Annotated in this window: 53 protein-coding genes (2 of these 53 cut by a window edge); 35 read left to right on the top strand and 18 right to left on the bottom strand. The window is 46.7% G+C overall.

Features of this window, described 5'->3' with window-relative positions:
• From OGH69_RS09755 to OGH69_RS09765, 3 genes are all read left to right on the top strand, one after another.
• On the top strand, positions 1 to 1,289 hold the 3' portion of the coding sequence (locus OGH69_RS09755; protein WP_265174274.1) for a M13 family metallopeptidase. The gene continues 772 nt to the left of window position 1, outside the view; 1,289 of the gene's 2,061 nt are visible here — the last part of the coding sequence; the start codon falls outside the window, past its left edge; the stop codon is at positions 1,287 to 1,289.
• Between the two features lie 206 nt (positions 1,290 to 1,495).
• The gene (locus OGH69_RS09760) at positions 1,496 to 2,176 is read left to right on the top strand and encodes a hypothetical protein (protein ID WP_265174275.1); all 681 of its coding nucleotides are present in this window, start codon (positions 1,496 to 1,498) and stop codon (positions 2,174 to 2,176) included.
• Between the two features lie 117 nt (positions 2,177 to 2,293).
• On the top strand, positions 2,294 to 3,181 hold the full coding sequence (locus OGH69_RS09765; protein WP_265174276.1) for a hypothetical protein: 888 nt from the start codon (positions 2,294 to 2,296) through the stop codon (positions 3,179 to 3,181).
• Positions 3,182 to 3,349: 168 nt separating this feature from the next.
• Here the strand turns inward: OGH69_RS09765 and OGH69_RS09770 are convergent, their stop codons facing one another.
• Positions 3,350 to 5,263, bottom strand: a complete 1,914-nt coding sequence (locus OGH69_RS09770; protein ID WP_265174277.1) for a M1 family metallopeptidase — start codon at positions 5,261 to 5,263, stop codon at positions 3,350 to 3,352.
• Between the two features lie 50 nt (positions 5,264 to 5,313).
• On the opposite strand from OGH69_RS09770, the gene OGH69_RS09775 reads away from it, so the two are divergent.
• The 12 genes from OGH69_RS09775 (at position 5,314) to OGH69_RS09830 (ending at position 19,035) form a co-directional block, all read left to right on the top strand.
• On the top strand, positions 5,314 to 5,514 hold the full coding sequence (locus OGH69_RS09775) for a hypothetical protein (protein ID WP_265174278.1): 201 nt from the start codon (positions 5,314 to 5,316) through the stop codon (positions 5,512 to 5,514).
• Between the two features lie 28 nt (positions 5,515 to 5,542).
• The gene (gene serS, locus OGH69_RS09780; protein ID WP_265174279.1) at positions 5,543 to 6,814 is read left to right on the top strand and encodes a serine--tRNA ligase; all 1,272 of its coding nucleotides are present in this window, start codon (positions 5,543 to 5,545) and stop codon (positions 6,812 to 6,814) included.
• Between the two features lie 204 nt (positions 6,815 to 7,018).
• Positions 7,019 to 8,818 carry a tetratricopeptide repeat protein gene (locus OGH69_RS09785; RefSeq protein ID WP_265174280.1) on the top strand — a complete coding sequence of 600 codons (1,800 nt, stop codon included), beginning with the start codon at positions 7,019 to 7,021 and terminating at the stop codon, positions 8,816 to 8,818.
• Between the two features lie 468 nt (positions 8,819 to 9,286).
• Positions 9,287 to 9,607, top strand: a complete 321-nt coding sequence (locus OGH69_RS09790; RefSeq protein ID WP_265174281.1) for a DUF4286 family protein — start codon at positions 9,287 to 9,289, stop codon at positions 9,605 to 9,607.
• A 27-nt stretch (positions 9,608 to 9,634) separates the two neighbouring features.
• Positions 9,635 to 10,414: a 16S rRNA (adenine(1518)-N(6)/adenine(1519)-N(6))-dimethyltransferase RsmA gene (gene rsmA / locus OGH69_RS09795; protein WP_265174282.1), complete on the top strand. Its 780-nt coding sequence runs from the start codon at positions 9,635 to 9,637 to the stop codon at positions 10,412 to 10,414.
• The gene (gene mgtE / locus OGH69_RS09800) at positions 10,404 to 11,756 is read left to right on the top strand and encodes a magnesium transporter (protein ID WP_265174283.1); all 1,353 of its coding nucleotides are present in this window, start codon (positions 10,404 to 10,406) and stop codon (positions 11,754 to 11,756) included. The genes rsmA and mgtE overlap by 11 nt, the downstream gene beginning before the upstream one ends.
• Positions 11,757 to 12,075: 319 nt before the next feature.
• A complete protein-coding gene (locus OGH69_RS09805) occupies positions 12,076 to 13,035 on the top strand; it encodes a 2-hydroxyacid dehydrogenase (protein WP_265174284.1) in 960 nt (319 codons plus the stop codon).
• Between the two features lie 9 nt (positions 13,036 to 13,044).
• The gene (locus OGH69_RS09810; protein WP_265174285.1) at positions 13,045 to 13,614 is read left to right on the top strand and encodes a hypothetical protein; all 570 of its coding nucleotides are present in this window, start codon (positions 13,045 to 13,047) and stop codon (positions 13,612 to 13,614) included.
• A 180-nt stretch (positions 13,615 to 13,794) separates the two neighbouring features.
• Positions 13,795 to 14,454 (top strand): response regulator, encoded by a 660-nt coding sequence (locus OGH69_RS09815; RefSeq protein WP_265174286.1) that lies wholly within the window; start codon positions 13,795 to 13,797, stop codon positions 14,452 to 14,454.
• A gap of 318 nt (positions 14,455 to 14,772) precedes the next feature.
• Positions 14,773 to 15,504, top strand: coding sequence for a GLPGLI family protein (locus OGH69_RS09820; protein ID WP_265174287.1), 732 nt, complete (start codon positions 14,773 to 14,775; stop codon positions 15,502 to 15,504).
• A gap of 7 nt (positions 15,505 to 15,511) precedes the next feature.
• On the top strand, positions 15,512 to 16,216 hold the full coding sequence (locus tag OGH69_RS09825; RefSeq protein WP_265174288.1) for a GLPGLI family protein: 705 nt from the start codon (positions 15,512 to 15,514) through the stop codon (positions 16,214 to 16,216).
• Positions 16,217 to 16,350: 134 nt separating this feature from the next.
• Positions 16,351 to 19,035 carry a carboxypeptidase-like regulatory domain-containing protein gene (locus tag OGH69_RS09830; protein ID WP_265174289.1) on the top strand — a complete coding sequence of 895 codons (2,685 nt, stop codon included), beginning with the start codon at positions 16,351 to 16,353 and terminating at the stop codon, positions 19,033 to 19,035.
• Here the strand turns inward: OGH69_RS09830 and OGH69_RS09835 are convergent.
• The 4 genes from OGH69_RS09835 to OGH69_RS09850 are packed head-to-tail and all read right to left on the bottom strand — an operon-like array spanning position 19,030 to position 22,404.
• Complete coding sequence (locus tag OGH69_RS09835) at positions 19,030 to 19,815, bottom strand: SDR family oxidoreductase (protein ID WP_265174290.1); 786 nt, start codon at positions 19,813 to 19,815, stop codon at positions 19,030 to 19,032. The genes OGH69_RS09830 and OGH69_RS09835 overlap by 6 nt on opposite strands.
• Entirely contained in the window at positions 19,812 to 20,168 is a 357-nt protein-coding gene (locus tag OGH69_RS09840) for a DNA gyrase inhibitor YacG (protein WP_265174291.1), read from the bottom strand. Before OGH69_RS09840 ends, OGH69_RS09835 begins: the two co-directional genes overlap by 4 nt.
• Positions 20,165 to 21,760, bottom strand: coding sequence for a bifunctional GNAT family N-acetyltransferase/carbon-nitrogen hydrolase family protein (locus OGH69_RS09845; RefSeq protein WP_265174292.1), 1,596 nt, complete (start codon positions 21,758 to 21,760; stop codon positions 20,165 to 20,167). Before OGH69_RS09845 ends, OGH69_RS09840 begins: the two co-directional genes overlap by 4 nt.
• A 2-nt stretch (positions 21,761 to 21,762) precedes the next feature.
• Complete coding sequence (locus OGH69_RS09850; protein ID WP_265174293.1) at positions 21,763 to 22,404, bottom strand: DUF6000 family protein; 642 nt, start codon at positions 22,402 to 22,404, stop codon at positions 21,763 to 21,765.
• Between the two features lie 199 nt (positions 22,405 to 22,603).
• Here OGH69_RS09850 and OGH69_RS09855 point away from each other — a divergent pair, with 199 nt between their 5' ends.
• The 5 genes from OGH69_RS09855 (at position 22,604) to OGH69_RS09875 (ending at position 27,253) form a co-directional block, all read left to right on the top strand.
• Positions 22,604 to 23,023, top strand: a complete 420-nt coding sequence (locus OGH69_RS09855; RefSeq protein WP_265174294.1) for a GNAT family N-acetyltransferase — start codon at positions 22,604 to 22,606, stop codon at positions 23,021 to 23,023.
• Entirely contained in the window at positions 23,023 to 24,093 is a 1,071-nt protein-coding gene (locus OGH69_RS09860) for an alanine/ornithine racemase family PLP-dependent enzyme (RefSeq protein ID WP_265174295.1), read from the top strand. The genes OGH69_RS09855 and OGH69_RS09860 overlap by 1 nt, the downstream gene beginning before the upstream one ends.
• A 445-nt stretch (positions 24,094 to 24,538) precedes the next feature.
• Entirely contained in the window at positions 24,539 to 24,871 is a 333-nt protein-coding gene (locus OGH69_RS09865) for a single-stranded DNA-binding protein (protein ID WP_265174296.1), read from the top strand.
• Positions 24,872 to 25,222: 351 nt separating this feature from the next.
• The gene (locus OGH69_RS09870; protein ID WP_265174297.1) at positions 25,223 to 26,056 is read left to right on the top strand and encodes an SDR family NAD(P)-dependent oxidoreductase; all 834 of its coding nucleotides are present in this window, start codon (positions 25,223 to 25,225) and stop codon (positions 26,054 to 26,056) included.
• A 276-nt stretch (positions 26,057 to 26,332) separates the two neighbouring features.
• Positions 26,333 to 27,253: a helix-turn-helix domain-containing protein gene (locus OGH69_RS09875; protein WP_265174298.1), complete on the top strand. Its 921-nt coding sequence runs from the start codon at positions 26,333 to 26,335 to the stop codon at positions 27,251 to 27,253.
• A gap of 115 nt (positions 27,254 to 27,368) precedes the next feature.
• Here OGH69_RS09875 and OGH69_RS09880 read toward each other — a convergent pair whose 3' ends face one another.
• The 7 genes from OGH69_RS09880 to metG all read right to left on the bottom strand — a co-directional run bounded on the left by OGH69_RS09880 (position 27,369) and on the right by metG (position 34,885).
• Positions 27,369 to 28,268 carry a histone deacetylase family protein gene (locus OGH69_RS09880; RefSeq protein WP_265174299.1) on the bottom strand — a complete coding sequence of 300 codons (900 nt, stop codon included), beginning with the start codon at positions 28,266 to 28,268 and terminating at the stop codon, positions 27,369 to 27,371.
• Between the two features lie 233 nt (positions 28,269 to 28,501).
• Positions 28,502 to 28,813 (bottom strand): hypothetical protein, encoded by a 312-nt coding sequence (locus OGH69_RS09885; protein WP_265174300.1) that lies wholly within the window; start codon positions 28,811 to 28,813, stop codon positions 28,502 to 28,504.
• 6 nt (positions 28,814 to 28,819) lie between these two features.
• The gene (locus OGH69_RS09890; protein ID WP_265174301.1) at positions 28,820 to 30,190 is read right to left on the bottom strand and encodes a hypothetical protein; all 1,371 of its coding nucleotides are present in this window, start codon (positions 30,188 to 30,190) and stop codon (positions 28,820 to 28,822) included.
• A gap of 204 nt (positions 30,191 to 30,394) precedes the next feature.
• Complete coding sequence (locus OGH69_RS09895) at positions 30,395 to 31,021, bottom strand: chloramphenicol acetyltransferase (protein WP_265174302.1); 627 nt, start codon at positions 31,019 to 31,021, stop codon at positions 30,395 to 30,397.
• A gap of 16 nt (positions 31,022 to 31,037) precedes the next feature.
• Positions 31,038 to 31,850 carry a hypothetical protein gene (locus tag OGH69_RS09900; RefSeq protein WP_265174303.1) on the bottom strand — a complete coding sequence of 271 codons (813 nt, stop codon included), beginning with the start codon at positions 31,848 to 31,850 and terminating at the stop codon, positions 31,038 to 31,040.
• Between the two features lies 1 nt (position 31,851).
• Complete coding sequence (locus OGH69_RS09905) at positions 31,852 to 32,739, bottom strand: DUF488 domain-containing protein (protein WP_265174304.1); 888 nt, start codon at positions 32,737 to 32,739, stop codon at positions 31,852 to 31,854.
• Between the two features lie 19 nt (positions 32,740 to 32,758).
• Positions 32,759 to 34,885 carry a methionine--tRNA ligase gene (metG, locus tag OGH69_RS09910; protein WP_265174305.1) on the bottom strand — a complete coding sequence of 709 codons (2,127 nt, stop codon included), beginning with the start codon at positions 34,883 to 34,885 and terminating at the stop codon, positions 32,759 to 32,761.
• Between the two features lie 191 nt (positions 34,886 to 35,076).
• Here metG and OGH69_RS09915 point away from each other — a divergent pair, with 191 nt between their 5' ends.
• The 4 genes from OGH69_RS09915 to OGH69_RS09930 all read left to right on the top strand — a co-directional run bounded on the left by OGH69_RS09915 (position 35,077) and on the right by OGH69_RS09930 (position 38,307).
• Positions 35,077 to 36,036, top strand: coding sequence for a S66 peptidase family protein (locus OGH69_RS09915; protein WP_265174306.1), 960 nt, complete (start codon positions 35,077 to 35,079; stop codon positions 36,034 to 36,036).
• Complete coding sequence (locus OGH69_RS09920) at positions 36,036 to 36,395, top strand: YraN family protein (protein ID WP_265174307.1); 360 nt, start codon at positions 36,036 to 36,038, stop codon at positions 36,393 to 36,395. The genes OGH69_RS09915 and OGH69_RS09920 overlap by 1 nt, the downstream gene beginning before the upstream one ends.
• Before the next feature lie 74 nt (positions 36,396 to 36,469).
• Positions 36,470 to 37,129, top strand: a complete 660-nt coding sequence (locus OGH69_RS09925) for an ACT domain-containing protein (RefSeq protein ID WP_265174308.1) — start codon at positions 36,470 to 36,472, stop codon at positions 37,127 to 37,129.
• An 83-nt stretch (positions 37,130 to 37,212) separates the two neighbouring features.
• Entirely contained in the window at positions 37,213 to 38,307 is a 1,095-nt protein-coding gene (locus tag OGH69_RS09930) for an MBL fold metallo-hydrolase (RefSeq protein WP_265174309.1), read from the top strand.
• Positions 38,308 to 38,309: 2 nt separating this feature from the next.
• On the opposite strand, the gene OGH69_RS09935 is transcribed toward OGH69_RS09930, so the two are convergent.
• The 3 genes from OGH69_RS09935 to OGH69_RS09945 form a co-directional block, all read right to left on the bottom strand.
• On the bottom strand, positions 38,310 to 39,374 hold the full coding sequence (locus tag OGH69_RS09935; RefSeq protein WP_265174310.1) for a T9SS type A sorting domain-containing protein: 1,065 nt from the start codon (positions 39,372 to 39,374) through the stop codon (positions 38,310 to 38,312).
• A 78-nt stretch (positions 39,375 to 39,452) separates the two neighbouring features.
• A complete protein-coding gene (gene mfd / locus OGH69_RS09940) occupies positions 39,453 to 42,827 on the bottom strand; it encodes a transcription-repair coupling factor (protein WP_372339335.1) in 3,375 nt (1,124 codons plus the stop codon).
• Complete coding sequence (locus OGH69_RS09945) at positions 42,824 to 43,504, bottom strand: hypothetical protein (protein ID WP_265174311.1); 681 nt, start codon at positions 43,502 to 43,504, stop codon at positions 42,824 to 42,826. The genes mfd and OGH69_RS09945 overlap by 4 nt, the downstream gene beginning before the upstream one ends.
• Before the next feature lie 285 nt (positions 43,505 to 43,789).
• On the opposite strand from OGH69_RS09945, the gene OGH69_RS09950 reads away from it, so the two are divergent.
• The 10 genes from OGH69_RS09950 (at position 43,790) to OGH69_RS09995 (ending at position 52,551) form a co-directional block, all read left to right on the top strand.
• Entirely contained in the window at positions 43,790 to 44,737 is a 948-nt protein-coding gene (locus tag OGH69_RS09950) for an L-threonine 3-dehydrogenase (protein ID WP_265174312.1), read from the top strand.
• A 224-nt stretch (positions 44,738 to 44,961) separates the two neighbouring features.
• A complete protein-coding gene (locus OGH69_RS09955; RefSeq protein ID WP_265174313.1) occupies positions 44,962 to 45,843 on the top strand; it encodes a tetratricopeptide repeat protein in 882 nt (293 codons plus the stop codon).
• Between the two features lie 57 nt (positions 45,844 to 45,900).
• Positions 45,901 to 46,449, top strand: coding sequence for a helix-turn-helix transcriptional regulator (locus OGH69_RS09960; protein WP_265174314.1), 549 nt, complete (start codon positions 45,901 to 45,903; stop codon positions 46,447 to 46,449).
• Positions 46,450 to 46,467: 18 nt separating this feature from the next.
• Positions 46,468 to 46,821, top strand: coding sequence for an arsenate reductase family protein (locus tag OGH69_RS09965; protein WP_265174315.1), 354 nt, complete (start codon positions 46,468 to 46,470; stop codon positions 46,819 to 46,821).
• A 47-nt stretch (positions 46,822 to 46,868) separates the two neighbouring features.
• Positions 46,869 to 47,729 carry a YicC/YloC family endoribonuclease gene (locus OGH69_RS09970; protein WP_265174316.1) on the top strand — a complete coding sequence of 287 codons (861 nt, stop codon included), beginning with the start codon at positions 46,869 to 46,871 and terminating at the stop codon, positions 47,727 to 47,729.
• 89 nt (positions 47,730 to 47,818) lie between these two features.
• Entirely contained in the window at positions 47,819 to 48,388 is a 570-nt protein-coding gene (gmk, locus tag OGH69_RS09975) for a guanylate kinase (protein WP_265174317.1), read from the top strand.
• Between the two features lie 3 nt (positions 48,389 to 48,391).
• Complete coding sequence (gene nadD / locus OGH69_RS09980) at positions 48,392 to 48,973, top strand: nicotinate (nicotinamide) nucleotide adenylyltransferase (RefSeq protein ID WP_265174318.1); 582 nt, start codon at positions 48,392 to 48,394, stop codon at positions 48,971 to 48,973.
• Positions 48,974 to 49,126: 153 nt separating this feature from the next.
• Positions 49,127 to 50,287, top strand: coding sequence for an iron-containing alcohol dehydrogenase (locus OGH69_RS09985; protein WP_265174319.1), 1,161 nt, complete (start codon positions 49,127 to 49,129; stop codon positions 50,285 to 50,287).
• Between the two features lie 266 nt (positions 50,288 to 50,553).
• A complete protein-coding gene (locus tag OGH69_RS09990; protein ID WP_265174320.1) occupies positions 50,554 to 51,549 on the top strand; it encodes an NAD(P)H-dependent glycerol-3-phosphate dehydrogenase in 996 nt (331 codons plus the stop codon).
• A gap of 12 nt (positions 51,550 to 51,561) precedes the next feature.
• Complete coding sequence (locus tag OGH69_RS09995; protein WP_265174321.1) at positions 51,562 to 52,551, top strand: TerC family protein; 990 nt, start codon at positions 51,562 to 51,564, stop codon at positions 52,549 to 52,551.
• A gap of 1 nt (position 52,552) precedes the next feature.
• On the opposite strand, the gene OGH69_RS10000 is transcribed toward OGH69_RS09995, so the two are convergent.
• Entirely contained in the window at positions 52,553 to 53,887 is a 1,335-nt protein-coding gene (locus OGH69_RS10000; protein ID WP_265174322.1) for a WG repeat-containing protein, read from the bottom strand.
• A complete protein-coding gene (locus tag OGH69_RS10005) occupies positions 53,887 to 56,727 on the bottom strand; it encodes a GH92 family glycosyl hydrolase (RefSeq protein ID WP_265174323.1) in 2,841 nt (946 codons plus the stop codon). Before OGH69_RS10005 ends, OGH69_RS10000 begins: the two co-directional genes overlap by 1 nt.
• Positions 56,728 to 56,830: 103 nt before the next feature.
• On the opposite strand from OGH69_RS10005, the gene OGH69_RS10010 reads away from it, so the two are divergent.
• Complete coding sequence (locus OGH69_RS10010; protein WP_265174324.1) at positions 56,831 to 57,286, top strand: DinB family protein; 456 nt, start codon at positions 56,831 to 56,833, stop codon at positions 57,284 to 57,286.
• A gap of 36 nt (positions 57,287 to 57,322) precedes the next feature.
• Here the strand turns inward: OGH69_RS10010 and OGH69_RS10015 are convergent, their stop codons facing one another.
• Positions 57,323 to 57,671, bottom strand: the 3' end of a protein-coding gene (locus OGH69_RS10015) for a DUF3298 and DUF4163 domain-containing protein (protein ID WP_265174325.1). It continues 449 nt past the right edge of the window; the window shows 349 of its 798 coding nt (coding positions 450–798); its start codon lies beyond the right edge, outside the window; the stop codon is at positions 57,323 to 57,325.

Genomic DNA, 57,671 nt, shown 5'->3' on the forward strand with positions numbered 1-57,671 from the left:
TGGCCGACCTGCAAAACGTCACACCATCGATCAATTGGGAAAATTATTTAGCGACTGTAGGCATACCAAAGATTGATACACTGATTGTGTCACAGCCCAAGTATATGGCAAGCCTCGAAAAAATGTTTGCCGAAAAGAATGTGGACAGCTGGAAAGCCTACATGAAATGGACTTTGCTCAACAGGGCTTCCGGACAGCTTTCTACAAACATTGAAACTGCTAACTGGCAATTTTACAGTAAAACCCTGAGGGGCGCATTAAAGGAAGAGACCCGCGACAAGAATGCGTTGCAGACCATTAACGGTACAATAGGCGAAGCGCTGGGTAAACTCTATGTAGAGAAAAAGTTCCCTGCCGAGGCCAAGGCCAAGGCAGAAGTCATGATACAAAACGTAATGCAGGCTTACGAGAACCGCATCAACCGCTTACCCTGGATGGCACAGTCTACCCGGGATAATGCCATAAAGAAGCTGCGTAAGCTAACAGTGAAAATAGGCTATCCGGACAAATGGAAGGATTATTCGGCCCTGACGATACAGGCACCGAAAGATGGCGGGACTTTTTTTGGAAACATGAAGAACGTATCGCGCTGGAGATGGCAGCGTGACCTGGAAAAGTTGGGCAGGGCTGTAGATAAGACCGAGTGGGGAATGGCACCGCAAATAGTGAATGCCTACTTTAACCCATCCAATAATGAGATCGTGTTCCCTGCCGGAATACTGCAGCCGCCTTTTTATGATTACAGGGCCGATGAAGCGGTGAACTATGGAGGCATTGGTGCAGTTATCGGCCACGAAATATCGCACGGGTTTGACGATTCAGGCTCACGCTACAATGCCGACGGCAACCTTGTTAACTGGTGGAGCGATGAGGACCTGGCACAATTTACAGGCCTTGGCGGCGCACTGGCCGATCAGTACAGTGCATTGCAGCCACTGCCCGGCATTTATGTTGACGGCAAATTTACGCTGGGTGAAAACATTGGTGACCTTGGCGGGGTGAATGCCGCTTACGACGGCCTGCTCCTGCACCTGAAGAAAAACGGCAACCCCGGACTGATTGACGGATTCACGCCGCAGCAGCGCTTTTTCATTTCATGGGCCACCATCTGGAGGACCAAGATGCGCGACGAAGCCATAAAGAACCAGGTAAAAACCGACCCGCACTCACCTGGAATGTACCGCGCCTATGTGCCACTGCAAAACGTAGATGCTTTCTATGAGGCATTCGGGATAAAGGAGGGAGACAAAATGTATGTGGCTCCTGATAAGAGGGTAAAGATTTGGTAGCGCTCGCTTAAAAAGTAATCATTATAAAAAACCATTCTGTTTGCAGGATGGTTTTTTTATAGCTGGCCGGGGCTACGTTCTGCGTAATGGAAAAAATACCCTTTAATAGGTATTTTCTGATTCATGCTTAGTTTATAAGTTTGTTGGCCAAATAATTATGATTTGACTCGTTTATTTCCCCGAATATTAACTATAAACTATCAGATATGAAAAACTTCACCTTCTACCTGCTGGCACTTTTGTTTCTCGCCGGATGTTACGGCCTGCAAGCACAAACGCTTAAGCCGGGCCTTTATGCTTCCGATCCGAATGCCAGCATAACTACATACGCTGAATTAAAAAATGATGTACTCGTAACGGTGTATGCCGGAAAGTATGAAACAAAGTATATAAAAAATGGCAATTCCTATGTTTCTGAGAGCAGTGCAGACTATATTACCATCGAATCCGACAGCAGCTATAAAATTCACAGTAACGGAAAAGCTACAGTGGTGAACTTATTGCTGGATTTGCCTAAACTTGATAAAAAAAACCTGCGTGCCATTGACCTGCCTACAGGTGGAACGGGGTACATCACCCAAAAAGTACCTTTTAACATAGCCGGGAACTATACTTTTGACGGGAGTGCTAACGTGGTGACACAGCTCAATGCTGACGGCACCGGAAAATTTCAGTATGCTACCGAAGCCGGCCAGGCCGGCCAGATGTTTGACATACAATGGGGGATTTTATGCAACGATTCGGGGCAGCATCTTGCGAGTTACCGGGACGGAGTGAGTGCCTATACGCTTATGATATATACTAATAAATGGGAAGCTGTGGGTTTGCAGTTTGCTAAAAGCATTGGGCGAATAGTAATAAACCGGGACAGGTTTAAGGATAAATAGCAATAGGTTAATTATGAACCAGCATGAAACCCGGATTGCAAATGCAGGTTGTTTGGATTGGCAGGGTTCCTCCCGGCATCCATAACTATACCGCAAGTCCTGCCAATATAACTTCGGATGGAACCATCAATGTATCTGAGGGCGAATGTTTTAGAAAGAGATTATAATAAACATAATAATTACCAAATGAAAAAAATATTTAAATTTTTGCTTGTTTCAATTTTATTTGCTTCATGCTCTGATGATTCCGGAACAAATAAAAATACAGAAGACGCTGCTAACCTACCGCAAAGAATAAGAGTAGAAAATTCCAGTTCAAGCGCTAGTATTGTAAATCATACTTTTGATTACGATGGGCTAAAAATTAAAACATGGGATAGGGAATTCATGTCCGGCACCAGTTCTTATGTGGAAAAAAGCAGACATGAATTTGTGTATACAAATAACCTTATCACACAAATTAATCATTATTCAGGAAGCAATTTGGTGCCTTTGACATTAATGGATGAGTATAATGTATACCACTACAATTCCGATTCGAAATTAATAAAAGAGGAACGAAAGTCGCGGTCGACCGGAGAGGTAATCTTCACAGTTTTATATTCCCATGAAACAGAAAATAATAACGATGTGATAAAAATCAGTAGACCAGACAGCCCGGGTATGCAAAAATTAACCTATCTCAGCGACTCAAATATGAAATATGAGGGTATAGACGCTGGTAATTTTGTTGCGTTTACAGCAAATTGGACTTTTGATACTGAAGAAATCAATCCATTAAGTAAGATTACAGGGATACAGAATCTATATATAGTTAATTATGATAATGGTACTGACCCAACTTTTTACAAATACAATACGGTATCAACTAACTCGATAACCCCGGGTGCCAATCCGGCAAGTGTACAATATGATTATGAATACATTGACGGGCGTATTAATACTATTATCGTAGACGATTCAAGATTTACTTTACCTTTTGTGCAGACTTATTACTATGATTAAAACCTGTTGCTGATATAAACTTTTTAAAAGGGCAGCAGGAAGGCGACCGGTTCAGCTTTATTCATGATGATAAGAAAAATCCTTGCAAGATGTAGTAGGCTTAAACCAATTTGTAACAATAAATCAATTCAGGAGTCGGATTACTTTTTTGATGCTAAAGCGCGTGGATTACTCCTTTATAAATTTCATCTGTACACTGCCGGCATTAGTATCCAGAACTACAAAATGCATCCCGGTAGCCAGTTGCGAAACATTCCATGAAGTACCTTCAGCTGCTTCCAGCACGCGTTGTCCAAGGGTGTTGTAGAACGTGGCTTTACTTACCAAAATTCCTTCGGGCACTTCTACAGATAGCAGGGCTGATGCAGGGTTAGGATATAGCTTTATGGCAGCAAGCGGGCTTACAGCATCCCTCTTAAGTGTAATATTGTTGTTTCTTGATATGATATGGTGTTCGGGGTCAAATTCAACGCTTTCTGCCTCAAAGGGTAATGTTACGGTAAACTGCTGCCCGTTATAGGTGTTGTCCAGCACGGCATCAAAGGTCGCACCGCTGTCAGATGTGAACCGCACTGTTACCGGCATCTCGAAAAAGGTGACGGATGAGTGGGACTGCGTTTGGTTAATAGTAACCGTTGCAGGGCCCGGGCCACTGGTGGTAGTTATGTTATAAGTAGGATAACCCTGCCTGTACACCCAGTCGTTGAAAAACTCATCCAGGTCCATGCCGGACTGAGCCTCAAGGTGCGATTGCAGATCGGGCGTTTTGGCATAGGCAAGGTCATTATCGGCAAGATAGTTGCGCAATGCCTGGAAGTAGTTGGCATCGCCCATCTTATAGCGCAGCATGTGGAATACCATTGCGCCTTTGTTGTACGACAGCCTGCTGCTGAATATGCGGCTTACGTTCAGTGTGTCGGCATCGGTCAGGTACACGCTGCCTCCCGGCTGCGAGGTAATGTTATCTATCGTCCAGTACCTCCAGTCGCGAAAGCTTGCAGCGCCGTCCAGTTCTTCAACAACCAACCCGGAAAGATAGGTAGCTGCGCCTTCGTTCAGCCAGATGTCTTTCCAGCTGCCGCAGGTTATTTTGTCGCCAAACCATTGGTGGCCCAACTCGTGTGCAATGAGGTTCCTCCCAAAACTGCCCATGAACGATACCGTAGTATGCTCCATGCCACCACCAAAGCCGCACTGGGCATGCCCGTACTTTTCTTCATGGAAGGGGTAGGTCCCGAAAGTTTGCTCATAAAAATTCATGATAGGCACTGTTACCGCCACCTGCGATTGTGCCGTTGTGGCATTTTCCGGGTAAAAGTAATTTACTATCGGGAAGGTGTTGGGTGCAGTACCTGCCGTTTGCGTGTATATGGTATAGTTGGTCACCGCTATGGCAACTAAATATGCCGGTATGGGATAACCGTGGTGAAAATGTGTTGTCTTATTGCTTCCGCTTACTACCTGCGACTGCTCTACGCCATTAGATACGCTCACATATTGCGATGGCGCGGTAATGTACACATCAATGCTTTCTATTTTGTCGTTCAGGTCCTGCTTGCAGGGCCACCAGTCTTTGGCGCCATAAGGTTGTGAAAGCGTCCAGATTATAGGGGTGCCGTTATGCTCATCGCTCACAAAAGCATCCGAATCGGTTGGCGGAACGCCGGAATAATTTATGGTAACCGAACCCGTAGTGCCTTCAGGCTGTATTGTCGGGAAGGTAATGATCAATTCGTCGTTGTTATTTTGGGTAAAAGCGACGCTGTTGCCGTTTTTTGTTACAGAACTTACAGTCAGCTGGTTGGTAAGGTCGAAAGTTATGGATGACATGTCGTCCTTTGCAATGAAGTTAGTGGTAACAGTGCCTGTTATGAACTGGTTGGCGGGATTAACCGTAAAATGAAGGTTGTGGTAAGTAACGTCGTAATCACCGGTATTTTCATTGGCAGTGAAGCGGCTGATTGCGTAGGCCGACTTCATTTCAGAGTCGGCGATCTGTTGCAGTTCTTCAAGATGCGACTGGGCAAAAGATGCCGATATAGATAGCAATCCGAATATGGTTAGGGCAAAGTTCTTTATCATTTGCTGAAATTTTTCCAAATATAATCAGAATTTGATTGAAAAACAGGCATATGAAATTTGATAGTCCTTTCAGCATAAAATATACCGCAAGTACAGGATATACAATAATGAAACAAATTTTATATAATTCAATTATTAGAGTTCCGGCAAATTACGCGGTATTGCTTGGCATTGATAGTGAAATCGATGTAAAACCTGAGCGCGGCAGAACTTTCGTAGCTAAACTCTTTGTTATTAAAACAAATCCTTAAATTTGCTCCACTTATAAAAAACAGCATCATGTTACAGACAGCATTTATCAGGGAAAACAGGGAAAAAGTGATACAGGCTTTGGGCAAAAGGAATTTTGACGCCACGCCGTTGGTAGACGAAGTGATCGCACTCGATGAAAAAAGAAGGGCGACGCAGGTAGAGCTTGATACCGTGCTTTCCGAATCAAATAAGCTGTCGCGCGACATTGGCGAGCTGATGAAGGCAGGAGAGAAAGCTAAGGCTGCCATCATTAAGGAAAAAACCGTACAGTTTAAAGATAAAAGCAAGGCATTGGGAGAGACCCTTGACGAAGTGACCGAGGCACTTACACAGGCTTTATACAAGTTGCCAAATACCCCGGCCGACATTGTTCCGGAAGGGAAAACACCCGAGGAAAATGTTGAGGTGCACCTTGAAGGAGACATTCCTGTGCTTCACGAAGGCGCAATGCCGCACTGGGATCTTGCGAAAAAATACGACATCATCGACTTTGAACTTGGGAACAAGATAACAGGCGCCGGCTTTCCGGTGTATAAAGGTAAAGGCGCCAGGCTGCAACGCGCGCTGATAAGCTATTTCCTGGATAAGAATACCGATGCGGGCTACAAGGAATACCAGGTGCCGCATTTGGTTAATGAGGCTTCCGGTTACGGCACGGGCCAGCTTCCTGACAAGGAAGGGCAGATGTACCATGCAGGCCTTGATGACCTGTACCTTATCCCAACGGCTGAGGTGCCGGTAACCAATATGTTCCGCGATGTGATATTGCAGGAAAATGAACTGCCGGTATTGTGTACGGGCTACACGCCGTGCTTCCGCAGGGAGGCGGGCTCCTATGGTGCACACGTAAGGGGGCTGAACCGACTGCACCAGTTTGATAAGGTAGAAATCGTGCGCATAGAGCATCCGGATAAATCATACGAAGCTTTGGACGGCATGGTAGAGCATGTTAAAACACTTCTCCAGGAACTGAAATTGCCCTACCGTATCCTTCGCCTTTGCGGTGGCGATATGGGTTTTGCATCTGCACTGACCTACGACTTTGAGGTATTCTCTACCGCTCAGGACCGTTGGTTGGAAATCAGCTCGGTATCGAATTTTGAAACGTTCCAGTCCAACAGGCTGAAACTGCGTTTTCGTGATAAGGATGGCAAGAACCACCTGGCACACACGCTAAACGGAAGCTCGCTGGCACTGCCAAGGGTACTGGCCGGGATACTGGAAAATTACCAGACTCCCGAAGGCATCGTAATCCCCGAAGTTTTACGCCCTTATACCGGATTTGATATAATAAATTAGTAGATTTGTGTAAAGGCACAAAAGGAACGCGGATGACGCGGATTTTGGCGAATGCCCGCAGATTTTATAAAATGATGCGGTACTATGCTAAATCAGTGTCATTTGCGTTTTTTATTTACCGGCAATTTGGCCGGATTATTGAGTATGTCCATAACGAATAGAAAACCCGTGGAGATCCGTGTCATACGCGTTCCAATCATTGCGATGAAAAAGATAATCACCATCATAGCCCTCTTGCTTACATTTGCCGCCTTCGCGCAAAACGAGCAGCTGGCGCAGAATTATTTTGAAAAAGGAGAGTTCGAGAAGGCGCTGGTCATTTACCAGGACCTGGAAAAGAAACAGCCCCATAATATCTTTTACGCGCAAAAGCTGGCGGCATGCTACCAACAGTTACAGCAGTATGCCAATGCCGAAAAGCTGCTGAAGGAAAAGTTGCAACGCATGGGGCAGCCTATGCTGTATGTGGAGCTGGGGTACAACTACCAGTTGCAAAAAGACATGCCAAATGCGGAAAAAAACTATAAGGCCGCGCTCGATGCCATAGCTGATAACCCGTCAAATGTATACAACGTCGCTTCTACCTTTGAACAAAAGGTGCTGCTGGAACAGGCAATAAAGGCTTATGCCAAAGCCGTGGAGGTTAACCCTAACCTGAATTTTGATTACCAGGTGGCGCTGTTGCAGGGGCAGTTGGGCAACGTGGAACTGATGATACAAAAGCTCCTGAGCTATGCCTACCATAACCAGCAGAACCTGATTGTGGTGCAAAACCAGTTGGTACGATTCATGAGCGAGGAAGGAGAAGAAAACCCGACGGCTGAGAGCGATAAAAGTTTCAATACCCTGTTGCGCAAGGCCCTTTTGCTGAATGTGCAAAAAACGCAGGACATTTTCTGGAACCAGTTCCTGAGCTGGTATTTTGTGCAGCAACGCGATTACGGCAAGGCATTCGTGCAGGAAAAAGCCATCTTTAAGCGCGACCCCGATACATTTTACAACATCGTGAACCTGGCTAAGCTGGCCGTTGAAGAAAACGAAGATGCCACTGCGAGAGAGATACTCAACTTTATACTTCAAAATACTACCGACCCTGAGTTGCAGATGCAGTCGCATTATTACCTATTATCAATGGATATAAAAGCGGCGCAGGAGAAAGACCACCCCGCAATCAGGCAGCTTATAGATGCACTGCTCAGCCAGTATGGTGTGAGCCCGTACTCTCTCGACCTGCAATTACTCAAGGCTGATTTTGAGGCATTCCATCTTAAAGATACCGGTGCGGCAATTGCTACGCTTAATAAAACGCTGGAACTGCAGCTCAACAAATACCAGCAGGCACAGGTAAAGATGAAGCTGGCCGATGTGTTGCTGCTTGATGAAAAATTCAACCAGGCCATCATCTATTATGCGCAAATCGAGGAAGACCTCAAGAACGACGCTGTGGGTCACGACGCCAGCCTGAAAATGGCAAAAAGCAGCTATTATAAGGGCGATTTTGAATGGGCTCAAAAGCAATTCAAGGTATTGAAATCATCAGTGTCGCAACTAATTGCCAATGACGCTTTGGAAATGTTCCTGCTGATTACCGACAATACCGTAGAAGACAGCACTCAAACCGCACTGAAGAAATTTGCCCGTGCCGACTTTAAGCTCTACCAAAATAAGAAGGCCGATGCCCTGGCAGGATTTAAGGAACTGCTCAGCGACCCGACCAAAAGCATACAGGATATTACCCTGTTGCGCATGGGCGAACTCTACCAAAGCATGGGCCAGTACCCCCAGGCATTGGAATCCTACCAAAAGATCATCGACAACTATAAAGAAGGGATTTATGTAGACGAGGCGCTGTTTTTCTCGGCCGAGATCTATAACAAAAAGCTCTCCGACCCGGAAAAGGCCAAGCCACTCTACGAAAAAGTGCTGTTTGAACACGAGGACAGCATTTACTTCATTGAGGCCAGAAAGCAGTTCAGGCAGTTGCGCGGGGATACAAATAGTTAGCGATATGAGCAACCGGGATACGCTTGTTTCAATTCTGTTACTACTGTTTTTATACCTAGTGCCGTTGGTTATTTTGCTGAGGCATTATAACCTTTTCAGGAAGCGCTCGTATGGGAATTTTGTGCGCGTGCCAAATGGTACGATAGCGGCCTACATTATTCTTGCGGTCCTGTTTTCCTCATAGGGAATGTTTGTGGCCCCCTTGTTGAAGACCCAGAATACCCTACTGCCGATGATGATATGCTACTGGCTTCAGTACTATTATTTTTCATTATGCCGGTGCTTGTTATTTTCCTGCCGTTATTGCTTTTGGTCAACATCATAAATTCTGTAGTTGGCAAGAAGGATAAAACTTTGGACACTGAAATTTTACCATAAAATTATTAGCCCATAATTGCCTTACACCCTATCTTTGTTAACAGTTTTTGTTCAGATAAACAAATAAACCCATCAACAAACAACATCGATATGATCATCTACAACGTTACCATCAACATAGACGACAGCGTGCACGACAAATGGTTTTCCTGGATGATGGAAAAGCACATCCCCGAAGTAATGGAGACCGGAAAGTTCTTCAAGGCCAAGATAGTCAAGGTGCTTATTGTGGAAGAGATGGGCGGCACGACATATGCCATACAGTATTTTGCCGAAAGCATGGAAAAACTGCAGGCCTACTATAATGAGGATGCACCAAGGCTGAGGGAAGAAGGCGCAAGGCTGTTTGGCGACAAAATGCTGGCCTTCCGTACCGAGATGGAGCTGATCAAAGAGTTTAAGATGGTATAACATAGAGCCTTCGGGTAGTTTTCAAAAATGGATAAAGTAAAAGCCAAAAAGCACCTCGGGCAGCATTTCCTGAAGGACGAAAGCATAGCAAAAGACATTGCTGACACCTTAACCGGAAATGGCTACAGCAAGGTGCTCGAGATAGGCCCCGGTATGGGAGTACTTACCAAGTACCTGCTTGAAAAAGATATTGAAACCTGGGTCATTGAGATCGACACCGAATCGGTAGAGTACCTCAATGCGCATTACCCCAAGCTGCACGGCAAGATTCTTTCGGAAGATTTCCTGAAGTATAACATCAGCAATTCGTTTGGCAATGAGCCGTTTGCCATCATTGGCAATTTTCCCTATAATATTTCTACGCAAATCGTTTTCAGGGCACTGGAACTGCGCGACCGCATACCTGAGTTTTCAGGCATGTTCCAAAAGGAGGTTGCCGAGCGTATCTGCGAAAAGAAAGGCAGCAAGGCTTATGGCATCCTTTCAGTACTGGTGCAGGCGTTTTATGATGCCGAATATTTATTTACCGTTCCGGAACACGTTTTCAATCCGCCGCCAAAGGTGAAGTCGGGCGTGCTGCGGCTGATCCGCAAAGAGAATTTCCATCTTTCTGTCGATGAGAAATTGTTTTTCAACGTGGTAAAAACCGCCTTCAACCAGCGCAGGAAAACACTTCGTAACAGTTTAAAAACCTATAACCTGTCGGATAATTTAAAGGAAGATAGTATCTTTGACCTCCGCCCCGAACAGCTTTCGGTGGAGCAATTCATAGAACTTACCCAAAAGATAGCGGCCAATGGAATTTAAGATCAGTAAGGATTTTATTGCCCAGATTGAGCAATATATAAGTGAAAACCGCGAGCAGGAACTCCAGAACCTGCTCCAGGACATCCATACTGCTGACATTGCCGAGATCATGGATGAGCTGGACAGCAGCGAGGCCAGCTATATCTTCCATATCCTGGACAGCGAAAAGACCTCCGAGATTCTTCTTGAGCTTGATGAGGAGAGCCGTGAAAAAATATTAAAAGACCTTTCGCCAAAGGAGATCGCCGAAGAGCTCGACGAAATGAGCACCGACGATGCCGCCGACATCATTGCCGAACTTCCGGCTGACATGAAGGAAGAGGTTATCCAGGAACTTGCTGATGACGAGCACGCCAAGGATATTGTCGACCTCCTTCGCTACGATGAAGATACTGCGGGTGGGCTTATGGCCAAGGAACTCGTAAAGGTAAACGAGAACTGGAACGTGCTTACCTGCGTGCGCGAAATGAGGGTACAGGCCGAGAACGTACAGCGCGTACATTCAATATATGTGGTGGATGACGAGGAGAGGCTGAAAGGCCGCCTGTCGCTGAAGGATCTTTTGGTGACCTCTACCAAGACCCCAATCAGTGAGGTATACATCAAAAAAGTAGACTTTGTAAAGGTGACTACGCCCGATGTTGAGGTGGCGCGCATCATGCAGAAGTATGACCTTGAGGCCATCCCGGTAATTGATGAGCTGGGCAGGCTCGTAGGGCGCATTACTATCGATGACATCGTAGACGTGATTAAGGAAGAAGCCGACAAGGATTACCAGCTCGCTGCGGGTATCTCGCAGGACGTTGAAGCTGATGACAGTATCCTCGAGCTTACCAGAGCCCGCCTTCCCTGGCTGGTACTGGCACTGCTGGGTGGTTTTGTTTCCGTTAAAGTCCTCGGCATATTTGAACCCGCAATGAAAAACCATGGTGAGCTGTTCTTCTTTACGCCGCTCATTGCAGCAATGGCGGGCAATGTGGGCGTTCAGTCTTCGGCGATCATCGTGCAGGGCCTTGCCAACAATACCATCAGCGGGTCGCTGTGGAACCGCCTGGTGAAGGAAGTCCTGCTTACGCTCTTCAACGGTTCCATACTGGCCGCCATACTCATACTGGGCAGCCATTTTCTACTGGACGAAACCTACATCTTAGGCCTTACTGTGGGCATTTCGCTGATTACGGTTATCGTAATCGCTTCATTGATAGGTACTTTTGTGCCGATACTCCTCAATAAGTTTGGTGTAGACCCCGCTTTGGCCACCGGGCCCTTCATTACGACCAGCAATGACATCTGCGGGATATTGATCTACTTTTCGATTGCGAAAATGATATTGGGCTTCTGAAATTTATCATACCCTAAAATACCCCAAAAAGGGCATTTTAGTGGAATTCTTGGGTTCCTGCGTGATGATTTTAGGGTATATGAATGTGATTTTAGGGGTTAGAAAGGGGGAATTTTAGGTAGTCCTTCTTAATGGTTGAAAAATACGACTTTTGTTACCAATTTTTTCTTCTTAAAAAGTATCTAAAATAGAATTGCTTCTCATTTGTTTTCGATTGACTCCTTATCGAGATTTATTCCTGAAAGATTTTGAAAGATCACTTTGTGGACCTTTGCGCCTTCTTTGTGTAACTTTGCGTAACAACGGATAACCCTGAACCATGAACCCTAAACCCGGAACCATAAAGATCCTCCATATTGACTCCAACCACCCCACCCTTTGGGCACAGCTCGAAGAAGCCGGCTTCATCAATGAGGCCGACTACAAATCGACTAAAGCTGAAGTAGAAGCGAAGATAGCCGGGTACCATGGCATCGTGATCCGCAGCCGGTTCGATATCGACAGGCAGTTCCTCGATGCGGCGGCCAGCCTGCAGTTTATAGCCCGCGTAGGGGCAGGGCTGGAGAGTATCGATTGCGGGTATGCCGCCGAAAAAGGCATCCACCTGATTGCCGCGCCCGAGGGCAACCGCAATGCCGTGGGCGAGCAGGCGCTGGGCATGCTCCTGTCGCTCTTCAACAACCTGAACAAGGCCGACAGGGAGATACGCAAGGGGCAATGGGTGCGCGAAGGCAACCGCGGGCATGAGCTGGACGGCAAGACCGTGGGCATCATCGGGTACGGGAACATGGGCAAATCGTTTGCCAAAAAGCTGAGGGGATTTGATGTTGAAGTACTATGCTACGACATTAAGCCGTTTGTGGGCAATGCCAATGCCAAACAGGTTTCGCTGGAAGAGCTGCGGGAAAAAGCCGACGTGCTGAGCCTGCACACACCCCACACGCCCGAAACACACCGCATGGTCGATGCCGGTTTCATCGATGCGTTTAAAAAACCGTTTTGGCTTATCAATACGGCCCGTGGCAAAAGCGTGGTGACGAAAGATCTGGCCGAAGCGCTCAAATCTAAAAAGATACTGGGTGCGGCATTGGACGTTTTAGAATATGAAAAATCATCGTTCGAACAATTGTTTACTACCGACATCCCAGAGGCATTCCAATACCTGCTGGACTCGGATAACGTGCTGTTATCGCCCCACATCGCCGGGTGGACGTTCCAGAGCCATGAGCGCCTGGCGCAGGTGATCGCCGACAAGATAAAGGCAGTGTGCCTTAAATAAGCCACATAGATGAAAAAAAAGATTATTACCGCAATTGTGCTGGCGCTTCTGTTTTCATGCAAAGATGACAAGAAGGCTGAAATAAAATCGGAAACTGTCATCACAACCAGCAAAGCTAAGCCCGAACTTGCTGATCCCGGAATTGCTGAATACTACGACACTCATCATGAAACTATAGGCGGATGGCTTAAGATTGGAGTGGATGCCAGCCGGGTTATCGAAAATTTCGGGAACGACTATAATGCTGCTGAGGGTGAAATATCCCAGGTTAACGGGATGTACTGGCAGGAATGGGACTATCCTGACAACGGGGTTACGCTGTTAATGGAATCGGAAAATGCTGAAAGCCAAAAAAGCGTAATCCAGATCACCTTATATAAACCTTCGCGATTACAAACTTCCCGCGGCATAGCAATTGGCTCCTCTGCAGGCGATGTGCGTAAAGCCTATGCAGATGTCATTAATAATAAAGAATCATCAGGTCAAAGCATTGTTGCAGGTTCGATATATTCGGGAGTAATTTTTACGATTGCCGACAATGCCGTATCAGAAATCTTCATTGGTGCGGCAGTTGAATAATTTAGCGAAAAGCTAAGGATAACAGATACTCCAGCTTGTTATAAATATATTGTTTGTTACATCAAAAAGCCACTTCTTTACACAACTCTTAATTAATTGTTAATTGAATAAAATACAGTTTTTTTGGTAATATTTAAAGTATATATTTGGTTATAAGTTAAAATATAATTAAAAAGAGCTTTGGTTAAAAAAATAAATGTACTCGGCATTGACGATCATGCCGTTGTACTCGAGGGCTACCATTCTATTTTTAGGAGCCTCGATGGGTTCGATGAAGTAAGGTTTACCAAAGCTCATGATTGCCGGTCGGGCAGTGAGGTTATATATACGCACAAGGATGACCCTTTTGATGTTGCGGTATTGGATTACAGTATGCCGCCTTTTCCGGAAAAGCACCTGTATTCCGGCGAAGATATGGCAATGCTGCTGAGGCAGGCCATGCCCTCTTGTAAAATCATCATGATGACCATGCACAATAACATAAGCGTATTGAGTAGCATCCTGGAAAAAGTAAGGCCGGAAGGGTTTATAAATAAAAGCGATTGTTCGTGCACTGAACTCATGGAGGCCTTTAAGGCCGTACTGCAGGGCGCTACCTATTTTTCTGAAACCGTGGCCGCCTTTATGGCACGGCAGGAAAGCGGGATGCTGCTGGAGGAGCTCGACATTAAGATTATCCTTCTCCTGGCCAATGGCATCAAGACCTGTAACCTCAATAAATACATTCCCCTTTCTGAAAGCAGCATCGAAAAACGGAAGTACCGCATTAAGCGCCTCCTTAACATTAGTGGCGGCGATGAGGAGCTCATACGCAGGGCCAGGGCATTGGGGTATATTTAGTATGACATGCCTCTGCCAGGGTGCAAAAAAAACATTAATCTTCTTAATTAACCATAATATTTAATTAATAGATATTAACAATTATGCGTTTATTATATTTTTTTAACCAGTTTGTTAGATATATTTAAATATTTTTAGTAGTAAATGAATGTTATTTGTGATTGGATTCCTTTTCTGTTCACAATTTTTTTTATCACTGTTAATTGCGGAAAAACCGTAATTAATTGTCATTTATTTTTTCCAACTTTACTACAAGCCTGCTTCAATAATCACAGCATACAGGCCTACACGGCTTGTATGCCATTTTAATAATACCTTATGAAACCATTTTTAGCAGTAATTTTATTTATAAGTATATGGGCCTATCCCCAAAAATCGGGAATTGTTACCTATCGGGGTTTTTACACGGCGACACAGCTTACCGAAGAATTTAAGAAGAAGGACCCGTCGGCCTACCGAGACCAGGCGGAATATGAAGAAATAGCCAGGACACTTCGTTTTGAGATGCATTTTTCAAATAACGAATCATTCTTCAGCATGGTGGAGGGACTGCCTGCCGACAGCTACGACGAAACGAATGTGAGCATTGCGCAAAGCAAATTTTATGGACTGGACAGCTTTTACAATAACCTCGCTACTGACGAAAGCCTGGAGCTGGCCAATATCATGGACCGGATCGTGCTCATTGAGAAAAAAATATCAGAAACCGGATGGCAGCTTACCGATGAAACAAAAATGATAGACGGCTATAAATGCTATAAAGCAACTACCGAATATAAATACCACTGGAACGGTAAAGACCGGTCATGGCCCGTAACCGCGTGGTATGCGCCATCCATTCCCATTGACCTGGGCCCGTTGCGTTATGCCGGTTTGCCGGGGCTGATACTTGAACTGAGCGAAGGCTATTGTTCCTGGGTTGTTGAAAGGATCGACCTTAGTCCTAAAAAGAAGATAAAGGTAGCCCGCCCCAAAAGCGGTGAAGCAATGACACAGGAGGAACTGGATAGCCAAACGGACAAAATGAAAAAAGACATAATGGGAAATTAGCCAGGAAATGAAACAGCGCCAAATTGTACTGATACTTTTTTTTATTTGCAGTCATTCTTTTGCACAAGTAAGCGAAGGTACCATTCACTACAGGGTAGTGGTGGGTACTGACGAGCTTTTTGAAAAACTGGATAAAGAGATCAGGGACCAGTACATAAAAGAAAAGGAATCAGAAAAATACATATTGGAATTTAATAAAAACGAATTTGTATATTACCTTGTTCCCGGGTTGTCTGTAAATTCAGACAGGGTGGCAAGGGAAGTAGTATATTATAAAAATAAGGACAGCCTGTACAGCCTGCGCCCGGTAGATGATGAAGATTTCGGGAAGCTGCTGATTAAGGAGTCGCGGGATACCCAATGGCAACTGCATAACGAAACCAAAATGATAGGCCGGTACAAATGCTATAAAGCAACAGCCGAACTGGTAAGGGATAATGGTAAATATGGCGTATTCAGGTTTCCGGTTATTGCCTGGTATGCGCCCGAAATACCGCTGCCGTATGGGCCGCTTGGGTATGGCGGGCTGCCGGGACTCATACTCGAACTGCAGGAACGCAATGTGGTGTATGGGGCAGCTGCGATTGATTTTAAAATTGACCGGAAAAATTCGAAGCTGCAAAAGCCATCCCGCAAAGGCCGGAAATTGTGGACACAGGAAGAATACAATGCCAACATCCAAAAGCTGATGGAGGGCGTGTATAAAGAATAAAGGCCGTGCCGGAATGTGGGATTCTAATTATAATCCGCAAAAATGATTTTTAAACACCACCTTCCTGATACTGGTTATCAAACTCATGGGCAGTACCTGCCGTTACGGTAACTGCGCACGGAATTATGAATTTAATGGTACGACTCTTTTTTGCTATCTTTTGTTTCTGCTACTGCACAGCACAGGCGCAAACGCTGTCTTTTACAGGCGTGGTTAGCGACACGCTGGAGATGCCGCTGGAAAATGCCAATGTGATCGCCAAACCGCTAAAGGAAGGACTGCAATTGAAATTTGCCATTGCCGACCATAAGGGCCGCTACCGGCTGGAACTCGAAAAGCAGGTGCCGTATGAAATTACCGTGTCCTATCTCGGTTTTTTGGATGAAACCTTCCTGCTGGAGCCGGATGCTGCAGCAACTTCCCATAACTTTTTACTGAAGCCCTCCAGCGAAAACCTGAAGGAAATCATTATCGATTACGAGATTAAGCCCGTAATTGTAAAAAAAGACACGCTGGTATATGATATAGGGAGCTTTGCTTCGGGTAATGAGCGAAAGATGAAGGATATCCTGGCCAAACTGCCCGGTGTAGAGGTGGGAAAAGACGGATCGGTTACCGTACAGGGTAAAAGAGTGACCCAGATGCTGGTGGAGGGGCAGTCGTTTTTTGGCGGCGGGTCCAAACTGGCGGTGGAGAACATTCCTGCAGATGCCCTGGACAAAATTGAAGTGATCGACCACTTTACCGAGGTAGGCTTCATGAAAGAGGTGTCCGACAGCGAAGAGCTTGCCATGAACGTAAAACTGAAGGAAGATAAAAAGAAATTCATGTTTGGCGACATTGAGGCAGGCGCGGGCAACGACAGCTTTTACCTTGCCCACGCGGCATTGTTTTATTACAGCCCCAAAACCAACCTGAGCTTTATAGGCGATGCGAACACCATAGGGCAACGTGTTTTTTCGTTTGACGACCTTGTGCGGTTTGAGGGCGGAAGGAGCAAATACCTTACCGGAAGGAAGTCGCTGGGCAACCTGTACAGCTTTACCGATGACAATACGGATGTGGTGCAAAACAGGGCCCAGTTTGCCGCGCTCAACTTTAGCCACCGCCTTTCCGATAAGCTTTCGGTATCCGGGTTCGGCATTTTTTCCAAAATTTTTACCGGATCGTTGGTAGAGAGCGAAGTCCAGTACCTCCAAAATGATGTGCCCATTGTCGAGGAACGGCTGTTTAAAAGCAGCAACAGGCCCCTGCTGGGAGCGGGCAACATTAAGCTCGACTACGACCGCGGGGCAAAGGAGAAGATTTATTATAACGCCCAATACCAGTCGGCAAACAACGATTTTGAAAGTACGCTTACCTCGGTAATCAATAATAACGCTACCGTTTTTGAAACTTTTCGCCACGCCGACAACAATTCATTTAAGCAGTACCTGGAGTGGCATAAAGGCTACAATGATGCCCATACGGCCACGTTTGTGGTAAACCATGCCTACGACAAAAACACACCGCGCAATGCGTGGGTTACCAACCGGGAGTTCCTTCCCGGGCTTATACCGTTGCAGGAAGACGACCTGTACAATGTGCAACAGCTTAAGGCGGTTGAAGGCAACAGCATCGACGCGCTGGTAAAGCACTATTGGATCATTGACAATTTCAACCATCTGTACAGTGTTATCGGCAACAATCTGGGCACTACGGCGCTGGATGTTACGGAGCGCCAGGTGCTAACCGACGGCACTGTGAACGATTTTAGCGATGCCGGGTTTGGAAATGACGTGTACTACCGCCTAAACGACGCCTACGTGGGCATGGAATACAAGTTTAAATTCGGAAAGCTGGTCAACCGCCCGGGGCTGTATTACCACTGGTACCACCTGTCTACACATCAGCCGGATAACGATTATAAGCTGTCCCGGTGGCTGCTGCAGCCGCAATGGACAAGCGAATATGAGTTTAACAAATCCGAGTCGCTACGGCTAAACTACCGCCTTGCCAACTCATTTCCTGATGCCGAAAACCTGGCAGAGCGGTATATGCTGCAAAGTTATAATGCGGTATACCGAGGCAACGCCTTCCTTCGTAACGAACGGTACCACGCGGCCAGCCTTTCCTACAGCAAGATGAACATGTACCGTGGCCTGGTGGTGAGCGGCAGTGCATCGTTCTCGAAAAAAGTACGCACGCTGCGCAACGAAGTGGTAGTGCAGGAAATTGTAAGCGACGGCGCAGTGCAGGTAAGCCAGTTTACCACCCCGGTGCTTACAGGCAATCCGGAAACGCGCTGGAGCCTTTCGGGCGCCGTACAGAAGAAAATTTATAACTTCAGTGTGGGGGCAAATGCACGCCTGGGCTGGTTTGAATATTTCCAGACACTCAACGGGCTTGAAACCGCCAACAACAGGAACAGCCAGGATGTGGGCCTATCGCTCAAAACAGCCAAAAAAGAATGGCCGTATGTATCGCTTGCTTATGCCAAAGGCTTCAGCCAGTTCCGTAGCGTGCAGGATACCGATTTCATGACCGATACGTTTGAAGCGGATTTCGACTACGAATTTGCGCCGGGCTGGGTGGTGAGGGGCAATTATACCTATTTCAATAACTCCAATACCGAAGGACAGGAGAGTTCCTACCGTATTGCCCATGCATCCGTAGCCTACCAGGTAAAGGACTCCCCGTGGGGATTTGAGCTAAGGGCAAATAACCTCCTCAACGACCGGAGCAAAGAAACCAGCAGCTTTTCTGATTATACCATCACCAACCAGGTAACTTATATCTTACCGCGCGTCGTACTGTTTACCGTCCGGTATAAGCTATAACAGGCTGCTGAAGGCATAACCCGTAAGGCGCGCCAGCTTTTCCGCGCGTACCGTTTTCCCTTCGTTTCCTGACGGCGCAAAGGCCGGTAGCGGTAGCCCCATTTCATTAGCTTTACCTGTATAGTAGTCCATCCGCGAAGGGTGGAAAGGCGCTACGCCATTAAACACCCCGCCCCAAATGTTTTGCCGGATGAGGGATAGTATAATGCCCACACAGTCGTCCCGGTGGATGAGGTTGATGGGGGCATCAGGATCGGGCAGGTTTTCCCTTCCGGCAAGGTGGTACACAGGATGCCTCTCGCCGCCAACCAATCCGCCAAAGCGCAGTATTGTGGTTTGGAAATTGGCATTCGCCAAAAGCATCTTTTCCGCTTCCAGCAGCTGCTTCCCGTTATCGCTGTCGGGTAAAGGCAGGGTATCTTCGGTAACTAACCCCTGGTTGTTTCCGTATACCGAAATGGAGCTTACAAACACCACTTTTTTTATCCCCGACTTCTCAATGTGCGGCATTAAAACCTGAATCTTATCCGTAAAATCCCCCTCCTTCAATTTCGGCGGGATGTCGATGATGAGGATATCGGCATCCGCCAAAAAGCCATCGGCACCGCCCTGTAAAGCAGTTGTGCTGAGGGAAAGGACATACGGTTCAATTCCGGCATCTGCCAAAGCAGGAAGTTTTTCGGGCGTGGTGGTCGACCCTTTTACGGTAAAGCCATCAGCGATCATTGCCTGCGCCAGGGGCAGCCCCAGCCATCCGCAGCCTAATATTGATGCTTTCATGAGGAAATGTCTTTTTTTACCAAAATGAAATAATCATTTTCCAATGGCATGTATCCCTGTTCGTACACAAAAAAATAGGTATTGCCGGTCTTGGTGTTCAGCAGGCTGGTAAAGTAGGTAAAGTCAAAGCCCATCGATGCCATTTTGGCCCTTGTGGTTTTGGTCTTGCCCTCCACATTCAGCTCGGCCAGTATGCGGTAATTTTTGCGCAGCCGGTTGTTGATGTTCCGCATGTAGTTGTTGCTGTCCTTATTGATCTTGTTGTTCCAGGCATTGCGGCAGGCATCGCTGCAAAACTTCTTGTCTTCGCGGCCTATTATCTTTTCGCCGCATTCGGGGCAATTGCGCGTCATTTGCTTGTACGGGTTTTGGGTTTGCTTTCCTGCACCTCAGGCTTCGGTTGGGCTGCGGGATGCTTTTTTATTTTGTACAGGTCCTGCCTGCGGTCTTTTAGTATGCGTACGCTGCCAAACTCATGGAGTTCCTTCAGCAGGTCCAGGTCCACATCCACGATAATGGTCATTTCGGTATTCGGTGTGGCTTCGGCCTTGATGCCATTCGACGGGAACGAGAAATCCGATGGCGTGAATACCGCCGTTTGCGCATACTGTATGTCCATGTTGTTTACGCCCGGCAGGTTGCCCACACACCCGGCAATGGCTACGTAGCATTCGTTCTCAATCGCGCGGGCCTGTGCGCAGTGCTTTACGCGGGTGTAGCCGTTTTGCGTATCGGTAAGGAAGGGCACGAACAGTATTTCCATGCCCTCATCGGCCATCAGGCGCGACAGTTCGGGAAACTCCACGTCATAGCATATCATGATGCCTATCTTGCCGCAGTCGGTATCAAAGGTCTTGATCTCGTTGCCGCCCACCATGCCCCAGTAGTTCACCTCGTTGGGGGTAATGTGTATCTTGGTGTACATCTCAAACGTACCGTCGCGCTTGCACAGGAAGCCCACGTTATACAGGTTGCCGTCCTCAACCATGGGCATGCTGCCGGTAATGATATTGATGTTGTAGGATATGGCCATTTCCTGGAAACGCTTGCGTATGGGTTCGCAGTAGCGGGCAATCTCACGGATGGCATCGGCTTCGGACAGATGGTTGAAGTCGGCCATCAGCGGGGCCACGAACAGCTCGGGAAACAGGGCAAAGTCGCTCCCGTAACCCGACACCGCATCGATAAAAAATTCGGCCTGCTCAAACAGCGCCTCCACATTGGCCAGCGGGCGCATCTGCCACTGTACCAACCCGAGGCGGATAACGCTTTTGCGGGTATTGATGAGCACTGGGTCTTTTTCGTAATAAATGTTGTTCCACTCCATCAGCACGGCATAGTCCTGCGAGTTCTTGTCGCCCTCGAGGTAGTTGCGCATCACCTTTATCACGTGGAAATCGTTGCTCAGCTGGAACGCCAGCACGGGATCGTGTATCTCCTTGAGGCGTACCCTTTCGATGTATTCCTTCGGGGTCAGGTCATCGCCATGCTCGTTATAGCCGGGCATCCTTCCCGCAAAAATGATGGAACGCAGGTTGAGCTGCTCGCACAGTTCCTTTCGCGCGTCATACAGGCGTCGGCCCAGGCGCAGCCCCCGGTATTCTGGGTCGATGAACACGTCGATGCCATACAGCACCTCGCCGTCGTAGTCGTGGGTATCGAAGCTGTAATTGCCGGTTATCTTTTCGTAGGTGTGGTTCATCGTCGCCTTTTTATGGTCAACGATGAGCGAAAGTGCCGACCCGACAACTTTGCCGTCTACCAATACTACGAGCTGCCCTTCGGGGAATATCTTCAGCAGGCGCTTGATGTCCTTTTCGTCCCAGTAGGGCTGGTCCATTTCCATGTCGGCCGGTTTGTAGGCGTGCTGCATGGTCATGCGGAGTTCTTTATAATCTTCTATACGGAGGTTGCGGAGTTCTACCTTTGAGATTTCTGTTTGCATAACTAATTCTTATGTATCATTATCATTGCTGCTATTTGTTTTTCAAATTGAGCAGTTTCTATTTCTTTCTTCCAGTAAGGTTTATTCTCAATGAATTTTTCCCAGTTTTCCGAATGTTTATTAAAGTTTGCGGTACCGTTTTGTTTATCAAGATAAGCAATGGCAGTAAGTACATCTTGCTGGTCAAACCATAGATCGGGCTGTTTTAAGTAATAATCCAAATAAGTGTTGAGGTAACCCACACTTCCTGGTGTATTAAAATAAGCCATTACCTTAGCATACATAGTCCCGGCATAACAAACCTCACTTTTAAGCAGGTGGACTCCTATTATATCTATAAACTCCGGCCTGTTTGTAATGGCGGCAAAATAAGCGCCCACCTGCCTTGTACGCCAGTTGAAATCTCCCAGACAGTTTTCAATTACATCTTTTGTAATCGTTGGCTTTAGGTCGCATATTTGAGAAATCCAGTCGTCATCCGTACGTTCGAGATTCATATAATAAGGAATAATCCATTTATCTATGAACTCCTGAGTCAATTCTGCGTCGTTTTTAAAAGAAATCATATCAGCAAAAGGAGTTGTATGCACTACTGTCGCACCTGCTACATGCGCCTTTAATTTTTCGAGATCATTGTTTACCATAGAAAATGAATATGCTATAAATATACAGAAATTTTTCCGTTTACAAACGTTTGTATGCGCATAGTGGCGTTTAACAGCCTGTTTAACATAGTTTAACAGGAATTTCTTTTTTAAGGGGGTTTAAAGTGTTAAATTGCGTTTTTTACAATTTAAAACAGAAAAAATGATAAAAATTCAACAATACTCAGGAAATAGGGTGATGAGTTTATCAAAACAGGAAACTTTAGTCAATTTTTTATATAAGAGCCTTGAACAATATGGCGATCCGAAAGCCGATATCGACAAGGCCATCAATTATGCATTGGGCCGCCTCTACACAGATACCCGCACAGGCGGGCTGGTACTCGTGGCGGAACACGAAGGCGAGATAGCAGGCGCGGTGGTAATCAACGAAACCGGGATGGGAGGGTACATACCCGAAAACATACTGGTGTATATAGCCACCGACCCGAATTTGCGCGGCAAAGGCATAGGAAAACAGCTGATGCACAAAGCCCTGGAATGTAGCCAGGGCGACGTGGCCCTGCATGTAGAAGCAGACAACCCCGCAAGAAGACTTTATGAAAGCCTCGGCTTTACCAACAAATACCTCGAGATGAGGTACAAAAAAACAGACTAATGGCATTTATAACGCTTAATGAGCAAAAGCTAAAACACAATTTTGACCACCTGAATGCTTTTTTTAGCCACCACGGCATCGAATGGTCGGCAGTGACAAAGATCCTGTGTGGCAACGAAAAATACCTTACCGCCCTGTTGAACATGGGCATAAGCCAGTACTCGGATTCCCGCATCAGCAACCTTAAGACCATAAAAGCCATTGACAGCAGCGCGCAGACTATTTATATAAAGCCGCCGGCCAAAGGGGTGATAAAAGATGTGATAAAATATGCGGATATCAGCATGAATACCGATATCCGGACCATAGAAAGGCTCTCGCAGGAGGCGCAAAAGCAAAACGTCATCCATAAGATCATAATTATGATCGACCTCGGCGAACTCCGTGAAGGGGTTATGCGCGACGACTTCATCGCCTTCTATGCCAAGGTGTTCGAATTGCCGAATATCGAGATTACGGGACTTGGCACCAACCTTTCCTGTTTATACGGCGTGCTGCCCAACAACGACAAGCTGATCCAGCTCAGCCTGTACAAGCAGCTGGTAGAGGCAAAATTCAACGTAAGCATTCCCTACATATCCGGGGGTTCCTCGGTTACCATACCCCTGGTAAAGCAGGGCCTTATCCCGAAAGGGATCAACCATTTCCGGATTGGCGAAACGCTGTTCATGGGCAATGATGTGTACAACAACGAGCCTTTTGACAGCATGGAAAATAATGTTTTCAGCCTGTACGCCGAAATCATCGAGCTGTACGAAAAGCCCCTGGTGCCTTCGGGCGAAATGGGCACCAACCTGGAGGGAAAGACCACGGAATTTGATAAGGACAATTACGGCAAAACGACCATCCGGGCCATTATAGACATCGGGCTGCTCGACATCGACATGAAGCACCTGGACCCCACCGATACTGCCATACAGTATGCGGGGGCAACTTCGGACATGGTGGTGCTCAACCTGGGCGATAACCCCAAAGGCTATAAAGTAGGCGACGTGATCGAATTTACAATGGACTACATGGGCATTGTAAGGATCATGAATTCACAGTATATCGAAAAACGGATTGTGTAGGTAGGAGCTACAATAATAACGATTTCACTTAGTAACTGTCTAAATTTTCTGAATTAAAAAATTAACCACATAGGTACATAGCTTTTAGCTGTCGGGTATAGAATGTAATTAAGGGACACAGAGCCTGAAGCTTTGCTTCACTATATACGCCTGTTACATTATTAAGGAGCTATAAAGCCTATGTACCTATGTGGTTAAATGAATTTTTAGACAGTTACTGAACGGATTACACAAGGCAGCAGTGCTTTGTGTAATTTTTTTTTGCCTTAGCAGATGGTTAGTTTAGTTCTGCTTGTAAGCGTTTACAAACGGCTACAACCGATTTTAAACAGTTAACAACCGGATAAAATTTGGCGCCTGCCGCAACTTTGCCCTGTTGAAACTATGATACGGTTTCTTCAGTTGCACGATAAAGATAACGATAACCATTAAATTACTACACGCCATGAATGCATTAAAAAACAAAGTACAGCTGATAGGGAATGCGGGGTCCGACCCGGAGATCAAAACCTTTGAAGGCGGCAAAAAGCTGGCACGGTTTACCCTGGCCACCAACGAAAGCTACACCAACGACAAGGGCGAGAAGATAACCGACACGCAGTGGCACACGCTCACCGCCTGGGGGAAGACCGCGGCCGTCATAGAGAAATATGTTACCAGGGGTAAAGAGCTCGCCATAGAGGGCAAGCTGACGCATCGCAGCTACGACGACAAAAACGGCGAGAAACGCTACATTACCGAAGTCGTTGTTAGTGACGTGCTGCTGTTTGGTAAATAGCAGGGCGGCTGTGGGGAATGGCCACCTTTGCTGAAGGGGCTGCCTGTGCACGGGCAGCCTTTGTTTTTTTATAGTGAGTAGAAATGTTAGAGTGGAATGTGTCACGCCCTGTTGGCACGTCTCGCTCCCCTTTCCTTTGGAGAGGGGCCGGGGGAGAGGATTAAACGGCATGAGTGAAGTTCTTCCCTATCCCACGGAGGGGTGCCCGCCGCGGCGGGTAGGGTGGTTTATCATTTCCTCAAATAGAATTGGTAACCCATCCTCATTTCGGCTACGTAACCCTCCGTTTAGGCTACATCCGGCCACACCTTGCTGCCGACCTTTGTACCATAATCTTAAATACTAAAAATCATGTCAGATCAAAAAACAAAGGTTTGGTTCATCACAGGCGCATCACGCGGGTTTGGCCGTATATGGGCCGAAGCGGCATTAAAGCGCGGCGATAAGGTAGCTGCAACAGCACGCAAATTAGAAAGTATAGCAGCCCTTAAAGAAACGTTTGGCGACAATGTGCTTACCCTGGAGTTGGATGTTACTAATGCCGCGCAGGCCAGAGAAGCCGTGCAGCAGGCCCATGCCCATTTCGGCAGGCTGGATGTGGTGCTCAACAACGCGGGCTACTCGCTGGTAGGCACCATAGAGGAAGCCCCTGCCGACGATGTAAGGGCCATGTTTGACACCAATATTTTCGGCGCCGTTATCGTAATACAGGCGGCCTTGCCATTGCTCAGGGAACAGGGCTACGGCCACATACTGGGCACATCGAGCAACCTGGGGCATGTAACGCTGCCGGTAATCGGGTATTACGCGTCGTCAAAATGGGCATTTGAGGCCATACACGAAAGCCTGGCGCTGGAGGTAAAGCAGTTTAATATAAAAGTAACCATCATTGAGCCCGGGGCTTATGCCACTGAATTCGGCACGCCGGAATCGCTGAAGTTTGCGCCGTCAATGGACATATACGACGGCTTTAAGGCTAACTTTTTCGAAAGCCTCCAAAACATGGAGCGCGGCAATCCTGCGGCAACGCCGGACAGCCTGTTTAAGGCGGTAGATGCGGAGAACCCGCCATTGCGCCTGTCGCTGGGCAGCAACAACCTCCCTTGGGTGCGCGGTGCCTATGCCGAACGCATGGCCGAATGGGAAGCCTGGGAAGAGGTGGCAATCGCCGCGCAGGGCAATTAAGGGTTTTGCCACGGATTACACGAATTGCACCTACGAATTTGTCGTGAACAAAATTTAACCACATAGGCACATAGTTTTAAAGTTATTTATCGATGTTAGAGGATGCATAATTCCACATAGTGAAGCGAAGCTTCAGACTCTGTGTTCCTTTATCGAACCTAATAAATTGACGATCAATGCTATGTATCTATGTGGTTAAATGAATTTCAGAATTGGTGAAATTGGTGAAATTCGTGGCAAAAAAATATCCGTTACCTTTATACAAAGAATACAGCCATGAAAAAAGAAGCCATCGTTCCCTATAGCTTTACCTCGCTAACCGAGGCGGCACGCACTTTTGGCCTGCCGGAGCCCAACCACCCGCTCATAACGATACTGGGCGCCGAAAGCAATAATGTTATAGAACGCGCCGTACCGCAGTCGCACGTGCTGCACTTTTATAAGATGTCCTACAAGCCGCGCCTTAGCGGACGCGTAAAGTACGGCCAGGACTACTATGATTTTGATGAAGGCGGACTGCTCTTTGCCGCGCCGGGTCAGATCATTGGCGCCGATGAGCAGCACGGCGGCGTGTGCTCGCAATACACGCTGCTCATTCACCCCGACTTCCTGCTGGGCTATTCCCTTGCCAAAAAGATAAAGCAGTACGGCTTCTTTTCCTATTCGGCCAATGAGGCATTGCACCTGTCGGATAAGGAAAAGGCGACCATCCTTTCGATTTTTGCCATAATCGAGGAGGAGCTTACGGGCAGGCTCGACGATTTCAGCCAGGATGTTGTCATTTCGCAGATAGAGCTGCTGCTCAACTATGCCAACCGTTTCTATAAGCGCCAGTTCATCACCCGCAAGGCCGTAAGCACAGGCTTGCTACAGGACATGGAGGAAATTTTGGACGAATATTTCGGCAGCGATGCATCCGCCGGAAAGGGCATACCCACAGTACAATACCTGGCCGACAGGCTGCACATCTCCGCGGGCTACTTAAGCGACATGCTGCGCTCGCTTACCGAACAAAATGCCCAGCAGCACATACACGGAAAGCTCATCGAAAAAGCAAAGGAAAAACTATCCACCACAGAGTTGTCGGTCAGCGAAATTGCCTACGATCTGGGCTTTGAACACCCGCAATCGTTCAGCAAACTGTTCAAAACCAAAACCAGCCTGTCGCCCGTGGAGTTCAGGCGGAGCTTTAATTAATGTAATTTCGATGTAACTACATGTGAGACGTTGCAGTGCAACGCCTCTGCAAACGCGTCAAAATTTTATCAACGTAGTAGAGATGTTGCACTGCAACGTCTAACGTAAAATTATTTCAATACAATCCCTTCGCCACCCTATAGGTATTCGCATGCGCTTCAATAATGGTGCGTATGTCCGGGCTATAGCCGCCGCCCATGCTGCATTGCACGGGAATGCCCAGCTTGTGGCACAGCGATAATACAAAGGCATCGCGCTCTTTACAGCCATTGAGGGTACAACCCAATTTACCCAGTTTGTCGGTAGCAAGAATATCGACCCCGCTGAGGTAAAAGATGAAATCCGGCTTTTCTGTGTCAATGAGTTTCGGCAGGGTTTCTTTTAAGATGGACAGGTAGTCGTCATCACCGGTATTGTCGGGCAGGGCAATGTCGAGATCTGATGTTTCCTTGTGGAACGGGTAGTTGCTCTTCCCATGCATGGAAAAGGTGAATACCCTGTCATTATGGGTAAAAATTTCGGCAGTGCCGTTGCCCTGGTGTACGTCGAGGTCGACAATAAGGACTCTCTTTGCAAGGCTATTGTCCAATAGATATTGCGCCCCTATCGCCTGGTCATTCAGCAGGCAGAAAGCCTCGCCGTGGCAGCTATAGGCATGGTGTGTGCCGCCCGCAATATTGAAGGCAATGCCGGTTTCCAAAGCCTTTTCGCAACCCCATATCGTGCCCTGTGCAATGCGCAGTTCGCGCTCCACCAACGCTGCCGAAAGGGGGAAGCCTATCTTGCGTACCGCCCGCGGGTTGAGGGTAAGGTTAAGCAAATCATCGACATATTCTTTTTTGTGCACTGCCAGTATGCGCGCCATATCCGGCAGGCCGGGTGCATGGAAATCGCTTTCCACAGCCGTGCCTTCATGGAGCAATTGCTGGGGCAGCAGCTCATACTTTATCATCGGGAAGCGGTGGCCCTCCGGCAGGGGATGCTTGTAAATGGGATGGAAGGCGATGGGCAGCATTGGTAAATTTTGCCGTAAAGATAACCTGACTTTTTATTTCACGCAAAGCTGTTGCTACTAAGGAAGTCTGTCTAACCACATAGATACATAGGTTTCATAGCTTTAATTTTTGTATCCTAAGGACAATAAAGTGACACATAGCAGAAGCGGAGCTTCTCTATGCGCGGATATGTTTCCTTAGCACTCAAAATATCTCAAAAACTATGTGCCTATGTGGTTAAATGGATAAAGACCTACATCAGCGAAAACAGCTTCCACATCAGCAACACTGCCGAAGCGATGCCCAATATGGCGGCGGTTTTCTTTAGCGAATTGGTCTTTGCCGCATTCAGGAAAATGAAGCCGGCTATGGTAAGCAGCAGTATAGACATCACTGTGAGCAGCCTTGCATTTTGCAGTGCAGCCGGATAATAGCTTACATACAGGCTTCTGGCCTCCTCAAAGCTGTCTGTCCTGCCTGTTACGGCAAACCACAGGAACAGGTCGGCCAGCACGGCAAAGAGGCAGAGTATGGCGACTGCAAACAGTATGTTTCGTATTTTCATAATTTGTTATTCCGGGTTGCCGTCTTCATATTTCGAAAGTACGTAACTTTTGATGATTTTGTCGTAAAAACCCATGATATAATAGCCTTTAAAGGGGATAATGGTATGCATTGATGCCGATTTATTACTGCGTCTGAAGCTGCCCATGGCATCTATGGCCAGAGTAGCTGTCGGGCCGGGCTTGTGAACAAATTGTTCATCGAACAGGCTTTCAAAATAGGTGGTTCGTATATCAGTCACATCTTCCACATCGGGACCTGAAACGATGATGCCAACCACAAGGTTCTCAGCCGGTGTAATGGTGCGAACGCTGCCGGATGTAACCAACAGCCCATCCCGCATTCCATACACAGAAATCGCTGCGCCCTCGCCTTTTGCTTTCCGGAGGAACTTTTCGGTATTCTCCAACTCCGAAGCGATGGCGCCAACACCCCTTTCGGTATACAGTGGCGTATTCTTAAAGGCAATGGCTTCATTTTTCGTCGCGGTGTAGCTTTTCAGCTCCTCTCCGGTTTCCAGAGATAACGCCGAAAGTCGGATGGCATCTTCCTTCAGCACAATGCGGTACAGCCTGCCGTCAAAATAATAGGAATTGGCATCGGCCTCTTTTTCGTAACCGGCCTGCGGAATGCTTTTGGACGTTACTTCAAAAGTTTCAGGATCGATGGTAAACACTTGTGTAAATTCGGGGTTGTTGTCGAGCGTTAGCAGCATTTTGTCGGGCAGCACATAAAACTTGATCTTGTTTCCGGCCTCAATCAGGTTGTTGTAGGTCTTCGCTTCGATTTTCTGCATGCCGTATTCCTTTATGAGGTAGTTGAGCGAGGTCTTTTTGTTGTCGGCCCCAACAATGTGGAAGGATGAAAAATCGGCTGTTTTGTCTACATATCCCGTCCCGTTGAAAATGCTGAAACGCAGCTTTCCCTGCGGCATCAGCGTAAGCAGGTAAAACGAATTGTTCCCGCTAAAGGTAAACATCCGGTCCTCGTTTTTGCCATAGGTGAATTTAAACTGCTTTTTGGTCACAGCTTTTGCCTCAAAATCAAAATTGACAGCCTCAATCTTGTTGACCCATTCGTCGCGGTAATATACCGTGGCATTGCGCCCCTTAAAGCTGTAGCCCTCCATCGCATGGAATTCCCTTGCCGGGCGTGTGGTGACAAGGCTGTCCGAAAAGAATACCGCCCTGTTGAACCGCAATGCCTTCAGGTGTTCCTTGTCGGCCATGAACACCATCAATTGCGAATTGGCCGAATCCGATGCCATGAACGCTTCGTGCCGGCGCTCCTGTTTGTGCAGATTGGTTTTGACTGATGCCATTTGGGTTTGGCCAATGGTACTGAAGGATACCAGCAGGAGCAAAAGGAGTATTCTCATGATGTGTTTGTTTTAATTGCTTCCGGACAGAATTGGGTTGCCACATAAAATTTTTACCACGTAGGTACATAGCTTCCATTAACGGTCAAAGGAGGCATATCCACGTATAGGCGAAGCATAGCTTCGCGCTCTGTGTGCTGTTTACTAACCTAAGCAGGTAATAAATGCTATGTGCCTATGTGGTTATAATAATTTTGTGAAGACCTAATTGTCCATCGCTTTTTGCAACGCATCAAAAAACAGGCCAACATGGTAGCCGTCCATCAGGCCGTGGTGCACGTGTACCGAAACGGGCATGGTTCTCACGCCGTCCTTCTCTGTCATTTTTCCGACCGATATTTTGGGGCAACTGTCGGGGAAGGTAAAGCTGCGCGCGTGCGAAAGTGATGTAAAGTCCACCCACGGTATGGCCGAAAAGTGGATGATGTTGTCGTTGTCGAATTCCCTTGTAAACAATCCCGGTGTGTTGCGTACGCGCTCTATCTCGGCTTTGGCATTTGCCGAAAACAAGTCAATGTCAGCATTAAATTCCATCAATGAAAAACCGAACGTATTGTCCTCGCGCGTCAGTGTAGCCGAAGCATCTACCCGGTCGTACACAAACACCTCATTGCCCGAAATGCGGTAGCGGAACTCCTCTACGCTATTTACAGCTGCCATTACCTTATGCAGGTAGTAAATGAAGAAAGAAATATTGTTGGCTTTAGCCGAAGCGTACCCTTTGGTGCAATCTATTGCAGCTACCAGCCCGAAGAACGGCTCCTCAAATTTGCTGAAGAACCCGAAGTGCTCCTTGCGTGGCCAGGTGGAGAGGTTGAGTTTGGTGCGCATGAAATAAAATTAAAACCTAGAAAAGACTAAGCTGAACTTCTTTTTTTGGGTAAAATACACCTATAATTACAAATGGATTAGTAGCTCTTCTTCTGTGCCACTGCATTGTAGTTCCTAAGAAAAGGTATATGTCTTTTTCTTGAACAAAATTATTAAAATATTGTTCTTTAACTTTCTGTAAGGCTATGTCCTCATTTTGATAGGTTCGCTGACAATTTTTGTACAGCTCAAAAATCTCCCAATCTTCAATCATTAGTTTACTTGATATACCTTCATCATCCTCAAAGATATAATAAAACTTATACGGAATCTTTGGTATTAATTTTTCAGGGTCACTATTGATGTCCTCAAATAAGTTTGTTTGTTTTCGGAGTTCTTTCCATTCATCTTTCCATTCGCTTGAATCATCTTCGATTTCAAAACCAGTAATTTTGCTTGGTTTGAATGTTGCTAAAGAAATATTCTTTGGATTTTTTGAGTCCTCAATAAGCTTATTCTTATTAGTATAGAAGTTTTTTAAACAATAAGATTTTCTTTCTCTCCAATAATTAGAAGTGTCAAGTGTATTATGTATCCGTATATTATAATTTGTTGGGGAATGACTTTCAGGTCTAAAATCGTCAGTACGCTTTTTTAAATCAATCTCAATCCAAGTATATTTTTTAAATCCAGTATCTTTTTTTACTTGATTTAAAAAACTTAATGGAACGGGATATATACGAATCCAACTACCATCTTCTAATATACCGGCAGTACAAACTAATTCATCATAACTCCGTGAAGGGAGAGGGTAAGTTGTCACGGTAATTAGAACTTTTGTTTTTAGCATGTCATAAATGCTCTAGTTTATATTTAAAGGTAGGCAGATTAGAAATCGCTTCTGATAAATGTTTTCTATGGCACTGACAAACATCTGCTTCAAAGCAAGTTAATGCAATTCTACCATTTTTTTTTAACATTTCCAAAATTTCTTGCTGATCTCTAATAGTGTTTTTTAAATTATTATTTTTATAAATATTAAACAATTCATCATAATCTGATTGAGTTTTTAACTCCTGCCTTTGTTCGGAATCAATTCCAACTTCTGGAATATGAATATATTGTATTCCTACACCATTACAAGCATTTTTTAGCTGTGTTTTGCTAAAACCATATTTCATGCTCAAGGCATTTTTTCTTACATCACAAAGAATCTTAATATTATTTTTAATTAGCTTATTTAAATAGCTTTCTAGTGAAACACCTTCATATCCTATTGTGAAAAGTACTATGTCATCTTCGAAGGATCTATATCTGTTCAAGTCTTCTAATTCGTCATTAGTTAGGTAGTCTTTAGCTATTATACTATTTATAGCATAGTAAGGGTATCTTTTATAAGTAAGTTTAATTAAATCTTCGCTTGTTTTATTTGAATATATAATTTTAAAATCATTAACTATCTTCTTGTCTTCTTTCGTCAATTGATTGAGATAATTTACTTCGTCTTCTTTTTTCCAACTAATGTTTGTTTCGTTGACTATGCCATATTTTTTTAAAGTTGACAAGTCGCTATTAGCTTGGAAAGAAAAACATCCAAATTTATAAGGAACGAAATCGTACGTTTTTTTATCTTTTTGAAATCGGGTGTAAAGAAATAATAGCTTTTGAAGTTGGATTTTTTCCAATTCACCTTCAAAAACCTCAATTAAGGATAATAATATTTTTCTTCTATAATACATACTGCAAAGATACGAAATCTTAACTAATCACCTCCCCATTCCCAACACCATCAGTATCAGGGTTTACGAAAACCAACTTGCCTTCGCTGTTTTGGGTCATCAGTATCATGCCCTGGCTTTCTACGCCGCGTAGGGCACGGGGGGCAAGGTTCACCAATACGGTAACGCGCTTGCCTACCACTTCTTCCGGAGTAAAGCTTTCGGCAATGCCCGAAACGATGGTGCGTACATCAATGCCGGTATCTACTTTTAGTACCAAAAGCTTGTTGGCTTTCGGCATTTTTTCGGCCTCAAGGATGGTTCCGGTACGGATGTCCATTTTGGCGAAATCGTCATACTGTATCAGTTCCTTTTGCGGCTCGGCCTTTTTGTTTTCGGCGGCGTTGGCCGTTTTGGTTGCTTCCAGTTTATCCACTTGTTTTTGTATTTCTTCGTCTTCTATTTTAGCAAAAAGCAGTTCCGCCTGGCCTATCTGGCTTCCGGCAGGTAGCAGGTCGGTTTTCAGGGAAATGTCGTTCCATGAAAGCTTCCCGACTGCGCCCGACTTCTCGACTGCGCTCGAAGTGACATCCGATGCGCTTGTCACGTTGAGCGCAGTCGAAACGCCAAGCATAGCTTTCAGTTTGGCGGCAGTGAACGGCAGGAACGGCTCGCTCAGCACCGATAGCGCCCTTGCGATCTGCAAGGCCACATACATCTGTGTCTGTACGCGTGCAGGGTTGTCCTTTATCACTTTCCATGGCTCTTCGTCGGCCAGGTATTTGTTGCCCAGGCGGGCCAGGTTCATCAGTTCGCCCAGCGCCTCACGGAAGCGGTAGCGCTCCACGCTGCTCGCTATAACGGCAGGGTAAGCACGCATTTCGGTCAGCGTGGCTTCATCCACATCGCTGAACTCGTTCGGCTGCGGCACCACGCCTTCGTAATATTTATTGGTCAGTACCACTACACGGTTGATGAAGTTGCCGTATATCGCCACCAGCTCGTTATTATTGCGGGCCTGGAAATCCTTCCAGGTAAAGTCATTGTCTTTGGTTTCAGGTGCATTCGATGTCAGAGCATAGCGCAGCACGTCCTGCTTGCCCGGGAAATCGTTAAGGTATTCATGCAGCCACACCGCCCAGTTTTTGGAGGTGGACAGCTTATTGCCCTCAAGGTTCAGGAACTCGTTGGCGGGAACGTTGTCCGGCAGGATATACGAGCCCTCGGCCTTCAGCATCGCAGGGAATATCACGCAGTGGAACACGATGTTATCCTTACCTATAAAGTGTACCAGCTTGGTATCTTCGCTTTTCCAGTACGGTTCCCAGTCCTTACCCTCGCGCTGTGTCCACTCTTTGGTCGAAGATATGTATCCGATAGGTGCGTCAAACCACACATACAGCACCTTGCCCTCAGCGCCTTCCACAGGAACAGGTATGCCCCAGTCGAGGTCGCGCGTTACGGCACGAGGCTTCAGGCCGTCGTCCAGCCATGATTTTACCTGGCCGTATACGTTAGGCTTCCAGTCGTTCTTATGTCCTTCGAGTATCCATTCGCGCAGGAACGCATCATAACGGTCCAGCGGCAGGAACCAGTGTTTGGTTTCCTTTACGATTGGCTTGCTTCCGGTAATGGTTGATTTTGGGTTGATGAGGTCGGTCGCGTTGAGGGTCGACCCGCAGCGCTCGCACTGGTCCCCATACGCCTCGTCGTTGCCGCACTTGGGGCAGGTACCGATAACGAAACGGTCTGCTAAAAACTGCCCGGCCTGCTCGTCGTACAATTGCTCGGTCACTTCCTCAATAAAGTCGCCCGCATCATACAGCTTTTTAAAAAATTCCGAAGCCGTATCGTGGTGAATCTTCGCCGAAGTCCTTGAATAATTATCAAACGAAATGCCAAAGTCCTCGAAACTCTGCTTGATGACCGCATGGTATTTGTCGATTACCTCCTGCGGGGTAATGCCTTCCTTTTTGGCCTTCATGGAGATGGCCACGCCGTGCTCGTCGCTTCCGCAGATGAAGGCAACATCCTTGCCCTGCAGCCTGAGGAAACGCGAATAAATATCGGAAGGGACATATACGCCTGCCAGGTGGCCTATGTGTATGGGGCCATTGGTGTAAGGCAGCGCAGCGGTAACAGTATATCGTTTCGGGTCTTGTAACATTTTGCTTTCGGATTTTAAAGAGGCAAAAGTACGAAATAATTAGCCTCACCCCAACCTCTCTCCAAAGGAGAAGGGCAGGTTCACTCAAACACGATCAACCCTCCTTAATAACCATTCCGGCTATCCTCTACTTTGAAGTGGGTTGGGGTGAGGACTTCTTTTCTTATCTTTGTTAGTATAAGCCATTGAAAATGTACAGAAAAACGCTATTCCTGCTCACAATTCTTGTTAGTCTCCCATCATTCGCCCAATCGGTTAAAATTCCGCCATACCTCAAAAAAGGCGATACGATAGGCATACTCGCCACCGCCCGCAAGGTAGACATGGCGCCATTGCAGGCCGGTATAAAGCTTATGGAAAGCTGGGGGCTGCACGTGGTCATCGGCAAGACCATCGGGCTGGACAACGACCAGCTCGCCGGGGCCGACTGGCAACGCGCCACCGATCTGCAGCAGATGATGGACAACCCGGCCATAAAAGCCATCTGGTGTGCCAAAGGCGGTTACGGCACCGTCCGCCTGATCGAAAGGCTCGACTTCACCAAGTTTAAAAAGAAGCCCAAGTGGTTTGTCGGCTTTAGCGATGCCACGGTACTCCACAGCCACATCAATAATCTCGACATTGCCACGCTGCACGGCATGGTCGCCATCACCGTGGGCCGCGCTACCCCGGAGGCTATCGAGAGTTTCCGCAAGGCATTGTTTGGGGAAAAGCTGTCGTACAGCCTTCCGGCACACAAGTTCAACAAGCCCGGCAAGGTTACCGGCGAACTGGTGGGCGGCAACCTTTCGGTGCTGTACAGCATCATAGGGTCGCCTTCGGAAGCCGATTACAAGGGCAAGATCATCTTCATAGAAGACCTGGACGAGTACCTGTACCACATCGACCGCATGATGATGAACCTGAAACGGAACGATTACTTCAAAAATGTAAAAGGCATCATCATCGGGGGCATGACCAAAATGCGCGACAACGACATCCCGTGGGGTCACGATGCGCTTGAGATCATTCAGGATATTACCAAAGAATATGACATCCCCATCTGCTTCAATTTCCCGGCAGGGCACATACAGGACAACCGCGCATTGGTATTCGGCAGTCAGGTAACGATGGATGTTACGGCAACAGGGACAAAAATCACGTTCGACTGATGGCAGGGCATAACGAACTGGGAAAGCTTGGCGAGGAACTGGCGGCCGACTTCCTGAAAAAGGCGGGTTACGAAATTCTGGCGACCAACTGGGTGTACCTGAAAGCTGAGATTGATATTATAGCCGTTAAGGATAATATACTGGCCATCGTTGAGGTAAAGACACGCTCGACTCTCGAATTCGGATTGCCGCAGGAGTTTGTAAAACCTTCAAAAATCAAAAACCTCGTGCGTGCCGTAGATGCTTATGTTGAGCAAAATGACATTGAGTCGGAGGTGCGTTTTGACATTATTTCAATACATAAAAATAACAATATGTTTGAAATTGAACATTTAGTGGACGCATTCTATTATTTTTAACAGCTAAATTTTTAACAAAAAATTTAAGTTTGTATATTTGTCCCCACAACAACTACAAACACAACGCACTGATTATGAAAACCATTTCTTCTGTAGTAGAGCACTACATCAAAACTAAGCCGTTTTTGCTTAGTGCGCTCTCCCAGGGTATAATAAACCTTACCTCATTGGCCCGTAACATGATGCCCGAGCTCGAGCAGGAGCTGGGCAAGGATGTTAAGCAGGGTGCCGTGGTAATGTCGCTGAAAAGGCTGTCGGAAGACCTGGATTTCCGTGTGAACCACAAAATCGTTAAGGTACTGAAAGCCATTGGCGAAATTACGGTTCGCTCATCGCTTACCGACTATACTTTCGCCGTAAGCGACACCATCCTCAACAAGCAGGCTGAGCTTATCGCCAAGATCAATGCCAACCCCGATGTGTTCTATACCTCGTCAAGGGGCGTAAACGAGACCAATGTGGTAGTCAGCTCTTCGATGAGCCATGTGGTAGACGGGCTATTTGCCGACGAAAAGCAGATAGAACGTACCGATAACCTGGCTTCCATCACGGTAAAGCTGCCGAAAGACAACATTTCTACACCGGGCGTATATTACTACATCTTCCAAAGGCTGGCATGGGAAGGCATCATCATCAATGAGGTGATCTCTACGTCTTATGAGTTTACCATCCTGGTAAGCGAAGATGAGGTAGACATGGCCTTTAAAGTGATAAAAGACCTGAAGAGCCTTTAATCTTTACAGAATTACATAAACAGATGCAGCGCGATAACCGCTGCATTTTGTTTTTAGCTACCTTTGGGTATAACTCCACCTGAATGACCACAACCCTCATAATCGTTATCCTCCTCATTGCAGGTATAGCCGTATTCATGAAACAGCCGCAATTTGGCAAACTACCTTCCGGCCAAAGGCTCGAAAGGATCAAGCTGTCCCCTAATTACCGCGATGGCGAATTCCAAAACCTGAGCCACACGCCCAGCCTGAAGGAGGGCGTGAGCATGCCCCGCGTGCTGTACGAGTTCTTCTTCAACAAAAGCAAAAGGAGCCGGCCTAAATTACCACTGCCTTCGCAAAAAGTAAACCTGCACCGCCTCGCACCGGATGAGAATGTGCTGGTGTGGTTCGGCCATTCGTCCTACTTCATGCAGGTGGATGGTATAAAGCTGCTCGTCGACCCGGTTTTCAGTGGCAATGCCTCGCCGTTAAAATTTACGACCAAAGCATTTCCCGGGAGCGATGCATATACTGTAGAAGATTTTCCTGAAATCGATATCCTCATCATCACCCATGACCATTGGGACCATCTTGACTACGAAACAGTACTGAAGCTGAAACCAAAAGTAAAGAAAGTCGTTACCGGCCTCGGCACTGCCGAACACCTTCAAACCTGGGGCTACGATATGGCTCTTGTGGAAGAAAGGGACTGGAACGAGACCATAAACTTCGGCAATGGCTTTACGATCCACACCACCCCGGCCCGCCATTTCGCCGGGCGGACCTTTACGCGCAACAAGGCAATATGGATGTCGTTCGTACTGCAGACGCCATCATTCAGGATATTTTTGGGAGGCGATTCAGGCTACGACTATTTCTTTAAGGAAATTGGGGAAAGGTTCGGCCCGTTCGACCTGGCGGTGCTGGAATGTGGCCAGTACAATGTCAACTGGGAGTACATCCACATGCTGCCCGAACAGGTGGTTGCTGCCGCACAGGACCTGAAAACCAAAAAGCTGCTTCCGGTACACTGGGCCAAGTTTTCCCTCGCCCTCCACGACTGGGACGAACCCATAAAACGCGTAACCGCCGAAGCTGAAAAACAAGGCATGCCGATACTAACGCCAATGATAGGGGAAAAGGTGAACCTCGAAAACCCGGGGGTGTTTAAGAAATGGTGGGAGGGATTGGAGTAGTTTTAGTTCTTTATAAATCGATTATAAACATTTCCACTTTTGATAAAATATATTCCGGCTTCCAAATATGAAACGTCAACTTTATTGCTGTCTATTTTAAAGGATTTTATAATTTGACCATTTGGAGTCACAATTGATATATTTTCTCCTATTTCAAAATTTGATAAGGTTATATAAGTAGTTGTAGGGTTTGGAAATAGAATGCTTTTTCTCTTTAGGAATTCTCCGGTATTTAGATTTTCTAAATCAATTTTTGCCACTTTATTATAATCTCCCTCTTGTGTTGTTACAAACAAAGTATCGCTGTTAAAGACAATATCATACGTTCCTATAAAATTATCAATTGTAGCTAAAAGAGAATAGGTTTGTGTTTGGAGATTTAATTCGTAAACGGCATTATTTATTTCACCACCTGTCAGATAAAATATATCATTATCCCCTTTTGCGAAACTAGTTCCGGTATGAGTCGTAATGGTTTCTTTTTCATAGTTTCCTGAACCTAAATTTATTTTTGAAATTCCAGTTGATTCTGCGATATATAGAAAGTCATCATAAACTTTTAGACCGATTGTACTACCATTAATTCCTCCAACCCCTGTAATACCACTAGCTATTTGGACTAGAGATGCGGGAGAACTGCCTAAGTTAACTTTATAAATTTTATTGCCAACACTAATGTATAATTCATTATTCCTAAAAGCTAATCCAAATGTTTGATTTAGATTTATAAAATTTTCAAGTGAAATATTTGATTGAGTAGAATCAAATCGGTAAATACCCGCTGATCCGTTATAGGGCTTTGACAGATAGACATAATCTCCTACCTTACAAATTCCTGTATAACCACTTCCTCCGATATTGAAAGTCTCGTAAGCTGAATCATTTACTGTTAAACTTTTCTTATGAACCTTCCCAGTAAATGAAGATACAACGTATAGAAAGTTCTCGTCAATTGTCAAACCATAGCATCCATTAGAATCTGTTTCTAAAAAAGTGGAAACTGTTTGGGCTTTTAAATTAGTGAGACATAAAACAGTGATGATTTGAAAAAATAATAGTTTCTTCATAAGACTATGATTTAGTGATTGAGGATAAACGTACAAAAAATCTCAATACGTAATATACTATAATTGGCACTTAAGACTTTAGAGCTTGACTTCACCTTCAAACACCATCTCCAACAGCTCCAATGCCTTTTTCAGCGATTTCACATTCTCAAATGTCAGTAATAATCGTAACCCATTCTTCGTCTGCTTCTCCTTCATTTTAGATAATGTCGGGAATTGCTGTACAAACTTAAGCACCCTGCGGAAGGAAGCCGACTGGTAGTAATCGCTTTGTTGGTCACCCACAAAGTAGCCCACCATTTTGCCCTGCTTGAGCACCAGCTTTTCGAGGCCCATTTTGGTGGCGGCCCACTTGATGCGCATGCTCGTGAGGAGGGCCTGTGCCTGTTTCGGTAATGGCCCGAAACGGTCGATGAGCTTCTGCTCGAAGGCGATAAGCCCGGCCTCGTCCTTAATGGCGCCAAGGTCGTTGTACAGGTTGAGCCTTTCGGTGATGTTGTTGATGTATTCGTCGGGGAACAGCAGCTCGAAGTCGGTATCGATCTGGAGGTCCTTTACATATTCCTTTTCAGTCGTTTCGTCGCCATCGTCATACAGATCCTTGAACTCATTCTCCTTCAGTTCCTCAATGGCTTCGTTCATGATCTTCTGGTAGGTCTCAAACCCGATCTCGTTGATGAAACCACTCTGCTCGCCGCCTAAAAGGTCGCCCGCACCACGTATCTCAAGGTCTTTCATGGCAATGTTGAATCCGCTGCCCAGCTCGCTGAACTGCTCCAGCGCCTGTATGCGCTTGCGGGCATCTTCGGTCATTGCGCTATATGGCGGTGCGATGAAATAACAGAATGCCTTTTTGTTGCTCCGGCCCACGCGCCCTCGCATCTGGTGCAGGTCGGAAAGCCCGAAATTATTCGCATTATTTATGAATATGGTGTTGGCATTCGGCACGTCCAGCCCGCTCTCGATGATGGTCGTGGCGACCAATACATCGAAGTCGCCCTCCATAAAGGCCAGCATCAGCTCTTCCAGCTTTTTGCCATCCATCTGCCCGTGGCCTACGCCCACTTTGGCGCCCGGCACGAGGCGTTGTATCATTCCGGCTACTTCCTTGATGTTCTCAATCCGGTTATGGATAAAGAACACCTGCCCGCCGCGCTGTATCTCGTACGAAATGGCATCGCGTATCACTTCTTCATTAAAGCCCACCACCTGGCTCTCGATAGGATAGCGGTTGGGTGGCGGCGTGGTGATTACCGAAAGGTCCCGCGCAGCCATGAGTGAGAATTGCAGTGTCCTCGGTATCGGGGTGGCTGTAAGTGTAAGGGTATCCACATTGGCGGCAATGGTCTTGAGCTTGTCTTTTACGTTGACGCCGAATTTCTGTTCTTCGTCTACGATAAGCAATCCAAGGTCTTTGAACTTTACTCCCTTGCCAACCAACTGGTGCGTGCCTATAAGTATGTCCAGCCTGCCTTCTTCAAGCTGTTTCAGGGTATCTGCCTTTTGCTTTGCCGTGCGGAAACGGTTCAGGTACCCGACACTTACGGGCATGTCTTTAAGCCGCTCTTTAAATGTGCGGTAATGCTGGTAGGCGAGTATGGTAGTGGGCACGAGCACAGCCACCTGCTTGCCGTTATCAACGGCTTTAAAGGCAGCACGTATGGCGACTTCCGTCTTACCGAAGCCCACATCGCCGCAAACGAGGCGGTCCATGGGGCGTTCGCTTTCCATGTCGGCCTTCACATCGCGGGTCGCGGTGATCTGGTCGGGTGTATCTTCATAAATGAAAGACGATTCGAGTTCTGCCTGCAAATAGCTGTCCGGAGCATACTGGAAACCTTTCTCCAGCCTGCGCTTGGCGTACAGTTGGATAAGGTTGAAGGCAATGTGCTTAACGCGTGCCTTGGTCTTTTGCTTTAGGGCTTTCCAGGCTCCGGAACCGAGTTTGTATATCTTGGGGGGTGCGCCGTCTTTCCCGTTGTATTTGGATATTTTGTGCAGCGAGTGGATGCTCACATACACAATGTCATTGTCGGCATACACCAGCTTGATGGCTTCCTGCGTGCGGCCTTCTACCTGAATCTTCTGCAGCCCTCCGAACTTCCCGATGCCGTGGTCGATGTGCGTTACATAATCGCCAACCGACAGTGAGTTGAGTTCCTTGAGTGTAATGGTCTGCTTTTTCGAATAACCGTTCTTGATGCTGAATTTGTGGTAGCGCTCGAAGATCTGGTGGTCGGTGTAGCAGGCAATCTGGTTTTCTTCGTCTGTGAATCCTTCATAGATTGGGAAGACGATCGTTTTATACTGCTTCCGCGTGTTCTCGTGGTTGGCCTCGTCCAGGGTTTCGAAGATGTCGTCAAAACGTTTGGCCTGCGCCTCATTCGAGCAGAACAGGTAGTTCTTAAACCCGTTATGGTGGTTTTCGTGCAGGTTGTTCAGCAGCAGGTCGAACTGTTTGTTGAACGACGGCTGCGGCTGTATGTGGAATTCGAATGCCTGGCTAATTTTGAAGGTAGCACGGTTGCCCAGTTCCACAATGGTAAAGTCGAGCGCTTTTTTCAGGAATGCCTGCTGGTTGAGGAACAGCTCTTCCGGTGACGCGTGCTTCAGGTCTTTGGACAATTTTGCGAAAGCTTCATTGGCCTTGCCGAAAAGGATGTCCAGCTGCGCCAGTGATGCCTCGCTGTCCTTTATGAATATGACTGTTTTTTCACTGATGTATTCCAGGAAGCTTTCCCTGTTTTCCTGCAAAAATTTATTCTCAACGTTGGGGATAACGGTAATTTTCTTCTTCTTTTCCAATGACAATTGCGAGGCCACATCAAAGGTACGGATGCTGTCTACCTCGTTGCCGAAAAATTCGATTCGGTACGGGTTGTCATTCGAAAATGAGAAGACATCCACAATACCACCGCGTACGGAGAATTCCCCCGGTTCGGACACGAAATCCACCCGGCGGAACTCATATTCGAACAGCACCTCGTTGATGAAGTCGATGGATACCATGTCGCCCGTTGCAATCTTGAGCGTATTTTTTTCGAGTTCCTTGCGCGTTACCACTTTTTCAAAAAGCGCCTCGGCATAGGATACGATGATGGCCGGTTTTTTGCGCGAGTTGATGCGGTTGAGCACCTCGGCACGCAACAGTATGTTGGCATTGTCGGTTTCCTCTATCTGGTAGGGGCGGCGGTAGGAGCCGGGGTAAAACAGCACGTCCTGGTCGCCTGTCAGCTGCTCCAGGTCGTTAAGGTAATAAGCAGCCTCTTCCTTGTCCTTCAGGATGAGGAGGAACGGCAGCTCGCTCTGGCGGAACAGCGGGTCGATGACAAAAGACAGCGAAGAGCCCAAAAGACCCTTTACCTGCAGTTTGTTCTCCGGTTTCGCGATAGCGTCGGCAATCTGCTTTACTTTGGGCGACTGCCCGTATTTATCTAAAAATTCAGGTTTCAATTTTGCTTTTTTATAAATCCGTTGCCCGGAGATAGGGAACGCTGGGGTACCATTCGTGGCCTTTGCGAAGGTGTTGTAGTGGTTGCCGGTGGCTGTGGTTGTGCTTCGGGGTTGGCGTGGCGCACAGTATCGAGCGCGCGAAGCATTTCCTCTTCGCCTATTTCTTTCGGTATTTCCTTTATGCGGATCATTTCGTCAAACTGGTTGAAGATGGAGGCGGTTTCATAATTGATGCCTGCCATGATCTCAAAAACTTTGGTTGTAGGCACAGGGTCCACGCCCACAAAGGTGTGCAGCGACTTTATTTTGGTTACCAGCACGTCAAAACGGCTGCTTACTTGTGGCTTCCTGAAGTTCAACGGTATGGTGTTTCGTGCCAGTTCCGTCTTCCGTACCAGCTCTTTGGTTTTTTGGCGAAAGGCCGCCAGGTCGCCTGTTGGTTTTTGTGCCAGTTCGCTTTTCAGCTGTTCCCATTCGCCCCACACGCCCATCTGTTGCTGTACTTTGGCCGACGGCACAGGTATGCTGAACTTCCAGCCTTTGGCGAGGGCCTTAACTATGGAGTCGTTTTGCCTCTCTATCCTTTTGGCCTGGGCCACACGTTTTTCCTGGTCGTCTTCGCAGGAAAAAAGCATTGTGGAAAGCACAAGGACGGCAATTATCTTTAGGTATTTCATTTTCTTTAAGTTGACAGCAAATTTACAAATGTTAGGCCAAAATGCCTGCTGTGTTTTGAATTTCTTTAAGGAACGGATTTTACACCAATCATTATACGGCAAGAGCCGGAAGGTTTTTAAATCTTTCAGGCCCGACGGGTCAGTATTGTAATGCTGATTTTATGAATAATACGATTGACACCTGTTTTAAATCACAATCTTTTAAAAAATTGTTAGAACCGCATTGCAAAAGAATGAATATCATAATTCGAAACCGCTATATTTGCACTGCAAACTACACGACTCATGGCAAAAATACTCATCATAGGCGCCTGCGGGCAAATTGGTACCGAACTTACTAAAAAACTGCGCAGCATTTACGGGAAAGACGAAGTGATCGCTTCCGATGTGCGTAAAGGCGATGTGGAATTTGTCGCTTCCGGGCCTTTTGAGGTTGTGAATGCACTTGATTTCAACCAGGTGCAGGCCGTGATTGAGCAATATAACGTAGAAGATGTGTACCTGATGGCGGCACTGCTTTCGGCAACAGCCGAAAAGAACCCTGCATTCGCCTGGGACCTGAACATGAACTCGCTGTTCCATGTACTGAACCTTGCCAAAGCAGGAAAGATAAAAAAAATATTCTGGCCGTCCAGCATTGCGGTGTTCGGGCCTACTACACCCAAGCAAAATACCCCGCAATATACCGTAATGGAGCCATCAACCGTTTATGGCATCTCCAAGCAGTCGGGCGAGCGTTGGGGCGAATACTACCACAACATTTACGGTGTCGACATCCGCAGCATACGATATCCGGGCCTTATCAGCTGGTCGACCCCTCCGGGCGGCGGCACTACCGATTATGCCGTGGATATATACCATAAAGCTTTGGCCGATGGCAAGTACACCTGCTTCCTGAGCGAAGAGACCCGCCTGCCCATGATGTATATGGACGATGCCATACGCGCCACGGTAGAGATCATGCAGGCTCCCGCCGGGAACATAAAAATCCGTTCGTCATACAACCTTTCGGCAATGGATTTTACGCCGGAAGAGATTGCCGAAGCCATCAAAAAGCACATCCCGGATTTCACCATTGACTATGCGCCGGATTTCCGCCAGAAAATTGCCGACAGCTGGCCGCAAAGCATTGACGACAGTAATGCAAGGCAGGACTGGGGGTGGAAGCACGATTTCGACCTCGAAGCGATGACAGCCGACATGCTGGAGCATCTTGCCGGGGAGAAGGGGTAATCCTATACCGGACATTTTCCGGGTTAACTTCACCCCGACTCTCTCCAAAGGAGAGGGAGGAGCTTCCCTCATTGGAGGTCTTATTCTTAAACAATGATATTACGTAATACCCAACTGGCTCCCCTCTCCTTTGGAGAGGGGCTGGGGGTGAGGTCTATAAAAGAATTACACTGAGTATATTTTTTTCTATCTTGCGGCAGGCTAAGCCATCTCCTTGTCCCGCTATGAAAAAACTGCCTGTACTGACTTTTTGCTTTGCTGCTTTTATCCTGCTGCTTTTCGGCGCATGCCGGAAAGATAAGGATAAGGAAGCGGCTACCGGGAAAAAAGAGGTTTCCGAATCCGTCAGCCTTACCGATTTGGGCAATGAAGAATGGCGTATGGGAAACTACCAGAAAGCACTCGACTATTTTACGCAGGCCTACAAAAAAGTAAAGGAAGAAGGTAACGAAGAGCAGATGGCAACACTGCTCAACAACCTCGGGCTGGTGCACTGGCGGCTTGAGAACAACGAGGCTGCCATGGAGTGCTATGATGAAGCCGCGGAGCTTGCCCAAAAAACCGGCATGAAGCGCCTGCTGGGGCTAACGCTTACTAATCGCGCACTGATACTCAGGGAGCAGCGTAATTTTAAGGAAGCCTTTGCCCGTAATAACGCTGCAATAGCCATCTTTAAAGAGATTAACGAACCCCGCGACCTTGCCATTGCTTATAACAACCAGGGACAGATATACCGTTATGGAGAAAATCCTGATCCGGCCCTTACCTATTACTTGCTTTCGCTTGAAGAATGCAAAAAGATTGACTACATGGAAGGGATGGCAACCGCGTGGCAAAATCTCGGTACCGTATATACCCAAAAAGGCGATGCAGCAAAAGCTTTCGATGCTGCGCGCAAGTGCCTTGCCATTGCACGCCGGCTTGACAGTAAGGTTCGCATCCGTGAGGCTTACGAGGAGTTGTCTAAAAGCCATGAACGTTTCGGCACAGCCGACTCTGCCTTATACTATTACAAAAAGTATTTTGAGGTAGAGCGCGACCTGATGGAGGCCAACCAAAGCGAGCGCCTGTCGCAAAACCAGGCGGAACTGGGGCTGGAAGTATAAAACCTGCGCATACAAAACCTGCAAAATGAAAAAGATATTGCCAACAACCGCCTGTGGATGATTGCCCTGGGGATATTGGCAGTATTGCTCGCGGTTGCCTTTTTTGTGTACCGTTATTTTTCCAGGATGCGCTTTAAGGAACGCCACCTTGAAATGGAACTGCGCAACACCCAAAAGATCATCGATATAAAGGAACAGGAACTCAAAACGTATATCATTGACCTTTCCCGCAAAAATGCCATAATTAGTGGCCTGCAGGAAGAAACACAGCCACAGACCGAACCTGATGAACCTACCGAAGATGAAATTTCGGCCCTGCTGGAACAAAAGATACTTACGGATGATGACTGGGAACAGTTCCGGTCGCGTTTCCGTGCCATATATCCCGGATTCTTTTCGCGCATCAGGGAGAGCGGTGTAACCCTCACCGAAGCCGAAACCCGCATACTGGTGCTCATGCGCCTGGAGCTCAACGGCCCCGACATGGCAGGCATCCTGGGCATATCGCCTCAAAGCGTAAGGGTTTGTAAAATGCGCCTCAAGAAAAAGCTTAATGCAGTAGGCTATGAAACTGTGGAAGCTTTCCTGGAATACCTTATAGGGTAAAAACTGTATTTTTGCAAAATGAAAAAAATATTCTACCTCAAGACGTGCGACACCTGCCGCAAGATACTCAAGGCATTACCCAATACAGAAGGCTTTACGCTCCGCGAGATAAAGACCGAACCCATTACCCCTGAAGAACTGGCGGAAATGCACCGCCTGGCCGGAAGCTACGAAGCGCTGTTCAGCCGTAAGGCAACTTTATATAAAGAGCGGGGACTGAAGGATGTACAGCTGACAGAAGCCGATTACAAGAATCTCATCAATGAGCATTATACCTTCCTGAGCCGCCCGGTTATAGTAGATGGCGACAGTATTTTTGTAGGCAACAGCAAGCAAAATGTGGAGGCTGCCATTGCGCATTTAGGCCGCTAACCATCCCTCCATTATTTTTATTAACTTTGTGGCTCTAAATTTTTTGCATGATACAATCCATGACAGGCTTTGGCAAAGCATCGCTGCAGTTGCCCAACAAAAAGATTACCGTAGAGGTAAAATCCCTAAACAGTAAAGGCCTTGACCTGAATGTGCGCATGCCGTCGGCTTTCCGCGAAATGGAGCTGGGCCTGCGCAACCAGATAGCCCAAAAGCTGGAACGCGGCAAAGTGGACTTCTCGCTTTTTGTTGAAGTGACAGGAGAAGAAACATCATCAAAGATCAATGTGCCTATTGTAAAGGCATACATCAGCCAGATGAAGGAGGTGATCCCCAACGGCGATGACACCGAATTCATGAAGATGGCCGTACGCATGCCCGATGCGCTTAAAACCGAGCGTGAAGAAATAGACGAAAACGACTGGGGACAGATACAAGGGGTTATAGTGCAGGCGCTGGACAACATACACAATTTTCGCGTAACTGAAGGCGTAGCGCTGGAAAAGGAATTCCTGGTGAGGATATCCAACATACTTTCACTGATGAATGAAACGGTGTCCCTTGACAACGAAAGGCTGGAAACCGTTAAAACAAGGCTGCACGCCTCCATTGACGAGCTTAAAGTGAATGTCGATGAGAACCGTTTTGAGCAGGAGCTCATTTTCTACCTCGAAAAAATGGATATTACCGAAGAGAAGGTGCGCCTTGAAAACCACCTGAACTATTTTATTGAAACACTGGCCGGATCGGAAGCGAACGGCCGCAAGCTGGGCTTCATTACACAGGAAATGGGCCGCGAAATTAATACCATGGGATCTAAGGCCAACCATGCAAAAATGCAAAAGCTGGTGGTGCAGATGAAGGATGAACTGGAAAAGATCAAAGAACAGGTACTTAATGTTCTATAGTTCCGGGTTTAGAGTTCAGAGTTGCCATACAGTATGGAACCCTGAACCCTGAACCCCAAACTCTAAAGTAAACAACAACACAACAACTAATGAAAGGCAAATTATTAGTATTCTCGGCTCCTTCCGGGTCGGGTAAAACAACCATAGTAAGGCACCTGCTGGCCCAGCCCGAACTGAACCTGGAGTTCTCTGTTTCGGCAGCCACCCGCGAGCCACGCGGAACCGAGGAGCATGGCAAGGATTATTACTTCATATCGCTTGAGGAATTCAAGAAGCATATCAAGGCAGAGGAATTTGTAGAATGGGAAGAGGTGTACCGCGACAATTTTTACGGTACGCTGAAAAGCGAGGTAGAACGCATCTGGGCGCAGGGCAAGAATGTGATATTCGACATAGATGTGGCAGGCGGCCTGCGCATCAAAAAGAAATTTCCCGAAGAAACGCTGGCTGTTTTTGTAAAGCCGCCAAGTATCGACGAGCTGAAGATACGCCTGAAAAAACGTAGTACCGAATCGGACGACAAGATAAACATGCGCATAGCCAAGGCCTCGGTAGAGCTGGCCACCGCACCGCAGTTTGACGTGGTGATAAAGAACTACGACCTGGATGTGGCGAAGCAGGAGGCCTATGATTTGGTAAAGGATTTTGTAAGCAAATAAGTCATGAAAGTCGGGCTGTATTTCGGAACATTTAACCCCATGCACATAGGGCACCTCATCATTGCCAACCATATCGCCGAGAACAGCGATCTGGACCAGGTGTGGCTCGTGGTAACCCCGCACAACCCGCACAAGAAAAAAAGTACGCTGCTGGACGACCACCACCGCCTGCAGATGGTTTTTTTGGCTACAGAAGATTACCCGAAACTGAAGCCCAGCGACATCGAGTTCAAGCTGCCACAACCGAATTATACAGTACACACACTGGCACACTTGCAGGAGAAGTTCCCCACGCATGAGTTTTCGCTCCTGATGGGTGAGGATAACCTGAATTCCCTGCACAAGTGGAAGAACTATGAGGTAATCATCCAAAACCACGACATCTACGTATATCCGCGCCTCAACACAGAGATTATCGACCCGGAAATTGAAGCTTCGGCCCGAATCCACCGGGTTGATGCCCCGGTTATTGAATTATCATCCACGTTTATCCGCGAAAGCATAAAGAAAGGGAAAAATGTACAGCCCATGCTGCCCCATAAGGTATGGCAGTATGTGGAGCATAATCTATTCTACAAGAAATAGTCGTAGTTTTCAGTCCCAGTCCCAGTCTCAGTTCTCATTAGTCCGCAATCATCAGCAATCATTACGCTGAAAACTGTGAATGCGACCTATTTGCCGATAGGCAGGATATATACTATTTCGTATATTTGAATACAAAACAAAACACGAAATACCATGCTCAACTTCGAACTATATAACCCTGTCAACCTCGTTTTTGGCAAGGGACAGATGGAAAAACTTTCCAAACTCATTCCGGCGGATGCCAAAATATTATTAGCTTATGGCGGCGGGAGCATTTTCGCCAACAGCGTGCACGCGCAGGTAACCGAAGCCCTGAAAGGCTATGACATTACCGAATTTGGCGGCATTGAACCCAATCCCCGCTACGAAACGCTGATGAAAGCCGTGCAGCTTATCCGCGAAAAAAAACTCGATTTCATTTTGGCAGTGGGTGGCGGATCGGTTATCGATGGTGTAAAGTTCATTTCGGCAGCGGTAAACTTTGAAGGCGACCCCATTGACATCTTACGGAAAAGGATTCGCATAGAAAGCAACGCCATGCCTTTCGGTACCGTGCTTACATTGCCGGCAACGGGTAGCGAAATGAACTCGGGTGCTGTTATAAGTGTGGAAAGTACACAGGAAAAGCTGACCTGCGGAGGGCCTGCCCTGTTTCCGAAATTCTCGATCTGCGACCCGGCTACAGTGGCCTCACTACCGAAAAGGCAGGTGCAGAATGGCGTTATAGATGCTTTTACCCACGTGATGGAGCAGTACCTTACCTACCCGCACGATGCGATTTTGCAGGACCGCATAGCCGAAAGCATTTTGCAGACATTAATCGAAATAGGCCCGGGAGTTGCTGAAAACCCTGCCGACTACAAACTGGCATCCAACTTTATGTGGTGCTGTACCATGGCCCTAAACGGACTCATCCAAAAAGGCGTGCCTACCGACTGGGCTACCCATATGATTGGCCATGAACTTACCGCGCTTTACGGCATCGATCATGCCCGTACACTGGCCATCATTGCGCCAAGCCTGTACAAAGTGATGTTTGAGACCAAAAAAGAAAAGCTGGCACAATACGGGACCCGTGTTTGGAATATTTCTGAAACGGATGTTGACAAAGCCGCAAAGCTGGCTATTGCTAAAACAGTAGAATTTTTCAAAACCATGGGGATGCCGGCAAGGGTGTCCGAATATACCGCCGATTATCAAAATACTGCCGATATCATTGTGAACCGCTTTGAAGAACGCGGATGGAGGGCAATGGGCGAACGCGGCAACATTACTACTGATAAGGTCAGGGAAATAGTAGAGATGAGCTATTAAGCAAAAATAAAAGGCACTCCTGTGGAATAAGGAATGCCTTTTAAAACACCAAAAACAAAAAATTTAACTAACCTTGTATATCCTAATTATAACGTAATTATAGTTGGATAACGCTGTGAGTGCTTTTGGAATTGCGTTGAAAATCATAATAAAATGTTAATGTTTGATGTGTTTTTAATAGGCGGAAAAAACATTTAGCATGATGCTAAGAGGCAGGTTGTGTTAAAAATGAGTATTTTTGACGTTTCAATTCAATCGATGTACTAATGAGTGACACTCCAAAGTTCGCCGTTATAGGCGGCGGAAGCTGGGCCACGGCGATTGCCAAGATGCTTTGCGTAAATGTACCTGAAATAGCGTGGTACATGCGCAACAACGACGCCATTGAGCACCTGAAACTGCAAAAGCACAACCCCAACTACCTGAGCTCGGTGGAATTTGACCCTAAAAAACTGCGCCTTACCAGCGACATCAACGAGGCTGTTGCCTATGCCGATTACGTGATATTTGCCATACCGTCGGCTTTTCTCAGCAAAGAATTGGAGAAGATGACGGTGAGCCTGGAAGATAAAGTAATATTTTCGGCCATAAAGGGTATCGTGCCCGAAACCAGCCTTATCGTAGGAGAGCATTTCCATGAGCAATATAATATTCCTTACGAAAACATAGGAGTAATTACGGGTCCCTGCCACGCAGAAGAAGTAGCGCTCGAGCGCCTTTCGTACCTTACCATTGCCTGCGGGAATGAGAAAAAGGCCAAGATAATGGGCAAAAACCTGAGCAGCCATTACATTAAAACTAAAACATCTGATGACATTGTGGGCACCGAATATGCCGCGATGCTCAAGAATATTTATGCCATTGCCGCCGGTATTGCACATGGTCTGGGTTATGGCGATAACTTCCAGGCCCTACTGATGAGCAATGCCATAAGGGAGATGAAAAAGTTCATCCGCAAGGTGCATAAAATGAAGCGCAACATCAACAACTCGGCTTACCTGGGCGACTTACTGGTAACCGGTTACTCGGTATTCTCGCGCAACCGGATGTTCGGCAACATGATAGGCAAAGGCTATACGGTAAAATCGGCCATGATGGAAATGAGCATGGTGGCCGAAGGCTATTACGCTACAAAAAGCGCCTACAAGCTGAATACGGACTACAAAGCCAAAACACCGATAATAGATGCGGTATATGAAATTTTGTATGAAGGGAAAGAAGCACGCTCTACGTTTAAAAAGCTAACGGAAAAACTCGATTAAAAACCATGTAGCATGAATCACGACCACCTTATCAATCATCCCGGCGTATTGGCAGCCTTTTCGATAGTGGTCATAGTGATGCTCCTGCTGGACCTTGGGGTGTTCAATAAGCACAGCCATGTCGTTTCCAATAAAGAGGCCTTCACATGGTCAATAGTGTGGATATCGCTGGCCATGCTGTTCAGTGGGGTGATTTATTATTTTCTTGGTTTTGAGCAGTTCACTCAGTTCCAGAGCGCATACTGGATAGAAAAGGCACTGTCTGTCGATAACCTTTTTGTATTTATATTGGTCTTCGGGTTCTTTAATGTCCCGAAACGCCTGCACCATAAAGTATTGTTTTGGGGCATCATCGGCGCATTGGTGTTCAGGGCGATATTCATTTTTACGGGGGTAGAGCTTATCAATCATACCTACCTGCCCGAAATGAGCATTTTTGGCGAAAAGGTACGCATCAACGCAGTATTGTCATTCTTTGGGGTGTTCCTTGTTTTTGCAGGGGTAAAGTCGTGGTTTGCCAAAGAAGACGATGACGAGAACAAGGATTTTTCAAAAAGCCCGGGCGCACGAATTATCTACAAATTTTTTAAAGTCACTAAAAACTACGAGGGCAGCCGCTTTTTCGTGAAGATTAATGGTGAGCGCATGGCCACACCGCTACTGGTAGTTGTAGCCGTCATCGAATTTACCGACCTCATTTTCGCGGTAGATTCCATCCCGGCCATATTTGCCATAGCACCTGACGACCCTTTTATTCTGTACACCTCCAATATCTTTGCGATATTGGGATTACGGGCGCTGTACTTTTTACTGGCCAACTTTATGCACATGTTCAGCAAGCTGCATTACGGGCTGGCGCTTATCCTGGCTTTCATCGGAATTAAGATGCTAATTAATCCGTTTGTGCATATATCCTCGCCGGTATCTTTGGCCGTGGTGGGCGGGATACTTGTAAGCGCCGTTGTAGCGTCGCTAATGTTTCCTGCAAAGAAAAGCCAATAGCTTATTTGCTATCCTCAAAGAATTTTACGCCATTGCTGCCTACATAGCAGGTTTTGCCTTTATCGATGAATTCATAGATATAAAAATCGCTTCGGGAGCGGCTATTAAGATCAATGCGTGTGATGAATTTGTCATAGGCGGGTTCTATGAGTACTGTACCTTCCATACCTAAAGCAAGCCCCCTGCCGTTGTCATCAAATATGCCGACTTTCCCTTTGCTTTCTAACACTTTTACACCCATGTCGTGTATCGCATCATAATTGTGCGGTATCAGCAGGGTGGATGTCTCATAATTATAGAGTCCGGCTTTTTTATCATTGTAAAGCACTACTGTCTTCCCCCAGGAATCGAATACTGTAATCTTTCCGTACACCGGGGGTATGAAAAATTCGCCCCTCCTGCCTTCAAGGCCGATCAGCTGTTTTTTGTTCGATTTAATCACATATCCCGCATTCCAACCCGGTATCTGCGCAGGCTTATATTCATGCTTGCCATTGGTGCGTAAAGTGCTGTAAAAATCCGGATTTACCTCTTCTGCAATTAGGGTTATCTCTTCTCTTTGCGTGTATAGCTCTATAAAGCTGCTCATTACGCTAAGGCCATTTTCGGTAAGGTCCGGCTTTTGCTTCAGTTCCTCCTTTTTCCCGTCAATGCTGACCGCATAGTTTTTGTTGCCTATTGCTCCATAGAAGATCTTTCCCTTTGCATCGGCATAGTCGAAATCCTGGTCAATCATGGCGAGGCTGTCAAATTCAAAACCGGTTACGGTCCTGCTTTCGCTAAGGTTGAAAAGAGCAAACTTGTTGCCCTTTTTCAGCTTTACACCATCATGCGACATTTCGACAGCCGCTTGCAGACCACTTTCGAGTACCTTATCCTCATTGGTAATTATATAATATTCATTACCTTTCTTTGCCATGAAAATTTTGCCATCCGTCAGGTGTCCCCTGTGAAAGAAGAATTTGTCAAGCAGGTTATATTTTATAGGCACCATTTCCTTTCCTTCATGGGTATACAACCCCCACAAACCTTTTTTCTGCACAAAAAACATGTGCCCGCGCGGGTTATAATAACGAGCAAAAATGCTGTCGAATTCCGGCTCGAACACTACTGAACCGGAGCCGTCTATAATTCCGGCCTTACCAGTCTTATAAACCTTATATTGTCCTTCAATGCTTTTGATATCTACTTTGTCATAAACAGGTTCAATGATAACTTTCCCATTAGCATCGCTGTAACCCCACAGGCTGCCTTTGCGGTAGGGCACATACACATCATTGCTTTGGGCCAATGCATTTGCAATGCAAAACAGCGCGAAAAATAAAAACTTTGCCATTATTTACCGGTTTCAATTGTAATCTCATCTATAAAAATAAATGCCTCACCCCCTGCACCCTGGTGCCATTCCGGAAGCGTGCCGAAGTTATAGGCTTTCACTTTTATGTACCGTGCAGACGTATTACTCAAACCCACTACCATGCTGCTTGCCCTTACATCGTAATTTTGCGCAGGAATCATATTCTCAAGGGTCTCTGCCAAAGTAAAATTCACATTATCATCCGATACATAATATTCCACTTTTGTCGGGAATACGATCCACGCGCGTGTATCCTGCAGGAAGCGGGATGAAATGCTCTTAACAGGCATTTTTTTCTGGAGGTCGATTACCGCTTCAAAATCCTGCCCCTGGTAGCCCTGCCAGTCGCCCTTACGCCAGTTTTCCGTCCCTTTTATCCCATCCAGCAGGCCATCGGGACCACCGGCATGGTATTGTGGGTTGTATTTTGATTTGAGCGTGATGGTGTAGTCGTTGGGTTTTTTAAAGAATTGTGCGGTTACAGTATCGCTTTTTATTCCGTTGCCCTCATCTTTAAGCGCTTCTACAACTGAGGATGCCGTAAGTACCACAGGGTCTTTATATATTTTGAAAAGGCCTTTTTCTTTTGAATCAATACCATAAACCCGATAGTTAATAGGCATCTGCCCAGATTCAGTATCAACAAATTTCACCGTCATTTTATCTTTAAACGACTTGCTTTCTGCTTCAATAACCGGCACAGGGTGCAGAGGACTCCAGCCTTGCATTTGCTGCTTGCCATACCACTCCTTCATGAACCCAAGAAAGTAAAGTTCTCTGTTGGTGCTCCCTTTAGAAATATTGGTCGATGTCCCATCTTCAAAATGTATTTTGGCAAAATCAATGTTTGGTTCGGTAATGTCCCACAAAGGCCTGCCCGGTGTTACGGCATATACGCCCAGGCTGCTCAGCACATACCATGCGCTCATTTGCCCGCAGTCTTCATTACCAATCAGGCCATCAGGTGCATTCTTATAAAAATTGTCGAGCATGTAGTGCACCTTTTCCTTTGTTTTCTCCGGTTTGCCCGCATACGTATACAAATAGGCCATGTGGTGGCTTGGCTCATTCCCATGCGCATATTGGCCCACGAGTCCTGTAATGTCCACCTGCTCCCTGCCGGTAGTAGTCGATGGCGCCGAGAACATCTCATCCAGCTTCGCCTCAAACTGCTGCTGCCCGCCAAAGGCTTCAATAAGCCCCATGATGTCTTGCGGAACGAAAAACGTATACTGCCAGCTGTTCCCTTCGGTAAAGTTGTTGTTTACCTCGCGCGGGTCGAAGGGCTTGTCCCACCCGCCATTGCGTTTTGGCCTCATGTGCCCGGTTGAGGGATGGAACAGGTTTTTCCAGTTTTGCTGGCGTGTCATGAAGTAATCGTACTCCTTATCCTTACCCAATAGCTTCGCCATTTGCGCAATGCACCAGTCATCATAGGCATATTCCAGGGTTTTCGATACGCTTTCGTGCTCATCGTCAATGCTGATGAAGCCGTTACTCTTATAGGCATCCAGCCCCAGGTGGTCGAGCATGGCGCTGTGCTTTGCGGCTTCAAAGGCTTTTTCGTAATCAAAACCCTTAATGCCTTTTGCCATCGCATCGGCCATTACCGAAACGGAGTGGTAGCCTATCATGCAGTCGGTTTCGTTGCTGGCCAGTTCCCACACCGGCAGCCTGCCGCCCTGCTCGTATTGTTTGATGAATGTATTGATGAAATCGGCCGTACGCTTTTTATCGATGAGCGTGTACAGCGGATGCGCCGCACGGAATGTGTCCCACAGCGAAAATACCGAATAATAGTCGAAACCTTCCGCTTTGTGGAGTTCATTGTCCCGTCCGCGGTACATCCCGTCAACATCCATGGCAATGTTGGGCTGCATCATGGTGTGGTACAACGCGGTATAAAAAACTGCCAGTTTATCCTTGTCTTTTTCCTGTATCTCAATTTTCGAAAGTTCCTTGTCCCATAGCTTTGCGGCTGCCGACTTTGCCTTTTGAAAATCCCATCCCGGCATTTCGGCTTTCATGTTCTTTGCCGCACCTTCATAGCCTGTTGGCGAGAGCGCTACTTTTACAAGGAGCTTTTCACCGGCCTTCACATCTTTGCTGAAGCTTAATGCCAACAGCGAGCCTGCGAATTGCTTATCGGTCACTTTTGCAGGTGCAAAGGCGTTGTTGTTTACTGCTGTTATTTTCATCGGCTGGCTGAACTCAATGCGGGCATATACATACTGGTCGCGTGCCCAGGCCTCACTGCGGCGCAGCACTTCGATGGTTTTACTGTCAATTACTCTTACATCGCCCATCAGCAGCTTGTCGCGGTGGTTCAGGTCGAGAATGATGTTGGCCTGCCCTTTTTTGGCAAAGGTATATTGGTGCAGCCCCACACGTGCCGAGGCCGTTAGTTCTACTTTAATGGCATCGTCATTCAGCTTTACAGAATAATAGCCTGCCGTAGCCATTTCATTGGCATGCGAAAAGGAAGAGGAATAACTTTTATTATCCAGCTTCGGCTCCCCCATCGTAGGCATCAGCATGATGTCGCCGTAGTCGGAAACGCCCGTGCCGTTGAGGTGCGTATGGGAGAAGCCGTAAATCACGCTGTCGGAATAATGATAGCCACTGCAACCGTCCCAGCTGCCGTCGATGCGGGTATCGGGGCTAAGCTGCACCATCCCGAACGGCACCGTAGCGCCGGGAAACGTATGCCCGTGGCCGCCGGTACCTATAAAGGGGTTGACGTGTGTTGACCACGCCGTATTTTGTGAATATGTGATTACAGAAACGAATAATGATAGTAGTAGTGTTGCTTTTTTCATTTTTTCGGAAGGAAAATTTTGATAAAGATAAAGAAATCCTGATGTAAAAATTCGCCAATCCAATGGTGAAATTCGTTATATTTATACTCCAAACAAAACAATTATGGAACACCAATTCAGGATCACGCGCGTAAGCCGTGAAATTTATGATCGCTATTTTGACACGTATTCGCTGGAACAGCTAAACAGGATACCGCCCGGTTTTAGCAACAACCTGATATGGAATATCGGGCATATCATCGTGTCGCAGCAACTATTGGTATATGGCGGTGCAGGAGAGCAGCTGCATGTAAGCGACGAGCTGGTGAGCAAATACATGCGGGGTACAAAACCGGAATATGACCTCTCGCAAAAAGAAGCAGATGAAATACGCGCACTATTGTTTACCCCCGTTGAGAGGACGGAGCAGGATTACTACAATAAGCTATTTAAAACATTTACCGAACGCACAACCCAGCTTGGCTTTACGCTCTCAAGCGTGGAGGATGCCATCAGCTTCAACAACTACCACGAAGGCATTCACCTTGGGATCATGATGAGCATCAGGAAGTTCCTTTAATCCGGAGTTTGCTCACCCGGAACTCAAAACCCAAAACTATTTAATTTTAAGATAGGGCTCTGCTTCACTATACGGAATCTCCAGTTTTTTTGCACCATCGGCAAATGAACTTATCTCTACCGGATTATAGAGGAGCAACAGCCCGTTATCGGTATAAAAAATGTTTTGGGGCAGTGCGAAACGGTTGTTTTCAAACATCATTCCGCCACTGTTGATGAGCTTGCCGGCGGGGATGCCGAATTTTTTCCGGAATGCTTTTTCGGCAAAGGAGGTAAACCCTTTTTCGTCTTTAAGGATGTCCGACCGCTTCAGTGTCCTTCCGGTTTTGGCATCGATGATTACTGAACGGTTGCCTTCGTAGCCGTGTGCGCCGCCTGTAAACATA

Origin of the sequence: Flavobacterium sp. MFBS3-15 (assembly GCF_026107645.2) — a bacterium.
Taxonomy (GTDB): Bacteria; Bacteroidota; Bacteroidia; order Flavobacteriales; family Flavobacteriaceae; genus Flavobacterium.

Bases quoted from the DNA above. Each gene is read 5' to 3' on its own strand.
- OGH69_RS09765 (WP_265174276.1), top strand. From the start codon at position 2,294: ATGGAACCATCAATGTATCTGAGGGCGAATGTTTTAGAAAGAGATTAT.
- OGH69_RS09955 (WP_265174313.1), top strand. From the start codon at position 44,962: ATGAAAAAACTGCCTGTACTGACTTTTTGCTTTGCTGCTTTTATCCTG.
- OGH69_RS09805 (WP_265174284.1), top strand. From the start codon at position 12,076: ATGAACCCTAAACCCGGAACCATAAAGATCCTCCATATTGACTCCAAC.
- OGH69_RS09835 (WP_265174290.1), bottom strand. From the start codon at position 19,815: ATGAAAGCATCAATATTAGGCTGCGGATGGCTGGGGCTGCCCCTGGCG.
- OGH69_RS09905 (WP_265174304.1), bottom strand. From the start codon at position 32,739: ATGTATTATAGAAGAAAAATATTATTATCCTTAATTGAGGTTTTTGAA.
- nadD (WP_265174318.1), top strand. From the start codon at position 48,392: ATGAAAGTCGGGCTGTATTTCGGAACATTTAACCCCATGCACATAGGG.
- OGH69_RS09870 (WP_265174297.1), top strand. From the start codon at position 25,223: ATGTCAGATCAAAAAACAAAGGTTTGGTTCATCACAGGCGCATCACGC.
- OGH69_RS10005 (WP_265174323.1), bottom strand. From the start codon at position 56,727: ATGAAAAAAGCAACACTACTACTATCATTATTCGTTTCTGTAATCACA.
- OGH69_RS09890 (WP_265174301.1), bottom strand. From the start codon at position 30,190: ATGAGAATACTCCTTTTGCTCCTGCTGGTATCCTTCAGTACCATTGGC.
- OGH69_RS09770 (WP_265174277.1), bottom strand. From the start codon at position 5,263: ATGATAAAGAACTTTGCCCTAACCATATTCGGATTGCTATCTATATCG.
- OGH69_RS09860 (WP_265174295.1), top strand. From the start codon at position 23,023: ATGGCATTTATAACGCTTAATGAGCAAAAGCTAAAACACAATTTTGAC.
- OGH69_RS09920 (WP_265174307.1), top strand. From the start codon at position 36,036: ATGGCAGGGCATAACGAACTGGGAAAGCTTGGCGAGGAACTGGCGGCC.
- OGH69_RS09935 (WP_265174310.1), bottom strand. From the start codon at position 39,374: ATGAAGAAACTATTATTTTTTCAAATCATCACTGTTTTATGTCTCACT.
- OGH69_RS09865 (WP_265174296.1), top strand. From the start codon at position 24,539: ATGAATGCATTAAAAAACAAAGTACAGCTGATAGGGAATGCGGGGTCC.
- OGH69_RS09925 (WP_265174308.1), top strand. From the start codon at position 36,470: ATGAAAACCATTTCTTCTGTAGTAGAGCACTACATCAAAACTAAGCCG.
- rsmA (WP_265174282.1), top strand. From the start codon at position 9,635: ATGGATAAAGTAAAAGCCAAAAAGCACCTCGGGCAGCATTTCCTGAAG.
- OGH69_RS09810 (WP_265174285.1), top strand. From the start codon at position 13,045: ATGAAAAAAAAGATTATTACCGCAATTGTGCTGGCGCTTCTGTTTTCA.
- OGH69_RS09820 (WP_265174287.1), top strand. From the start codon at position 14,773: ATGAAACCATTTTTAGCAGTAATTTTATTTATAAGTATATGGGCCTAT.
- OGH69_RS09945 (WP_265174311.1), bottom strand. From the start codon at position 43,504: ATGAAATACCTAAAGATAATTGCCGTCCTTGTGCTTTCCACAATGCTT.
- OGH69_RS09915 (WP_265174306.1), top strand. From the start codon at position 35,077: ATGTACAGAAAAACGCTATTCCTGCTCACAATTCTTGTTAGTCTCCCA.
- OGH69_RS09880 (WP_265174299.1), bottom strand. From the start codon at position 28,268: ATGCTGCCCATCGCCTTCCATCCCATTTACAAGCATCCCCTGCCGGAG.
- OGH69_RS09960 (WP_265174314.1), top strand. From the start codon at position 45,901: ATGATTGCCCTGGGGATATTGGCAGTATTGCTCGCGGTTGCCTTTTTT.
- OGH69_RS09950 (WP_265174312.1), top strand. From the start codon at position 43,790: ATGGCAAAAATACTCATCATAGGCGCCTGCGGGCAAATTGGTACCGAA.
- OGH69_RS10010 (WP_265174324.1), top strand. From the start codon at position 56,831: ATGGAACACCAATTCAGGATCACGCGCGTAAGCCGTGAAATTTATGAT.
- serS (WP_265174279.1), top strand. From the start codon at position 5,543: ATGTTACAGACAGCATTTATCAGGGAAAACAGGGAAAAAGTGATACAG.
- OGH69_RS09985 (WP_265174319.1), top strand. From the start codon at position 49,127: ATGCTCAACTTCGAACTATATAACCCTGTCAACCTCGTTTTTGGCAAG.
- OGH69_RS09970 (WP_265174316.1), top strand. From the start codon at position 46,869: ATGATACAATCCATGACAGGCTTTGGCAAAGCATCGCTGCAGTTGCCC.
- OGH69_RS09775 (WP_265174278.1), top strand. From the start codon at position 5,314: ATGAAATTTGATAGTCCTTTCAGCATAAAATATACCGCAAGTACAGGA.
- OGH69_RS09840 (WP_265174291.1), bottom strand. From the start codon at position 20,168: ATGACGCGCAATTGCCCCGAATGCGGCGAAAAGATAATAGGCCGCGAA.
- OGH69_RS09930 (WP_265174309.1), top strand. From the start codon at position 37,213: ATGACCACAACCCTCATAATCGTTATCCTCCTCATTGCAGGTATAGCC.
- OGH69_RS09850 (WP_265174293.1), bottom strand. From the start codon at position 22,404: ATGGTAAACAATGATCTCGAAAAATTAAAGGCGCATGTAGCAGGTGCG.
- OGH69_RS09825 (WP_265174288.1), top strand. From the start codon at position 15,512: ATGAAACAGCGCCAAATTGTACTGATACTTTTTTTTATTTGCAGTCAT.
- OGH69_RS09785 (WP_265174280.1), top strand. From the start codon at position 7,019: ATGAAAAAGATAATCACCATCATAGCCCTCTTGCTTACATTTGCCGCC.
- OGH69_RS09965 (WP_265174315.1), top strand. From the start codon at position 46,468: ATGAAAAAAATATTCTACCTCAAGACGTGCGACACCTGCCGCAAGATA.
- OGH69_RS10000 (WP_265174322.1), bottom strand. From the start codon at position 53,887: ATGGCAAAGTTTTTATTTTTCGCGCTGTTTTGCATTGCAAATGCATTG.
- OGH69_RS09895 (WP_265174302.1), bottom strand. From the start codon at position 31,021: ATGCGCACCAAACTCAACCTCTCCACCTGGCCACGCAAGGAGCACTTC.
- OGH69_RS09995 (WP_265174321.1), top strand. From the start codon at position 51,562: ATGAATCACGACCACCTTATCAATCATCCCGGCGTATTGGCAGCCTTT.
- metG (WP_265174305.1), bottom strand. From the start codon at position 34,885: ATGTTACAAGACCCGAAACGATATACTGTTACCGCTGCGCTGCCTTAC.
- OGH69_RS09990 (WP_265174320.1), top strand. From the start codon at position 50,554: ATGAGTGACACTCCAAAGTTCGCCGTTATAGGCGGCGGAAGCTGGGCC.
- mgtE (WP_265174283.1), top strand. From the start codon at position 10,404: ATGGAATTTAAGATCAGTAAGGATTTTATTGCCCAGATTGAGCAATAT.
- OGH69_RS09885 (WP_265174300.1), bottom strand. From the start codon at position 28,813: ATGAAAATACGAAACATACTGTTTGCAGTCGCCATACTCTGCCTCTTT.
- OGH69_RS09760 (WP_265174275.1), top strand. From the start codon at position 1,496: ATGAAAAACTTCACCTTCTACCTGCTGGCACTTTTGTTTCTCGCCGGA.
- OGH69_RS09875 (WP_265174298.1), top strand. From the start codon at position 26,333: ATGAAAAAAGAAGCCATCGTTCCCTATAGCTTTACCTCGCTAACCGAG.
- OGH69_RS09845 (WP_265174292.1), bottom strand. From the start codon at position 21,760: ATGCAAACAGAAATCTCAAAGGTAGAACTCCGCAACCTCCGTATAGAA.
- OGH69_RS09830 (WP_265174289.1), top strand. From the start codon at position 16,351: ATGGTACGACTCTTTTTTGCTATCTTTTGTTTCTGCTACTGCACAGCA.
- OGH69_RS09790 (WP_265174281.1), top strand. From the start codon at position 9,287: ATGATCATCTACAACGTTACCATCAACATAGACGACAGCGTGCACGAC.
- gmk (WP_265174317.1), top strand. From the start codon at position 47,819: ATGAAAGGCAAATTATTAGTATTCTCGGCTCCTTCCGGGTCGGGTAAA.
- OGH69_RS09900 (WP_265174303.1), bottom strand. From the start codon at position 31,850: ATGCTAAAAACAAAAGTTCTAATTACCGTGACAACTTACCCTCTCCCT.
- OGH69_RS09855 (WP_265174294.1), top strand. From the start codon at position 22,604: ATGAGTTTATCAAAACAGGAAACTTTAGTCAATTTTTTATATAAGAGC.